The sequence below is a fragment of the Veillonellaceae bacterium genome (assembly GCA_025992895.1).
In the GTDB taxonomy this organism is placed as follows: Bacteria; Bacillota; Negativicutes; order Veillonellales; family Dialisteraceae; genus Dialister.
In genome coordinates, this window is the sequence record DAJPGA010000001.1 from 288,358 (window position 1) to 346,028 (window position 57,671).

At 50.7% G+C, this 57,671-nt stretch carries 46 protein-coding genes, 2 tRNA genes and 4 riboswitches; of the genes, 33 read left to right on the top strand and 15 right to left on the bottom strand.

Going from position 1 to position 57,671, the window contains the following annotated elements; translation table 11 throughout:
* Positions 1 to 69 precede the first annotated feature (69 nt).
* The 4 genes from OIM03_01025 to OIM03_01040 form a co-directional block, all read right to left on the bottom strand.
* Positions 70 to 738: an HAD family phosphatase gene (locus OIM03_01025; GenBank protein HJI72864.1), complete on the bottom strand. Its 669-nt coding sequence runs from the start codon at positions 736 to 738 to the stop codon at positions 70 to 72.
* 315 nt (positions 739 to 1,053) lie between these two features.
* Complete coding sequence (locus tag OIM03_01030; GenBank protein HJI72865.1) at positions 1,054 to 2,247, bottom strand: type II secretion system F family protein; 1,194 nt, start codon at positions 2,245 to 2,247, stop codon at positions 1,054 to 1,056.
* 30 nt (positions 2,248 to 2,277) lie between these two features.
* The gene (locus OIM03_01035) at positions 2,278 to 3,276 is read right to left on the bottom strand and encodes an ATPase, T2SS/T4P/T4SS family (GenBank protein ID HJI72866.1); all 999 of its coding nucleotides are present in this window, start codon (positions 3,274 to 3,276) and stop codon (positions 2,278 to 2,280) included.
* A 5-nt stretch (positions 3,277 to 3,281) separates the two neighbouring features.
* The gene (locus OIM03_01040; protein ID HJI72867.1) at positions 3,282 to 4,460 is read right to left on the bottom strand and encodes a GspE/PulE family protein; all 1,179 of its coding nucleotides are present in this window, start codon (positions 4,458 to 4,460) and stop codon (positions 3,282 to 3,284) included.
* Positions 4,461 to 4,756: 296 nt separating this feature from the next.
* Between OIM03_01040 and OIM03_01045 the strand changes: the two genes are divergently transcribed.
* From OIM03_01045 to OIM03_01055, 3 genes are all read left to right on the top strand, one after another.
* Positions 4,757 to 4,832, top strand: a tRNA-Trp gene (locus OIM03_01045).
* A 4-nt stretch (positions 4,833 to 4,836) separates the two neighbouring features.
* Positions 4,837 to 4,913 (top strand) — tRNA-Arg (locus OIM03_01050).
* Between the two features lie 220 nt (positions 4,914 to 5,133).
* The gene (locus tag OIM03_01055; protein HJI72868.1) at positions 5,134 to 6,612 is read left to right on the top strand and encodes an FAD-dependent oxidoreductase; all 1,479 of its coding nucleotides are present in this window, start codon (positions 5,134 to 5,136) and stop codon (positions 6,610 to 6,612) included.
* Between the two features lie 74 nt (positions 6,613 to 6,686).
* Here the strand turns inward: OIM03_01055 and OIM03_01060 are convergent, their stop codons facing one another.
* From OIM03_01060 to OIM03_01070, 3 genes are all read right to left on the bottom strand, one after another.
* Positions 6,687 to 7,694, bottom strand: a complete 1,008-nt coding sequence (locus OIM03_01060) for a virulence RhuM family protein (protein ID HJI72869.1) — start codon at positions 7,692 to 7,694, stop codon at positions 6,687 to 6,689.
* Positions 7,695 to 8,080: 386 nt separating this feature from the next.
* Positions 8,081 to 9,442, bottom strand: a complete 1,362-nt coding sequence (locus OIM03_01065) for a viroplasmin family protein (GenBank protein ID HJI72870.1) — start codon at positions 9,440 to 9,442, stop codon at positions 8,081 to 8,083.
* Between the two features lie 22 nt (positions 9,443 to 9,464).
* Complete coding sequence (locus OIM03_01070) at positions 9,465 to 9,695, bottom strand: hypothetical protein (GenBank protein ID HJI72871.1); 231 nt, start codon at positions 9,693 to 9,695, stop codon at positions 9,465 to 9,467.
* A 415-nt stretch (positions 9,696 to 10,110) separates the two neighbouring features.
* Here OIM03_01070 and dnaA point away from each other — a divergent pair, with 415 nt between their 5' ends.
* From dnaA to recF, 4 genes are all read left to right on the top strand, one after another.
* Positions 10,111 to 11,754: a chromosomal replication initiator protein DnaA gene (dnaA, locus tag OIM03_01075; protein HJI72872.1), complete on the top strand. Its 1,644-nt coding sequence runs from the start codon at positions 10,111 to 10,113 to the stop codon at positions 11,752 to 11,754.
* Between the two features lie 258 nt (positions 11,755 to 12,012).
* A complete protein-coding gene (dnaN, locus tag OIM03_01080; protein ID HJI72873.1) occupies positions 12,013 to 13,125 on the top strand; it encodes a DNA polymerase III subunit beta in 1,113 nt (370 codons plus the stop codon).
* Positions 13,125 to 13,337: an RNA-binding S4 domain-containing protein gene (locus tag OIM03_01085; GenBank protein HJI72874.1), complete on the top strand. Its 213-nt coding sequence runs from the start codon at positions 13,125 to 13,127 to the stop codon at positions 13,335 to 13,337. Before dnaN ends, OIM03_01085 begins: the two co-directional genes overlap by 1 nt.
* A gap of 2 nt (positions 13,338 to 13,339) precedes the next feature.
* On the top strand, positions 13,340 to 14,410 hold the full coding sequence (recF, locus tag OIM03_01090; protein ID HJI72875.1) for a DNA replication/repair protein RecF: 1,071 nt from the start codon (positions 13,340 to 13,342) through the stop codon (positions 14,408 to 14,410).
* A gap of 983 nt (positions 14,411 to 15,393) precedes the next feature.
* Here the strand turns inward: recF and OIM03_01095 are convergent.
* Positions 15,394 to 16,302, bottom strand: a complete 909-nt coding sequence (locus OIM03_01095) for a DUF721 domain-containing protein (protein HJI72876.1) — start codon at positions 16,300 to 16,302, stop codon at positions 15,394 to 15,396.
* 216 nt (positions 16,303 to 16,518) lie between these two features.
* Here OIM03_01095 and OIM03_01100 point away from each other — a divergent pair, with 216 nt between their 5' ends.
* The 3 genes from OIM03_01100 to OIM03_01110 all read left to right on the top strand — a co-directional run bounded on the left by OIM03_01100 (position 16,519) and on the right by OIM03_01110 (position 19,864).
* A complete protein-coding gene (locus OIM03_01100) occupies positions 16,519 to 17,475 on the top strand; it encodes a polyphosphate kinase 2 family protein (GenBank protein ID HJI72877.1) in 957 nt (318 codons plus the stop codon).
* A gap of 34 nt (positions 17,476 to 17,509) precedes the next feature.
* Positions 17,510 to 18,508 (top strand): polyphosphate kinase 2 family protein, encoded by a 999-nt coding sequence (locus tag OIM03_01105; protein HJI72878.1) that lies wholly within the window; start codon positions 17,510 to 17,512, stop codon positions 18,506 to 18,508.
* 231 nt (positions 18,509 to 18,739) lie between these two features.
* Entirely contained in the window at positions 18,740 to 19,864 is a 1,125-nt protein-coding gene (locus tag OIM03_01110) for an OmpA family protein (GenBank protein HJI72879.1), read from the top strand.
* Positions 19,865 to 20,357: 493 nt separating this feature from the next.
* Here the strand turns inward: OIM03_01110 and OIM03_01115 are convergent, their stop codons facing one another.
* Complete coding sequence (locus OIM03_01115) at positions 20,358 to 21,134, bottom strand: HAD hydrolase-like protein (GenBank protein HJI72880.1); 777 nt, start codon at positions 21,132 to 21,134, stop codon at positions 20,358 to 20,360.
* A gap of 153 nt (positions 21,135 to 21,287) precedes the next feature.
* Between OIM03_01115 and OIM03_01120 the strand changes: the two genes are divergently transcribed.
* The 3 genes from OIM03_01120 to OIM03_01130 all read left to right on the top strand — a co-directional run bounded on the left by OIM03_01120 (position 21,288) and on the right by OIM03_01130 (position 24,505).
* Entirely contained in the window at positions 21,288 to 22,655 is a 1,368-nt protein-coding gene (locus OIM03_01120; GenBank protein HJI72881.1) for a sodium:solute symporter family protein, read from the top strand.
* Positions 22,656 to 22,934: 279 nt separating this feature from the next.
* Positions 22,935 to 23,633: a helix-turn-helix domain-containing protein gene (locus tag OIM03_01125; GenBank protein HJI72882.1), complete on the top strand. Its 699-nt coding sequence runs from the start codon at positions 22,935 to 22,937 to the stop codon at positions 23,631 to 23,633.
* Positions 23,634 to 23,662: 29 nt separating this feature from the next.
* Positions 23,663 to 24,505, top strand: a complete 843-nt coding sequence (locus OIM03_01130; GenBank protein HJI72883.1) for an IS3 family transposase — start codon at positions 23,663 to 23,665, stop codon at positions 24,503 to 24,505.
* A gap of 277 nt (positions 24,506 to 24,782) precedes the next feature.
* Here OIM03_01130 and OIM03_01135 read toward each other — a convergent pair whose 3' ends face one another.
* Both OIM03_01135 and OIM03_01140 read right to left on the bottom strand, forming a co-directional pair.
* Positions 24,783 to 25,097, bottom strand: coding sequence for a glycyl-tRNA synthetase (locus tag OIM03_01135; GenBank protein HJI72884.1), 315 nt, complete (start codon positions 25,095 to 25,097; stop codon positions 24,783 to 24,785).
* A 145-nt stretch (positions 25,098 to 25,242) separates the two neighbouring features.
* Positions 25,243 to 25,614, bottom strand: a complete 372-nt coding sequence (locus OIM03_01140) for a metalloregulator ArsR/SmtB family transcription factor (GenBank protein ID HJI72885.1) — start codon at positions 25,612 to 25,614, stop codon at positions 25,243 to 25,245.
* A 269-nt stretch (positions 25,615 to 25,883) separates the two neighbouring features.
* On the opposite strand from OIM03_01140, the gene OIM03_01145 reads away from it, so the two are divergent.
* The 6 genes from OIM03_01145 (at position 25,884) to OIM03_01170 (ending at position 32,654) form a co-directional block, all read left to right on the top strand.
* A complete protein-coding gene (locus tag OIM03_01145; protein ID HJI72886.1) occupies positions 25,884 to 26,642 on the top strand; it encodes a ParA family protein in 759 nt (252 codons plus the stop codon).
* Positions 26,635 to 27,525, top strand: coding sequence for a ParB/RepB/Spo0J family partition protein (locus OIM03_01150; GenBank protein HJI72887.1), 891 nt, complete (start codon positions 26,635 to 26,637; stop codon positions 27,523 to 27,525). The genes OIM03_01145 and OIM03_01150 overlap by 8 nt, the downstream gene beginning before the upstream one ends.
* 3 nt (positions 27,526 to 27,528) lie before the next feature.
* Positions 27,529 to 28,209, top strand: a complete 681-nt coding sequence (locus OIM03_01155) for a DUF4446 family protein (GenBank protein HJI72888.1) — start codon at positions 27,529 to 27,531, stop codon at positions 28,207 to 28,209.
* Positions 28,210 to 28,359: 150 nt separating this feature from the next.
* Positions 28,360 to 29,346, top strand: coding sequence for a M23 family metallopeptidase (locus OIM03_01160; GenBank protein ID HJI72889.1), 987 nt, complete (start codon positions 28,360 to 28,362; stop codon positions 29,344 to 29,346).
* 884 nt (positions 29,347 to 30,230) lie between these two features.
* Positions 30,231 to 31,553 (top strand): hypothetical protein, encoded by a 1,323-nt coding sequence (locus OIM03_01165; GenBank protein HJI72890.1) that lies wholly within the window; start codon positions 30,231 to 30,233, stop codon positions 31,551 to 31,553.
* A 15-nt stretch (positions 31,554 to 31,568) separates the two neighbouring features.
* On the top strand, positions 31,569 to 32,654 hold the full coding sequence (locus tag OIM03_01170; GenBank protein HJI72891.1) for an SEL1-like repeat protein: 1,086 nt from the start codon (positions 31,569 to 31,571) through the stop codon (positions 32,652 to 32,654).
* A 672-nt stretch (positions 32,655 to 33,326) separates the two neighbouring features.
* Here OIM03_01170 and OIM03_01175 read toward each other — a convergent pair.
* Positions 33,327 to 34,265: a LysR family transcriptional regulator gene (locus tag OIM03_01175; protein HJI72892.1), complete on the bottom strand. Its 939-nt coding sequence runs from the start codon at positions 34,263 to 34,265 to the stop codon at positions 33,327 to 33,329.
* A 155-nt stretch (positions 34,266 to 34,420) separates the two neighbouring features.
* On the opposite strand from OIM03_01175, the gene OIM03_01180 reads away from it, so the two are divergent.
* The 7 genes from OIM03_01180 to OIM03_01210 all read left to right on the top strand — a co-directional run bounded on the left by OIM03_01180 (position 34,421) and on the right by OIM03_01210 (position 40,062).
* On the top strand, positions 34,421 to 34,588 hold the full coding sequence (locus OIM03_01180) for a hypothetical protein (GenBank protein ID HJI72893.1): 168 nt from the start codon (positions 34,421 to 34,423) through the stop codon (positions 34,586 to 34,588).
* A gap of 30 nt (positions 34,589 to 34,618) precedes the next feature.
* Positions 34,619 to 34,846: a hypothetical protein gene (locus tag OIM03_01185; protein ID HJI72894.1), complete on the top strand. Its 228-nt coding sequence runs from the start codon at positions 34,619 to 34,621 to the stop codon at positions 34,844 to 34,846.
* A 549-nt stretch (positions 34,847 to 35,395) separates the two neighbouring features.
* A complete protein-coding gene (locus OIM03_01190) occupies positions 35,396 to 35,680 on the top strand; it encodes a hypothetical protein (protein ID HJI72895.1) in 285 nt (94 codons plus the stop codon).
* A gap of 613 nt (positions 35,681 to 36,293) precedes the next feature.
* Positions 36,294 to 36,884: a hypothetical protein gene (locus tag OIM03_01195; GenBank protein ID HJI72896.1), complete on the top strand. Its 591-nt coding sequence runs from the start codon at positions 36,294 to 36,296 to the stop codon at positions 36,882 to 36,884.
* A 45-nt stretch (positions 36,885 to 36,929) separates the two neighbouring features.
* Positions 36,930 to 37,391, top strand: a complete 462-nt coding sequence (locus OIM03_01200; GenBank protein ID HJI72897.1) for a sel1 repeat family protein — start codon at positions 36,930 to 36,932, stop codon at positions 37,389 to 37,391.
* Positions 37,384 to 38,724 carry a GDSL-type esterase/lipase family protein gene (locus tag OIM03_01205; protein HJI72898.1) on the top strand — a complete coding sequence of 447 codons (1,341 nt, stop codon included), beginning with the start codon at positions 37,384 to 37,386 and terminating at the stop codon, positions 38,722 to 38,724. The genes OIM03_01200 and OIM03_01205 overlap by 8 nt, the downstream gene beginning before the upstream one ends.
* A 36-nt stretch (positions 38,725 to 38,760) precedes the next feature.
* On the top strand, positions 38,761 to 40,062 hold the full coding sequence (locus OIM03_01210) for a GDSL-type esterase/lipase family protein (GenBank protein HJI72899.1): 1,302 nt from the start codon (positions 38,761 to 38,763) through the stop codon (positions 40,060 to 40,062).
* A gap of 927 nt (positions 40,063 to 40,989) precedes the next feature.
* Here the strand turns inward: OIM03_01210 and OIM03_01215 are convergent.
* Positions 40,990 to 41,769: a ZIP family metal transporter gene (locus tag OIM03_01215; GenBank protein ID HJI72900.1), complete on the bottom strand. Its 780-nt coding sequence runs from the start codon at positions 41,767 to 41,769 to the stop codon at positions 40,990 to 40,992.
* A 1,134-nt stretch (positions 41,770 to 42,903) separates the two neighbouring features.
* Positions 42,904 to 42,995: riboswitch (glycine riboswitch) on the top strand.
* A gap of 111 nt (positions 42,996 to 43,106) precedes the next feature.
* Here OIM03_01215 and OIM03_01220 point away from each other — a divergent pair.
* The 5 genes from OIM03_01220 to OIM03_01240 all read left to right on the top strand — a co-directional run bounded on the left by OIM03_01220 (position 43,107) and on the right by OIM03_01240 (position 52,792).
* The gene (locus OIM03_01220) at positions 43,107 to 44,528 is read left to right on the top strand and encodes a sodium:alanine symporter family protein (GenBank protein HJI72901.1); all 1,422 of its coding nucleotides are present in this window, start codon (positions 43,107 to 43,109) and stop codon (positions 44,526 to 44,528) included.
* A 361-nt stretch (positions 44,529 to 44,889) separates the two neighbouring features.
* Positions 44,890 to 44,990: riboswitch (glycine riboswitch) on the top strand.
* Between the two features lie 163 nt (positions 44,991 to 45,153).
* The gene (locus OIM03_01225) at positions 45,154 to 46,602 is read left to right on the top strand and encodes a sodium:alanine symporter family protein (GenBank protein ID HJI72902.1); all 1,449 of its coding nucleotides are present in this window, start codon (positions 45,154 to 45,156) and stop codon (positions 46,600 to 46,602) included.
* Positions 46,603 to 47,596: 994 nt separating this feature from the next.
* Positions 47,597 to 47,697, top strand: a riboswitch (glycine riboswitch).
* A gap of 148 nt (positions 47,698 to 47,845) precedes the next feature.
* On the top strand, positions 47,846 to 49,294 hold the full coding sequence (locus tag OIM03_01230) for a sodium:alanine symporter family protein (GenBank protein ID HJI72903.1): 1,449 nt from the start codon (positions 47,846 to 47,848) through the stop codon (positions 49,292 to 49,294).
* A 318-nt stretch (positions 49,295 to 49,612) separates the two neighbouring features.
* Entirely contained in the window at positions 49,613 to 50,833 is a 1,221-nt protein-coding gene (locus tag OIM03_01235) for a dicarboxylate/amino acid:cation symporter (protein HJI72904.1), read from the top strand.
* A gap of 327 nt (positions 50,834 to 51,160) precedes the next feature.
* Positions 51,161 to 51,258, top strand: a riboswitch (glycine riboswitch).
* Between the two features lie 148 nt (positions 51,259 to 51,406).
* Positions 51,407 to 52,792, top strand: a complete 1,386-nt coding sequence (locus OIM03_01240; GenBank protein ID HJI72905.1) for a sodium:alanine symporter family protein — start codon at positions 51,407 to 51,409, stop codon at positions 52,790 to 52,792.
* A gap of 180 nt (positions 52,793 to 52,972) precedes the next feature.
* Here OIM03_01240 and OIM03_01245 read toward each other — a convergent pair whose 3' ends face one another.
* Positions 52,973 to 53,815: an IS3 family transposase gene (locus tag OIM03_01245; protein HJI72906.1), complete on the bottom strand. Its 843-nt coding sequence runs from the start codon at positions 53,813 to 53,815 to the stop codon at positions 52,973 to 52,975.
* Between the two features lie 29 nt (positions 53,816 to 53,844).
* A complete protein-coding gene (locus OIM03_01250) occupies positions 53,845 to 54,543 on the bottom strand; it encodes a helix-turn-helix domain-containing protein (GenBank protein HJI72907.1) in 699 nt (232 codons plus the stop codon).
* A gap of 956 nt (positions 54,544 to 55,499) precedes the next feature.
* Between OIM03_01250 and OIM03_01255 the strand changes: the two genes are divergently transcribed.
* Both OIM03_01255 and argS read left to right on the top strand, forming a co-directional pair.
* On the top strand, positions 55,500 to 55,952 hold the full coding sequence (locus OIM03_01255; GenBank protein ID HJI72908.1) for a DUF1934 domain-containing protein: 453 nt from the start codon (positions 55,500 to 55,502) through the stop codon (positions 55,950 to 55,952).
* Positions 55,931 to 57,598, top strand: coding sequence for an arginine--tRNA ligase (argS, locus tag OIM03_01260; protein ID HJI72909.1), 1,668 nt, complete (start codon positions 55,931 to 55,933; stop codon positions 57,596 to 57,598). Before OIM03_01255 ends, argS begins: the two co-directional genes overlap by 22 nt.
* The last annotated feature ends 73 nt before the right edge of the window (positions 57,599 to 57,671 follow it).

Below are 57,671 nucleotides of genomic sequence, written 5' to 3' on the forward strand. Positions count from 1 at the left end.
CGCAGTAACGCAGCCGTTCCTTCCGATGCGGAACTCGCGATGCTCGTCATTCCTGAGTCCTGATTTTTCTTATATTTCCTTCTCCAGAAATTCCTGTGCTTCGGAGAGGCTCTTGAAGATACCGTAAGCGATGTCTCTTAGATCATCTGTGACGGGCATGAGGTCGGGGACCATGATCGTTCTCATGCCAGCTTTGACGCCCGCGCGGACGCCGTTGGGGCTGTCTTCGAAAACGTAACAGTCCCCGGGATCGACACCAAGGCGGCTGGCCGCCAGAAGGAATACATCCGGTTCAGGCTTGCCGTGCTCGACTTCATCGCCCCCTGCAATGGCATCAAAGGCATCACGAAGGCCCGTCTGGTGCAGATTTCCTTCGATCCTTGTAATGCGGCTGCTGCTTCCCATGGCGATCTTATAACCATGTTTGCGGAAGAAATGAAGAATTTCCCTGCAGCCCGGTTTCTCCGGCACATACTGTGCAAAAATCTTGTCCACACGGCGGCGGCATTCGTTCTGGATCACCTGTCCGTCGGGTACATGGTAGTACTTTTCAATGACACCATTCATCACAGCACCATTCGTCCCGCAGATTTCATATTTGAAAGAATCCGGAAGCACCAGGCCCATCTCGCCCGCGATCTCATTCCAGATCCTCTGGAAAATAAACTCCGTATCAAAAAGAGTCCCGTCCATATCAAAAATAACAGCTTTTATACTAACGCACCTCCTGCGCTCGATTTTTCAAAAAGACTTTGCTTAACATTCCTTAATTATATAGAAAATGGGGAAAGAATAGAAATAGAGGAATGAAATAATAAGGGAAATTTGATTACAAGTTCGCTTCGATCGGAAAAATCAACGCTCAGGAATGATGAGCGGAGCGAGATTATAGCTGTCCCCGTTAGGGGAAAGTCCGGCCGGACGGCCGGGAAAGGGGTTCATTCCCAACGGACGAAGTCCGGTTGTGAAGGTTTTGATTTCCCACGCAAAAAAGCTCTCTTTGCGGAGGGCTTTTTTGCGTATTTCAGGTCTTCTTTATTAGGTTTTCTCCCCTCACACCCTCGCCGCCATGTGGAAGACGGGCAGGATGACGGAGAAGACGACGATGGCGGTCATGCCGCCTACCAATAGGAGCATGGCGGGTTCTAAGATCGCGCGGAAGCGGCTGGCTTTTCTTTCTGCTTCTCTTTCCATGAGGCCGGCGGCTTTCATGAGGAAGTCCGGGAGTTCGCCGCTTTCCATGCCGATCCTTGTGAGCTGGTAGAAGATGGGCAGGGAGAAACCGCTTTTCTTGAGGCTTTCGGCGAAGTCATTTCCTTTGGTGACTTCTTCCTTGACGGCCGCAAGGGCTCTTTCTGCTTCGCGGTTTCCTATGGTGTCCTTGCAGTCTTCGAGGGCGTCGCCCAGGGTTCTTCCGCTTTCAAGGAAGGCGGAGAGGGTGGCTGCGAAGCGGATGAGGAGGAGGCGTTTGCAGAAGCGGGAGCGGTAGAGGATTTCGTCTATTTTCTCTCTTCCTTTTTCTGTCTTCAAGGAAATCCCCAAGCCGAGTGCCGAGAGAAGCGGGAGGAGGAAGAGGAATCGTCCCGTTTCCTGAAGAAATTTCCCGACGGCCAGGGCTATTCTGGCACCGGCAGGAAGGGTAATCTGCAGGGAGGCGAAGAGTGTCTCGAAGGTGGGGAGGATGAAGGTCAGGATGGTGAGGAGGACGGTCAGGGCGAAGAGGAGGACGAAGCAGGGATAGGCAAGGGCGCTTATCGCTTTCCTTTTGAATTCTGCTTTCTTCCGGTAGTGTTCGGCGATGCGGTCGAGTTCTTCGGGGAGCGTGCCTGTCATTTCTCCAACCTGGATCAAGGCGGTGAAGAAGCGGGGAAAGGCGCCTGATTCATCGAGCGTTTCCCAGAGGGTCCTTCCTTCCATAACGGTCTCGCGGGCGCGGGAGAGAATGGGTTTCTCGGTTTTTTTCGCCTGTTCTTCAAGGAGGGCAAGGGAAGCCGTGATGGTAAGGCCTGCCTTGAGGAGGGCGCTCCATTCGCTGGCAAGGACGGAGAGTGTCTCGTCTCCGGAGAATGGCTTCCTCTCAAAAAAGCGGCGTCTTTCTTTTCTTTCCGATGTTTCTCTTGTCAGCGAGATAATGGAAAAGCCGCGAAGGCGGAGTGCATTCGCGGCATCCCCGCCAGAGCTGGCGCCGATGGTGCCTTCTTCCATGGCTCCTTCGGTATTGAAGACTTTGTAGAGGTATGTTTCCATATGTATCTTGTGTCGGCTTTACGCCGGGAATCATTCGAGGGTTTTCAGGAGTTTTTCTCTGTCTTTTTCAGAGATGTTCTTCAGTCCATACGCTGCCTGCTTCAGGGTGCGCATGTTCTGGAGGCCCATTTCCATGTACGACGGGATCTGCTCGTCCTTGCCTTCCCGGATGAGGTGGGAGACGGCGGGGACGTTCGTCAGGATTTCGCGCATGAGGAAGGTTTCCTTGCCCGGGCGGCAGAGGCGCTGCGTGAGGACGTGCTGCAGGCAGGAGGCGAGGAGGCTCCGGATTTCATTTTCCCTTGTGGAAGGAAATGCATGGATGATGCGCGAGCAGGCGTCTTTGGCACGTGTGGTGTGGAGTGTGGCAAAGACGAGGTGGCCCGTCTCGGCCGCGGTGAGGGCGGCTTCGATGGTCGCGGCATCGCGCATTTCTCCCACGGCAATGATGTCGGGATCCTCACGGAGGGATTCGATGACGCCTTCAGCAAAACTCGGCGTATCTTCCCCGATTTCCCTCTGGTGGACGAGGGCTTTGTCAGAGGAAATGACGTATTCGACAGGGTCTTCGAGGGTAACGATGTGGCAGGGGCGCTTAGCTGCGGCTGTCAGGAGAATGTGCGCGAGCGTCGTGCTCTTGCCGCTTCCCGAGGGGCCTGTGATGAGGACGAGGCCGTGCTCGAGGGCAGAGAGCTTGTCCAGGAAAGTCTTGTCGGGGTCGGCAGGGAGTGCGGAGAGCTCCGGCAGGACACGGATCGCAGCAGCCGGTTTCCCTCCGCTCTTGTAAATATGGAGGCGGAAGCGGGTATTTCCCAGAGAAAAGGCTGTATCGAGCGCGCCTTCTTTTTTGTATGATTCCATTCTGTCTTCATTGACGTAGGACGTGAAAAGCGCCGTGAAGAAATCTTCTCCAGCCGTCTCGCGAAGCTTTTTCAGCGCGCCGCCTGCGCGGATCATCAGCGGTTCATCCTGCGTGGCGTGCACATCCGTCAGATTCGGATACGTCTGCATGAGTTTTTCTATATCCAATTTGCTCAGTCCTCTCCCGCGATGACCTGGGAGGCTGATCTTGCTGAAATCCAGCCTTCCCGGAGCTCGCGAAGCGCCGCCGTGCCCATATCGGGCTGGCCCTGCGCTCTCATTCTTTCCTGCAGTTTGTCGGCCGAGAAGCCCCCGCGGATGATCTGCCGCTCTTCCCGTCCGATTTCAATCATTTCAAAGGCGCCGATGCGCCCTGCGATGCCGCTCCCATGACACTCTTCGCAGCCTTCTGCTTCCATGACCGTCTCTCCCAGAAATTCCTGCGGGAGGGAGAGGTCGGCGAATTTTTCTTCCGTCAGCGTAACTTTCCTTTTGCAATGCGGGCAGAGGCGCCCGGGGATGCGCTGGGAAATAATCAGGGAAAGCGAATCCGCCAGAAGGTAGGGAGCGATGCCCATGTCCATCAGCCGGAGCGGCGCGGACGCTGCATTCACCGTGTGGAGCGTCGACAGCACGAGGTGCCCCGTCAGCGCGGCATGCACGGCAATTTCCGCCGTCTCCCTGTCACGGATTTCCCCGACCATCAGGATGTCCGGATCCTGGCGGACAATCGAGCGAAGGCCCCTTTCGAAGGTGAGCCCCGCCTTTTCATTCACCTGGATCTGCGTCACGCCCTCGATCCTGTACTCCACGGGATCCTCGATCGAGATGATATTCACCGAGGGGTCATTGAGGAGCCGCAGCGCTGCATAGAGCGTCGACGTCTTTCCCGAACCGGTCGGCCCGGTCGTGAGGATCATCCCCGATTTCCTTCTAAGGCACTTCATGAAAAGCTTTTCCTGGACATCCATCATCCCGAGATGGTTGTTTTCTATGAAATCGACCTTCCCGGAGAGAATACGGATGACGATCGTCTCGCCGTAAAGGGAGGGGAGCGTGGAAATACGGAAATCATAGGAAACGCCGTCCACGGTTTCCGAATACGATCCGTCCTGCGGCAGCCGACTCTCGGTGATGTCCATACTCCCGACGACCTTGGCGCGCACGGATATCGGCTTCTTCATCGCAAGCATCATCGTGAAGCGGTCGTACAGGATCCCGTCCCGCCTGAAACGCACGCGGATGAAAGACTCCTGCGGCTCGATATGCACATCACTTACCCGCTCGCGGACCGCCGTGGTAAGGATCCGCCGCAGAGCCGCCTCTGCCGTCGGCGCACGCACTTCTTCCATAAGAACCTCCGGATAAGGAAATAAAACCGAAAGGAAGTGACTATATAACCAAGTCACAGCCCTGGGGAAATCAGGCCTATCCCCCGCGTTCCCCGTCCGGGAAGGCGAGTCAATCAGAAATTTCCTATATTATAACAAATATTAAGGAAAAAATCGCTGAGGGGTGGTCGTGTGCGGGTTTCCTCTCTTCTCCTGCGCCTTGGAGCAATTTTGTAAAAATAATTTTACACCCCCTTGCATTTTTGCTTTCCGTTTGTTATTATATTTAAGTCATATGGTTAAGGAACCAGAGACACAGGGGCATAGCGCAATTGATAGAGCAACGGTCTCCAAAACCGTAGGTTGGGGGTTTGAGTCCCTCTGCCCCTGCCAATTTGGCCCAATAGCTCAGCTGGATAGAGCACTTGACTACGAATCAAGGTGTCGGGAGTTCGAATCTCTCTTGGGTCACCAGCAATGAAGACAGCGGAATCCACTGTCTTTTTTCGTGCGCCAAAAAGGATTTTTCTTTTCCCTGCATTCCATAAAAAACATGTATGCTGAAAAGCAAGAAATAGAATGATTTCTATTTTATATCCATGGATTACCCTCTCTATAAAGACTATAATAGATATAGAAAAAATAATACCATATGGTACTATTCCATTTTTTATAGAAAGGGGAGGTCAGACTTATGAAAGAGATTCCATCATTTTTCAAAAAGCCGGATCCTATTACGGATATTGCGGATACTAAGGAGTACGACATCGTCGTCATCGGCGCAGGTTCTCCGGGCGTTCCGTGTGCTTTGAAGGCAGCAGAACTGGGTGCGAAGGTCGCCATTCTCCAGAAGGAGAAGGAAGCCGCTGCGTGTGGGAACTTCGGCGCAGGCATCCTGACGGACAAGAGCGATCCTGTCGACGTGGAAAAGTGCGTTTCCATGCTCGAAGCTGCTTCCGGCCACAGGGCCAAGAGGGAGCTTCTCGATATGTGGGCGAAGAAATCCGGCGAGGCCGTTCTCTGGACGATTGAAAAGGGCAAGGAAGCAGGCGCCCAGGTCGTCGATATGGGAACGAATGCCCATGCAGGGCTCCTGAAGAGGACCGGCTGGCACATCGAATTCACGACCTGCGTCTTCGGGCCGAAGCCGTACGACACCGGCGCTGCCATGAAGGCCATGTGCAAGCTGGCTGAGAAGAAGGGTGTCGACATTTTCTACGAGACCCCGGCAGTCATGCTCGATCAGGATGCAGACGGCAGAGTGACAGGCGTCATCGGCAAGCATGAAGAAAAGCACATCCTCTTCAAAGCCAGGAAAGGCGTCGTCGTTGCCACCGGCGACTATGCGAATGATAAGTCCATGATGGACTACTACCTTCCGGACATGACGAACTTCGCCCTGAAGAGGACAGGAAGAAGCGGCGACGGCCACAAGATGATCGTCTGGGCAGGCGGCCGCATGGAAAACGTCGGCCACACCAAGATGGCCCACGACATGGACTCCGGCCCGACCTCCCTTATGAGCGCCCCGTACCTGCGCGTGAAACTGAACGGCAAACGCTTCTGCGATGAAACCGTCGGCATGGAACTCATGAACTGCTACCTCACCTCCGCCGAAGACAGCGGCCACTACTGCCAGATCTTCGACTCCCGCTACGTAGACCAGGCCAAGAAAATCGGCATGACCGTCGACGATCCTGAATCCCTCAAGAACTGGATGCCGGAAGAAGAATCTGAGCACAAAGGCGTCATGAAAGACCTCATCGACACCTACAAAGCAGACACCCTCGAAGAACTCGCCAAAAAGCTCCGCATCAAAGACATCCCTGCCTTCCTTGAAACCGTCAAACACTACAACGAAATGGCCAAAGCAGGGAAAGATACAGAAATGGGCGTCCCAGCAGAAAAACTCTGCCCCGTCGAAGTCGGCCCCTTCTACGGCGTACACCGCCACATCCGCTTCACCGTAGGCTGCTCCGGCGTCGTCATTAACGAAAAGATGCAGTGCCTGGATAAAGACGACAACCCGATCCCGGGCCTCTACGCCGCAGGCAACCTCGCCGGCAACTTCTACGGCAGCATCGACTACCCGCTCGACATCTTCGGCCTCAACCTCGGCCATAACTACACCGAAGGCTACGTCATCGCCAAAGAAATCATGGGGAAAGAATAAGTAAAGAAATAAGGTATAAAAAAGAAACCGCTCTGAGTTGGGCGGTTTCTTTTTCATTTAGGGAAATAGATTTTTCACTTTTCCTTCAGCATTTTCTTGATTTCCTTATCGAAATCAGATTCGATAGGCTGTGTTTTATTGAATTCCTTGTACTCGGACTTAGCCTTTGCTTCTGCCTGGGCTCTTGAAATGCTTCCTTTGTCCTTGAGAATGTCATAGCGGTTGAAAGAGAGGAAGGCATCCACACTCTTGGCAAACTCTTCCATGGTAAAAGTATTTTCACGTTCAATCAGCCCTTCGATGTAGTCGAAATAACTGCTGACCGACCGCTCCAGCTGCCGGATCTGCTTTTCAGACAAATAATTCTTCGCTACCGTCACATCTGACTGCAGAATCCTGCCCGACGGAGCATTTTTCCACGTCGTCAGTCCCATATGCTCCTTGTTCTTATCCGCGCTGGAATAAATAATCTCCGCCGCCGTCCGGCCCGTGATCGCATAGTGGAACTTATTCTGAATCATCGCATAGAAATCATGCGTCGTGGGAGAATTCTTATTATAATCCACACTGCACTCCGCATAAATGTCCGTGATTTTCTGCCATATCCGCCGCTCACTCGCCCGGATCGACCGGACTCGTTCCAGCAATTCCTGGAAATAATCTTTTCCAAACAAAGCCTTTCCCTGTTTCATACGGTCATCATCCAGAGCGAAGCCCTTGATCATGTACTCCTTCAAAACCCCCGTCGCCCAGATACGGAACTGCGTCGCCCTGTGCGAATTCACACGGTAACCGACAGAAATGATTGCGTCGAGATTATAGTAATCGACATCCTTAGTCTGCGTTTTATCCGGTATTGCGCCATGCTGAGTGGTTGTTGCAATTTTTGCAACAACCACTTCTTTATCCAGCTCACCCTCATCAAAGACATTTTTCAAATGCCGGCTGATTGTCGATTTGCTGACACCAAACAACTCCGCCATAGCCTTCTGCGAAAGCCAGACCGACTCATCCTTGACGATAGCATTGACAGAGACATCCTCATCCGACGAACGATAAACAAGAAAAGGAAAATTGCTCATAAGCCCTCCTGAGAAAGCGCTGATTTTACAAGTAAAGAGTAACCATTTGCTTACATCTTATCATATTCAGAGGAAAGAGCTGAGAATTAGGAAATTCAAAGCCAAACAACCTCGCTTCGCGAGCAGGGAGATTAAAACCTTTACAACCAGCCTGATGGCTGACAGAAATGATGTTTCAGGCGTATACGCGCCAGCTCCCCCTTCGGGGCAAGCTCAAACACCCTTAAACTGAACTTCGTTCGATGGAAAACATGCATCTTCGCTCTAAAAAAACAATCCAATTTCCCCTCACCATCAAAAAATCCCGCTCTTTTTTCAAAGAGCGGGAAAATTTTTTTGTTTTCTCCGGATTTTTCCTATACCTTTTTTCGATTATCTATATAGGACTACTGGAAGCGGGAGGCTTCGGCTTTGGCGAGCTGGTCGCAGAGTTCGTTGTACTGTGCGCCGGCATGGCCTTTTGTCCATTCGAAGGAAAGGGCGTGGGAGGTGAGGAAGGCGTCTATTCCTTTCCAGAGGTCCTGGTTCAGGACGGGAGTGCCTTTTGTTGTGATCCAGCCGTTTCTTTTCCAGTTGTTAAGCCATCTTTGGGTGATAGCTCTCTGGAGATACTTGCTGTCGGTGCAGAAGGTGATTTGCCTTCTCTTGCCGTCCTGGCTGATCCATTTGAGGGCTTCGTAGGCAGCGCGGAGTTCCATTCTGTTGTTGGTGGTGCCTGGTTCGCCGCCGGTCAGGTGAAGGAAGGCTTCTCCTTCTTCTGTGAGGAATACGGCAGCGAAGCCTCCGGGGCCGTCCGGGTTGGAGAGGCAGGAGCCATCGGTGTAGATGGTGAGGGTATCAGGGACTCTGAAGCCGGCTTTCAAGGCGGGCCCGAGTTTCCTGGCTTTGGCCGGGAATGTTTTTTCTGCTTCTGCGATGTCTTTGGCACCTTTTACTGAGGACTTAGCCGCAGCGGGTGTTCCGGCAGAAGCAGCTGCGCCGGCTGGTTTTACGATTTTCGGTGCTTCTTTTATGGGTTTTCCGTACCATGCTTCGGCATCTTCTTTGGTAACGAAGCCTTTGTAGACGGCGCCGTTGAAGCCCTGGACTTCTTTCTTGCAGTCGTCCCAGGTGTAGTAGACGCCGGGGTTCCTGCCGCGTTTGACGACGTAGTATTTCTTTTTCTGTCTTGTATTGCCCAAGGCTATTTTCACGCTTCTTTCTTCTGCTTTTTTATCGAGCTTCAGGGTCCCGTCTTCGATCATTTTCCAGAAGCAGTAGATGGTCGCTTTCGTGTCGGCGAGGCTGTCGTGCCAGCCTTCTCCGTCGTAGCCGTAGTGTTTGGCGCAGGTGATGAGCTTCTGCCAGCGGATATTTCCCGTGAAGGGGTCGCGTTCGCCGTATTTTTCAGAGAAGGGGGGCATGATGTCGATGTAGATGGTTTTCTTTGGATCGGGCAGGGTAAGGCCGCTCTGGAGGAGCATCTGCACGTCGAAGGGAAGGTTGTATCCGACGATGGCCTCTGCATTGCCAAGCATTTCCTGGATTTCTTCCTTTTGGTCGAGGATGAAGGGACATTTGCTGACCATGGCAGGGGAGATGTGGTTCACTTTCTCGGCTTCGGGCCATGACGAGTTTTTCTTCGGACGGAAATATTGATTCATCCGCACAGCGCCTTCGCCGTCAATGACGGAGAGCTGCAGGATCTCGGCATTGGGGCCGACTCCGGTGGTTTCCGTGTCCAGTGCGAGTATTCTGTCTTTATCCATTTTTTCCTCCTTGCTTGCGGAGTTATTCTCTCCACTCCGCTTCCTTCCTGTAAGCGCCGCCGTCAGCGGGTACTTCAAGGTTTTTGTCATGACGGAGGCGGCGGTTCAGGATGGTCCTGATTTTCTTTCCGTTCTTTTTCTTGTCTTCCGGGAGTTCTTCTTCCCATTGTTTCCCGATTTTTTCTTTTTCGTACATCTTGCGGGCGTACTGGCTCAGCCTATCTTCCCGGGTGACTTTCTGTGGACGTTTCATGACTTCTTTCCTTTCGCTGACTTATCTCCCGCAGCAGTTTGTGACTCGGAGGGGAGGCATTCACTGCCAGTATAACAGCTTTCTTACTACTTTGTAAATTTATACCTTAATAAATAGGGAAATCGCTTGCAGCAGCGGGATTTTCGGGACTTTTACGACTAGATGTTCGCCTTTTGAGGCACAATTTATGGTACTGTCATATTCTTTTTTCTCTATATCTTGTGAATGTACAAGGGAGCCGATAGATGATAAAATAAAGTTATTCACAAGGTTAATCACTTTTGCACAGAGTTGTTCAAGTGCATTTTTCTTCGATAATATCGAATTGATCGGACTTTTATTTCTTGATTTATTCAACAGAATTCACATTTTTTTCACAAGGTTAATCACAACTGTCAACATATGAGGTTTTTATATGGATCTATTTTCACTCTGGGAGGACTTAGTCACTTATATTAAGTCGAATGATTCCGAGTATTCAGAAATGTTTGAACTCCACTTGTACCCTGTCTCACTTTCAGGATCGGTACTGACGATTTCCACGGATGACACACTGCCGAAGTACCAGGTCGCATGGCTGGCCAATGTGTATTCCAGAAAACTGGAGAGTTACATTCTTAAAACGAAGAATCAGCAGATCACAATACAAGTAGATAACTACCGTCCTCCAAAAATAACGCCGAATGACGGCCCGGGTCCCGTTTCCGCCCATGCTCCTGCCAAGGATATGGAAAGGGAAAAGGCCCGTAATACTGCTGTCCCGCCTGCTCCTTCTCCGGCACCGTTCCCGGAAGGGGGCATCCCTTCGCCATTTCCGGAAGGGAATGAACCTGCTCCCGTGATGGAAAGCCAGGCAGCCGATCCGTTCCCGGAAGAAGCAGCGCCTCCTGATTTCACAAATCTGAAGCCGAAGTCAGCCGACGAGGTCGCTCTTCCGAGCATCCAGGATGTCGCTCAGGGCTCCCTTTTCGAAGAACCGAAGAAGCCGGAAGCGAAAAAAGCGAAGGTTTTCCAGTCAAATCCCATCAATGAAGAGTACACGTTCGAAACATTCGTCCACGGCGGGTGCAATGACGTAGCATATTCGGCGGCCCTGGCCGTCGCGCAGGCTGCGATCAATCCAAAGCTGACGGATACGAATATGAATCCGCTCTTCATTTACGGCCCTTCCGGCCTTGGCAAGACGCATCTTCTGCATGCGATTTGCAATTACATCCATGAATACAAGCCGGAGCTTTCCGTTCTTTTCGTGTCCAGTGAAACGTTCACGAATGAGCTGATCGATGCCATCCAGCGCCATGCGACGAATGATTTCCGCCAGAAGTACAGAAATCCGGACTTTCTTCTGATCGACGATGTCCAGTTCTTCGGCTCGAGAGACTCGACGAAGATGGAAATTTTCAACACGTTCAATGAACTCTTCGACAAGAAGAAAAACATCATCATGACGAGCGACCGTACGCCATCGGATATTGAAAAGCTCGAAGACCGCCTGCAGAGCCGTTTCTCGAGCGGCCTTGTCGCTCCGATTTCCCCGCCTGACTATGAAATCTGCAGCATCATCCTGAAGAACCGCGCTGAAAAGCAGAATATCAATCTGCCGGACGAAGTCGTCGATTACATTGCCAGCCACATCAATACGAATGTCCGTGAACTGGAAGGCGCTTTCAACAGCCTGGTCATGATAGCCCGCATCAAAGAGAAGCCGATCACACTGCCTTTTGCCATGGAAGCACTGAAAGACAAGATCCCGCTCGACGGCGGCAATACGCTGACGGTTGATATCATCATCGACAAAGTCTGCGACCGCTACGGCGTGACGAAGGAACAGGTTCTCAGCAATGCGCGTCCGAAGAAATATGTCGTTCCAAGACAGATTGCCATGTACCTGGCCAGGAATCTGATCCCGGGCATTTCTTTCCCGGCACTCCGTGACAAGTTCAAAAGAAAGGATCACACGACAGTCGTCTATGCCTGTGAGCGCGTGGAAAAGGAAATCAAACGCGATCAGAGCACGAAGGCCGTCATCGAGGAGCTTACAAAGCAGCTGAAAAGGTAAGAGCTGCCTCTATATAAAGTATTGTGAAGAAACACGGGCCGCAGAGGGTAAAAAACAGTGCATAAACTGTGGATAAATCCATACCCCTGGAAATCTGTGAAATGTGTGAAGAAGAAAAAAAGTTATTCACCGGGTTTTCACAAAGGCTCAAAATCGATAAAATCTAGATAGTCACAAAGTTATTCACTTATTCACAGCGTACTACTACGCCTGCTACTACTCTCTTATATTACTAGTCATATTTATTAAGGAGCTGCCATGAAGGTCACATTCAACAAAAACGAGCTGACGAGCGCCCTCGACCGAGTCCAGCGCGCAGCACAGACAAAAATCAATTCCAACACCAACAATGGCTTTTTCATTTCTGCTGCCAATGGTATTGTCGAATTCCAGGCAAACGATTACACAATCGGCATAAAAACGACTTGCAGCGCAGACATTTTTGAAGATGGCGTTGCAGTCATTGCTGCGCCCCAGCTGCAGAGCACACTTCGCATGATGCCATCAGGGGATATCGTCATGGAAATGGGTAAAGAAGAAAATACCGTTTCCTTTAAGAGCGGATCCTACTTCTCAAAGTTCCCTGTCAGGAATTCCCAGGATTTCCCTGAAGTCGAGGAAATGGATCATCAGAATCATGCAGTTATCCGCTGCAAGGATTTCGCTGACATGGTCAGCCTCGTCCAGTTTGCAGCAGCCACTGATAAACAGAAGCCTTTCTTTACAGGCGTACTTTTTGAAATCCACGATTCCCTCTTTGCCATGGCCGCTACCAACACGCACCGCCTGGCTACCAAGGAAATCTCCCTGGATGAACCGGCCACTGCCGCTGGCAGAATCATCGTTTCTGCCGGCATCCTTTCCGACGTCATCCGCCTTTTGCCGGACGGGGAAGAGGAAAAGATAGAAATTTCCTGGTCAAAGAACCATGTCGCATTCACCATTGGCAGCACGTACTTTATCAGCAATCTGATCAACGGCGAATATCCGGAATACCAGAGAGTCATCCCGCAGTCCTTCGATGCCCATGCGGAACTGAATCTCCACGACTTTGCCGAAGCCGTCCGCTTCGTCAGCCCGATTTCCCGCGACGTGAACTACAATACGATCAATTTCCATTTCAAGCAGGGCGTGCTCGAAGTCTTCGAAGAAGATCCAGAAATCGGACGCTCCGATACGTCGATCCCCGTCAAGCTTGAAGGCGATGATATCGACATCACATTCAACTGCAGTTATATAGAGGATATATTGAAGCATTCCAAGGGCGAGACGATTACGCTGCATCTCCTGAAGAGCGGCCCGATGCTCGTGGAACAGCAGGACGACAAGACATACCGCTATGTCGTCACCCCGATGAGAGGAAGAAACTAATGGAAGAAATACAGATTTACGGAGACTTCATCCAGCTTGACCAGTTCCTGAAAAAGACGGACCGGATCAGCTCGGGCGGGGAGACCGGCGCCTACCTTGAAGCGCACAAGATCACCCTGAACGGAAAGAAGGTCACCGAAAAGAGAAAGAAGCTTCGCGCCGGAGACGTGCTCAAAATCGACGGTGACGAATACAAGCTGACCGGAGCCTAGCCATGAAGTGCGTGAAATTCCGGCTGATCCAGATCCGCAATATGGAGGATACGACCATTCTGCCGGATGAAGGACTCACCATCTTCACGGGCGAAAACGGCAGCGGGAAGACGAACCTGATCGAGGCGGTCTACTACGCCTCCATCGGGAAATCCTTCCGCACGGGAAATGACAACGAAATGATCCGGCTGGGGGACGAGGAAGGCACTATCCTCCTCGACTTCACCATCCGCGACGTCTCGCACACCATCAAAGTGAAACTGACGAGGAACCAGGGCAAGAAAATCTTCTTCAACGACAACCCTGTTCGGAAAAAAGACCTCATGGGACTCTTCCGCACCGTCATCTTCACACCTGACGAACTCCAGCTCATCAAAGGCGCCCCCGTTTTCAGGAGGCGCTTCCTTGATATGGAAATCTCCCAGGTCTCCCCGCGCTACTATGCCGAACTCCTCCGCTACACCAGAGCCGTCCAGCAAAGAAACGCAGCTTTCAGGAACGCCAGGATGACAGGCATCATCCCGGACACCGACATCTGGGACGAACAGATCGGGAAATGCGCCGCCTACATCGTGCGGAAACGCCTTGAAACCGTGAAAAAGATGAACGGTACCGTCCCCGACATGGAATCCGCCCTTACAGGAAACAGGGAAAACCTCGAAATCCGCTACAAACAGGCCGGATCCGACGAGCCGAGATACGACGAAGAATGGTTCCTCGAGCGTCTCGCCGCCTACCGCGAAGAAGACGCCAAATTCTGCCACACCTCCGTAGGCCCGCACAGAGACGACCTCACCTTCTTCATGAACGGCATGGACATCTCCATTTACGGCTCTCAGGGCCAGCAGCGGACAGCCATCCTCGCCATGAAACTCTCCGAGATGGAATACATCAAAGAAGAAACCAGCGAATACCCCGTCCTCCTTCTGGACGACATCGGAAGCGAGCTGGACAGTAAAAGAAGAAAAGCCCTCATGAACTTCCTCGAGACAAGAAATATCCAGACCATGGTCACTGGCACCGACGTGCCCTTCGACCACAAGGCGAAGATTATTGAGGTAGGGAAGGAATGAGGATATTTAGAGGTACAGTGATACGAAAAAAGGACTCATCGAGAGTCCTTTTTTTGTTGTCAGACTACGCTGACGACACCAAATAACCTCGATTTCATCGAGGGGAACTTCACCCCTTTCGGCTCCGCCACTTTCCCCGAAGGGGGCAGCCGGTACATTTTACCGCAGTGCCCATTTTTCAGAGACGAGCCCTTTTTTCGTTGTCAGACTACGCTGACGATACCAGAAAACCGCGATAAAACCGCGTGGAACTTCACCCCTTTTAGCTCCGCCACTTCCCCCGAGGGGGCAGCCGGTACATTTTACCGCAGTGCTCATTTTTCAGAGACGAGTCCTTTTTTTCGTTGTCAGACTACGCTGACGACACCAAATAACATCGATTTTATCGAGGAGAACTTCACACCTTTCACCAGCGTCAGTATAAGGATGGGCTGGATCCACCGTGACGGGCAGGTTAAAACCTTTCGTACCGGCGATAACGGTTATGCAACTTTGATGTACGGAGCTCTGATTTTCAGGGACGTAGGCCGGTCTTGACCTTGCCCTGAAAGGGAAGGTTTGGATAGGATTACGAAAGGTCAAAAACAAATCAGACTTGAAATCTTTTCTTTATTCCTTGTGAAGCCTTCCCTTCTGGGGAAGGTGCGCAGCTTATCTTTTATCTGTAGCTGCGCGGATGAGGTGAAGTTAATAAGTAAATGGATGAGTTGCATTTCCACGGACGAAGTCCGATTGTAAGGGTTTTAATTTTCTTCCTTCAAATCAAGGCTGCTGAGATAGAAGGATTAAATGAACCTCTTTCGCCTCGCAGACTCGGCACTTTCCCCTAACGGGGACAGCTTTTTCCGCTGGTGCTATTTCCCTTTATCCATCCCCAAAAATGTTTCACGTGAAACATTTTGCATCCTTTTATGTTCTATGAAATTGTTTCACGTGAAACAATTGAAAAAAGCTCCGGATGTCCGGAGCTTTTAATATTTTTTTCAGTCCCATTTTTTCTCAGGCATGTGCTGGAGGATGTTTTCTGCTTCCTGTTCTGAGATTTCGTTGATGGGTTTGTGGATGAGGAGGGCGAGGAGTTTTCTTTTTTCTTCGGCTCCGCTGTGTTTCTGGAATATATTTTCTTTGTATCTGTGGATGAGGATATCTCTGGCTTCTTCGTATTCGCTGTAGCCGCAGCCAATGATGGAGCGGACTTGCTGGAAGGTGTAGTGTGGGTATTTCTTGAGGAGGAGGACGGCTCTGTGTTTGATGTTCCTGTCGAAGATTCTCTGGCAGTTGGGGCAGAGTTTCTGGTTTTTGTCCTTTTGGTCGAAGAGGGCACCGCACCAGGCGCAGGGTTTGTAGCCGGCGGCGGCTTCGCCTTTACGGATTTTTAGGACTTCAGTCATGAGGTCCTGGAAGGGCTGTTTCAGTTTGTCGTTTCCGACGTGGCCTTCGACCCAGTTTTCAATCCATTTTTCCTCTCCTTCGGTGAGGTCCTGGCTGTACATTTTCTGCTCTTCTTCGATTTTCTGGTTGACGGGATCCAAAGTCGAGTAGGCTTTTTCCTTTTTCTGCCTGGGGCCTGCGATGAAACGGATGTCTTTGAAGCGTTTTCCGAATTCGTCTTTGGAGAGGAGCTTCAGGAGGTCGCCTTTCATCATGAAGAGGTGCTGGAGGAAGACGGAGTTCGTGACGGCGACGACCAGGGTGTCGTCTTTCCAGCTCTTGATGTAGGATTCCTTGGCGAGCATGTCGCCGACGATGTTCTTCCACCGTTTCTGGAAGAGGAAGAACTGGAAGCCGTCGTTGCCGAAGATTTTCTTGCTGGTGAAGGAGTCGGAGAAGACCTGGTCGATGCCGGCCATGACTTTGTATCGTTTGCCTTTGTCTTTATGGTTTTCTTCCATGATGCCCTCCTTCGATGATTTCTTTCTTCCATTATACTATAAATTTCCCATGGCATGACTTTCTGCATTTGGCGCAAGGTTTACCGAAAGGTATGGAAATCAATTGTCTTATTCTAATTTGTTATAATTCGTTTAGATTCTATTAACTCTTTCTATGTTATGAATTATAATATATATATGTATTTGTTGGAATGAATTCCGAAAGGGGGGATTCCTTTGGCTGATGAAATCAAGGACGGCAAGGTAGACGTTACCCGTTACATGGTCAAGGAAGGCGAAAAGGTCAATCTGAAGAAATACAGCACGAAGTGCGATGTTTCTATAGACAAGTCTCAGGTGAAAAATCTGTATTTCCCGCAGGTGATCGAAAAGCTTAAGGATTTGCAGGAGAAATTGTACGCGCAGAACACGTACGGGCTCGTGGTCGTGCTCCAGGCGATGGATGCGGCTGGCAAGGACGGGACGATCAATCATGTCTTTGCAAGTTTGAATCCTGGCGGTGTGAAGGTGGTTTCCTTCAAGCAGCCGACGACGGAGGAAAAAGACCACGATTACATGTGGCGTATCAATAAGGCGCTGCCGGAACGCGGGGATATCGGGATTTTCAACCGTTCTCAGTATGAGGATGTTATCGTGACGCGCATCCATGACCTGGTCCATCAGGGGCAGCTGCCGCAGGATCTGGTGAATAAGAATATCTGGGAAGAGCGCTACGAGCAGATCAATAACTGGGAGAAGTACCTTCGTCAGAACGGGTTCATGATGATCAAGATTTTCCTCCATGTATCGAAGGAAGAGCAGCAGAAGCGCCTGATCGACCGTATCGTGAACCATCAGAAGAACTGGAAATTCTCGATGTCGGATATCAATGAAAGGCAGTACTGGGACCGTTACCAGGAGCTGTATGAGGAAATGATTTCGAAAACGTCGAAGGACATTTCGCCATGGTTCATCATTCCGGCAGACCAGAAGTGGTATACCCGCTACATTGTCGCCCTCATCACGCTGCATGCGCTGAAGAAGATCAATCCGCAGTTCCCGAAGCTGGATCCGGAAGTGCAGAAGCAGCTGGAAACATTCAAGAAGCTCATCGCACAGGTGGACGTGAAGGAACTGGCAGAAATCCAGACGACGCTTTCTGAGAAGGCAGAAGAAGAAAACAAGGAAAAATAAAACAACAAAATAAAATGTAAAGGGGAAACCTGTCATGGAGAACGAGACAAAAGGAAAGACCGAAGTAAATGATGTCAAAGAAGTCAAAGACGTAAAAGACTACAAAGATGCGAAAATAAAAATTGACATCGACAGATACCGCGTCAAGGAAGGCGACACGATCAACCTTAAGAAGTTCGCCACGTACTGCGATCAGGATGTGGACAAGAGTGCCGTGAAGAACTATGCATTCCCACAGGCACTTGATGAAATCAGCCTGCTGCAGGCAAAGCTTTTCGCGCAGAGCACTTACGGGCTCATCATCGTCCTGCAGGCCATGGATGCTGCCGGCAAGGACAGCACGATCAAGCACGTATTCTCTCATCTCGATCCGAACGGAGTACACGTCGTTTCCTTCAAGCAGCCGACCGAAGAGGAAAAGGACCACGACTACATGTGGCGCATCAACAAAGCCCTTCCGCGCCGCGGGGATATCGGCGTATTCAACCGTTCCCACTACGAAGACGTCATCGTTTCCCGCGTCCATAATCTGATCGAGCAGGGCAAGATGCCGAAGAACCTCATCAGCAAGGATATCTGGGACATACGCTACCGTCAGATCCGCGACTGGGAAACGTACCTGAACGAAAACGGCTTCCCGATCGTCAAGATTTTCCTGCACGTATCGAAGGATGAACAGCGCGACCGCCTGGCTGAACGAATCCTCAAAAAGCAGAAAAACTGGAAATTCTCCATGGCAGACATCAACGAACGCCGCTACTGGGACCGTTACCAGGAACTGTACAGCGAGATGATTTCCGAAACCTCCCTGAAAGAGGCGCCATGGTACATCGTCCCGGCTGACCAGAAATGGTACACCCGCTACGTCGTCGCCCAGATCGTCATCAAGGCACTGAAGGACATCGCGCCGAAGTTCCCGGAAATGTCGAAGGAAATCAAGGACCAGCTCGAAGAATTCAGGAAGCTGATCGAAAGCGGCTCTGTCGGCATGATCGAGGAAATGCAGGACATGATGCTCCCCTCTGATAAGTAATAAAAGAAACGCATAAAAATGCAGCGTACTTCTGATTTCCTTGATAAGAAAGAAGCAGAAACGCCCATTTTACCGCAGATACAAATTAAGGCAGGCCATAAAAAAGAAGCGGAAGGAGGATAAGAAGAATCACGTCCTTAACCGCTTCTTTTCATTATGGTATAATGGAATAGATACTAGGAATAGAAACTTTGAAATTATTGAAATGATTGATTGCGAGAGGTGAAACTTATGAAAAAAATTATTGCGGCTATGATCGCACTGGCAGCAGTTTCCAGCGCAGCATACGCATCTCCTCTGACGACGTACCAGAAGGGACAGACTGAAATCAACGTAGGCATGTGGGATGCATCCGCGAAATCCAATGGCTATAAATCCGACGGCGAATGGAATTTCACCGGCGGCCTGACATACGGCATTAACGACAAATGGGCCGCTCAGTACCAGTACACCGGCCTTTCCACCGACCATACCGGCGGAAACATGAACGAACTGAATGCTCTCTACTCCATCAATCCGGAAGTAGCAGCCTTCGGCGGCTGGAACCGCATCCATATGTCCGACTTCCCGGACCGCGTATTCGGCTCCTCTGACCGTACAAACAACGTAGCCCAGTTAGGCCTCATTGCCCGCCATCCGCTGACCGACGGCCTTGACGTCTATGCCAAGGGCGCCCTCGGCACCGAACAGACTACCATGTGGGAAGCAGGCGTCGACCTCGCCATCGATGAAGACCTCGACCTGAACGCAGGCTACCATTACCTGAATACAAAAGGAAATGACGACAACAATGTCTCCTACAAAGGCTTCATGGCAGGCGTATCCTACCGCTTCGGCGGCTCCAATGAATACGGCACAGGCACAAACGGCATGATTGACGACTCCGCTTACTCCTACGCTAACCAGAACGAAAGAGTAGCAACCGTCTCCACTGTCACCAAATCCGATACACCGGCAGCCGTAGTCACCACTACAAACAATGCAGGCGCAGAAACGACCGTCCAGGTACCGGCTGATACACCAGTCGCAGCACCGGAAAACGACTATTACTTCAACAGCGTCCTCTTCAACGAAGACTCCTCCGACATCATCCCGGCACAGAAAATCAACCTCGATGCATTCGTCAAAGAAGCTAAGGAAACAGGCCACGTCTTCAAACTCGTAGGCCGCACCGATGCCACAGGCTCCGCTGACTACAACGAAAACCTCGCATCCAGACGCATCAAAGCCGTCAGAGACTATGCCGTCTCCAAAGGCGTTGACGCTTCCAAACTCGTAGAAATGGTCAAAGGCTCCGAAGGCTCCACTGGCAAGAACGAAGGCGACAGAAGAGTCGATATCTTTGAACATAAGTAAGAAGTAAAGAAGTGAATATATGAATACAAAAAAGAGGCCCATCGAGGACCTCTTTTTTGCTGCGAGCATTGCTCGAAAATAGTTGGCTGCGCCTTTCATAAAATGCACCTCTTTCGCCCGGCATCAGAATAAAGGCCGGGCACTTTCCCCTGACGGGGACAGCTTCCCAAGGTATAAAAGAAAGAGCTCTGCTCCTATTTGTTTAAAACCTTTCGTAAATCCCTCCTACCCCACCTTTCGTCGCCTGACGGCGCCACTTTCCCCTGACGGGGACAGCCGGTACATTTTACCGCAGTGCTCATTGTTCGGAGACGAGTCCTTTTTTCGTTGTCAGACTACGCTGACGACACCGGAAAACCTCGATTTCATCAGCCGCAGGCTGGTTTTATTGTTTTCCATCGAACGAAGTTCGGTTTGAAGAAAACCGTACGACCTCGCTCCGCTCGCAAGTCAAAAATCAGTACATCGCAATTAAATCGAGGCAAGAATGCTCTTACAAATCTCCCAAATCAAAATACCCCGCAGCATCGCTTATGCTGCGGGGTATCCGTTTTAATTTTCTTTTTCCACGAAGTCCAGTATTTCCAAGGGATGGTTCACGAAGTTCTTTCCTCCTCGGGTTCTGAGGAAGGTTTCGGGGCGGAAGCCCCAGGTGACGGAGAGGCAGGGGAGATGGGAGTTTCTGGCTGTTTCTATGTCCACTTCTGTGTCTCCTACGTAGATGGCATCCGCTGGTGTGAGGGAAAGATCGCTCAGGATTGCATTGATCATGTCTGGAGCGGGTTTTCGGTGGATGTCCGGTCTTGTTTCCTTTGACGACATCAAAAAGGTCTTTAAGGTACATTTCTGTGAGTTTTTTGACAGGGGCTTCGTCTTTGTTGGAGGCTACGGCTGTCTTGATGTTTTTTTCTCTCAGTTTTTCCAATAGTTCAGGAATGCCTTCGTAGGGACTTGTTTTTCTGTTGTTTCTTGGATAAAGGTCGGAGAAGAAGGAGCGGCATTTCTGGATTTCTTCTTCGGTGACGGCATAGCGGGAAGCCGGGATGGTTTCGCAAAGGTTGATGAGGTCCTGGCCCTGGCAGCCTCTGGAAAGGGCGATGATTTTTGCGATGTCGTCGTGGATGCCGCTTCCGAAGCATAGTTTGACTTCATCTCTGGTGAAGTGGTGGGGAAGGCCCATGGCTTCGAGGGCGTTGTTGGAGGCGGTGGTGATGTCGGTGATGGTATCGAGGATGGTTCCATCCATATCAAAAATGACGGCTTTGATCATAGTTGTTCCTTTCTTTTTGTATTTTCTTTTGTTTTATTATACCTGCCTCATTCTTTCATTTCCATTTTCCTTAGGCGTTGCGGATTTCTCAAGAAATGCTGTCTCTTTTTTTGCTATAATGGGAATAATTATTTTTTTAAGGGGGGAATGACCATGCATATGACGTGGCCTTTGATGGTCGTGATGCTTTTGACGGTGGCTTTTGTCATCGGTGTGGGAATTTTTCAGTCGCGCAAGGTCAGGTCGGCTGAGGGATACAGTGTCGGCGGCCGGAGTGCCGGGGTGCCCATGGTGGCCGGCGGGATCGCCGGTACGGTGGTCGGCGGCGGCGCGACGGTGGGTACGGCGCAGCTGGCGTACAGTGTGGGGCTTTCGGCATGGTGGTTCACTCTGGGAAGCGGGATCGCTTTCATCCTGATGGGAATTTTCTATGCGCAGAAGATGCGCTCGACGGGGCTTTCTACGATTCCGCAGTTTCTTGGGATGCATTACGGCAGGAGGGCGGAGCGTCTGTCTTCGGTGATTTCTTCGATCGGGATTCTCCTTTCAGCGGTGGCGAGCTGTCTGCCGGGGATGGAAATCATTTCCTCAATTTTCGGTGTGGGAGAGCTGCCTTCGGCAATCATCCTTATGACGCTGGTTGCGGCGTATACGTTTTTCGGCGGAATGAAGAGTGCGGCGATCGGGGGCATCCTCAAGATGGCTGTTATCTGGCTTTCCCTTTTCGTCTGCGGCTTTGAGGCATATGAGGTGCTCTCTTCTTCGTCCGTGGCAATTCCTCCGTCTCATCTGGATCTTTTCGGACGCGGGTTCGAGGTGTCGATGTCGAATCTGTTTTCGATGATTGTCGGCGTCCTCTGTACGCAGACGTATATCCAGTGCATTTTCTCGGCAGATACGCCTGTGACGGCCGCGGCCGGCTGCATCACGGCGGCGCTGATTGTCATTCCTGTCGGGCTTCCGTCTGTGGCTGTCGGGATGTATATGAGCGCTTTTGATCCGAATGTGGTGCCTGTTCTGACGCTTCCTACGTACTTTACGAATCATGCGTCCTTCCTGGTCGGCGGTCTTGCGATGGGCGGCATCGTGCTGTCTCTCATCAGCTCGATTGGCGGGCTGTCTTTGGGAATCGGGACAATGCTTGTGACAGATATCCTGATGCCGATCCTGCATCTCCAGGATGACAAGGCGCTCCTTCGTCTGACGAAAATTTCCGTCCTCTCCGTCATGGCAGCGGCATGTGTGATCGCGGCGATGAACAGGGGAACGCAGGTCCTTTTCTGGAATTACCTTTCCATGGGCCTTAGAGGCGGCGGCATATTCCTTCCGCTGACGCTTTCGGTCTTCTTCCCTGGGCATTTGAAGAAGGGATGGGCGGTGCTCTCCATGGCAGGAAGCACTGTGGCGGCCATCCTCGCCGTCGTCCTTCATCTTCCGATTGATTCCCTCTTCGCGGGCCTCATCGTAAGCGTCCTCCTGATCCTTCCAGGACTCAGGCTGAAGAGAGTGGATGGGGAATAGGAATGGTTTGAAAAAATGATAGAAAAACCAGCCATGAAAAGTGAAGGGCTTTTCATGGCTGGTTTTAGTTTTGAGAGAAAACCTTTAAAACCGTACAACCAGCCTGACGGCCGAGGGAAATGAAAACCTTCACAACCGGACTTCGTCCGTCCGAACTACATCTCATTCCCGGTCTCCGACCGGACCTTGGTATGATTCAACAAGAAAGACAGAATAATATCATAAATATATTAGGAGGTCATTCTTATGCCATGTAAAACCAAAGCGTCCCCGGAGGAAATGTTAGACCAGATTGCTTCATATCTCTATCAGGGTGTTACGATTACCCAGGCAGCTGAAAATCTTCATATGAGCCGCATAACATTCAGAAAATGGGTCCTCCGGTATAAAGAGGAGGGCTTTAAGGGATTGCGGCCCAGGCAGCATTTGTCTTACTACTCCAATCAGATGAAGATCCAGGCCGTAAAGGAATATCTTAAAGGCAGTGTTTCCATGCTTTCCGTCTGTGCCAAATACAGAATTTCCGGCACACTCTCCCTTAAAACATGGATTGAGGCGTATAATGAGCATAAGTTGACAGACCTCGTTTCTGAAGGAGGAGATCTTATGGGCAAACGCCAGCAATCGGTCAAGGAAGAGCGAGTCAGAATCGTTCAGGAGTGCATCGCCAGTGGATGCGATTATAACAAGATAGCCAAGAAGTACAACATGTCCTACCAAACGCTCTACACATGGGTAAAAAAGTTCAAGGAAATGGGCGAAGTTGGTCTTGAGGATTACAGAGGAAAGCCGATCAGGCTCCAAACGCCCCGGACCGAAGAAGAACAGCTGCGTCAGGAGAATGCCAGACTTCTTGAAGAACAGAAGGATCTTATAGCAGAGATTGCCCTGCTAAAAAAAAAGATGGAGATAGAGGAAAGGTTGCGTTCCTCGAAGGATTCAGCCTTACTCACCTTCTCAGAGATTTTAAAGCCATAAAAGAAGTCCATGAAGAAACCAACATCTCCATAGAAAGTCTCTGCCGACTCTCAAAGGTCTCCCGGGCAGCTTATTACGGATGGCTGAATCATATTAAGAGCGGCCGTGAACTGCTGAGAGAAAAGGTCGCACAGGAGGTCATGAAAACCCATCAGGAATATCCGGATATGGGATACCGCCGGATTAACGATTGGATCAAGAAGGATGACAACATCAATATAAATGTAAGCGACAGTCTGGTTCTTCGTATCATGCGGATACTTAATATTAAGTCCGTGATCAAGTACAAGACCGATGGTTGCACTCGTAACGCAAAGGATCCAAAGTACATTTTTGAAAACCTGCTGAACCGTGACTTTGATGCCGGCGTGTCCAATGCAAGATGGATGACGGATGTCACTGAATTCAAGTACACAACTGCTGATGGAGTTTTGCACAAGTTATATTTAAGCGCGATTATTGACGGCCATGATCGTCGGATTGTCTCTTATGTCATCGGCGACAGGAACAATACTGCACTGGCTTTTGAGACAATGGAAAAGGCACTTAAAGAGAATCCTGGAGAACATCCAATGATTCATACCGACCGCGGATTCCAGTATACAAGCAACGGATTCCATAAGATTGTTGAAAAAGCAGGACTGGTTCACAGCATGTCCCGTGTAGGCTGCTGTGCAGACAACGGTCTGATGGAAGGGTTCTGGGGAATGCTGAAGCGCGAACGTTACTACACACGTAAATTCACCAGCCGTAAAGCAGTGGTAAGCATGATCAACGGCTACATCTACTTCTACAACAACAAACGCATTCAGCGCAAATTACATCTTTTAGCTCCAATGGAAGTATTCAACGCAGCTCCAATGGCCGCATGATTAAGATTAAAGTACGATTAGATTTTTTATGATATTTATTTGTCTGTATTAACAAATCCGCACCACCTTCTCCTTCGGAGCAAGGTTAACACCCTTAAACCAAGGCTGGCGCCTTGAGAAAAACCATACGACCTCGCTACGCTCGTGGTAATCAACCCTATCCGCCCTTCGGGCACCTTCCCCGTCTGGGAAGGCTAGTATTCTTCGGAAATGGAATCCATTCATCCCACGCAAAAAGGATGTGCACTTTCGCGCACATCCTTCTTTTTGTTGAGGATTATTCGATATCAACGGTGTCGGGGTTGCCGAAATCGTCGAGTCCGAGATAAGCGACTTCTCTGACGTGTCCATCGTACGTCAGTGTAACGTGATAGTGGAAGGTCTGTCCTTCGCAAATTTCATCGCCGAGTTCTACAGCGGTGGTGTAGCTGTCCGGGCGGTATTCTCTTACTGTGTCGCCTACGATCGGGAACTGGAGGAATACGTATTCTGCGCCCTGGTATTCAACGGAACCGTATACACGTTTCAGTTCGGATACGAGACATTTGTCTACGCCATTTACAATGATGCTTTTTTCAGTTACTTCTGCCATGTTTATCACCTCTACGACCAATATACAGCAAAATGCTTGCCATTACTTATATATAGTACCACTTTTGAAGGATAAACAGAAGATTACTAGTTAAAATAATCCGTTTATACGTATTATAAAAAAATTATTACGGAACACCGTGGTTTTATTCAGCGATTTCGCGCACGTCGTTCTTTGCTTCCGGATTTTCCATCATGCCCTGTTCTTCGTGTCTTCCGTGTTCACAGATGCAGTGCATTTTCTTCTGGCAGATTTCTCCCATGATGGCGCAGAGTTCTTCCATGGCTGCGGGGTTCAGGGAATAGAAAATATTCTTGCCGTCTCTTCTGTCGATGATAAGTCCGGATTCGACGAGGACTTTCATATCGTGGGAGAGTGTCGGCTGCGTGATGGCGAATGCCTGCTGCAGTTTGTTGGTGCACTGTTCCTTGCAGGATAACATGTCTACGATTTTGAGACGTTTCGGATCGGAAATAGCTTTCAGAATTCTTGCGGTATCTAAATAAATTTGTTCCATTTTGACTCCATGAATTAAAGAATAGAATTATTTCTATAAAGCGTAGCAAAGATGAATGAAATTGTCAATATTGAACATGCATTAGAAAAGCAAAAAATATGTATAAATTCGGATAAAGTTTTTTGGAATGTTTTGCAGAAAATAGAGAAAGATGTGATTCCATCGCAAGTTTCACGGATTTTTTCAAAAATGTTTCACGTGAAACATTTCTTATATTGACAGTGAAATATGGTATAATAATAACGACTATCTGTGAAAGGAAGGAAAATATGGGCAAGATCATCAGCATCATCAACCAGAAGGGCGGGGTCGGAAAAACAACGACGGCTGTGAATCTGGCGGCGGAACTGGCCGACAAAGGACATAAGACTCTTCTCATCGACGAGGACGCGCAGGGCAATTCCACCAGCGGGCTCAGCAAGGACGTGAAGTTCGGCAAGGATCTCTATGATGTGCTGCTGGATGATGCGGATGCGAAGGAGGCTGCTGTGAAGACAGCGGTGAAGAAGCTGTGGCTGCTTCCTTCTTCCATCGATCTTGCCGGGGCAGAAATCGAGATCGCAGGGCTCCCTGAGAGGGAATTTCTTCTGAGGAAGAAACTTGCCGCGATCAAGGATTCCTACGATTACATCCTGATCGACTGCCCTCCTTCCCTGGGCCTTCTGACATTGAATGCCCTTGTGGCTTCCGATTCCATCATCATCCCGATCCAGGCGGAGTTCTACGCGCTGGAAGGTCTTTCCCAGCTGGTAAAGACGGTGCAGGTGGTGTCCAGGAAGCTGAATCCATCGCTTCATATCCTCGGCATTCTTCTGACGATGTTCGACGGAAGGACGAACCTGTCGCTGCAGGTGGCTGAGGAAGTGAAGAAGTATTTCGGATCCAAAGTATTCAGGACGGTGATCCCGAGGACTGTAAAGCTTTCCGAGGCACCGAGCTTCGGCGAACCGATCCTGACGTACGCGCCCAAGTCCAAGGGGGCTGAGGCATATAAGAAACTAAGCCGGGAGGTAGTAAGACGTGACTAAGAGACAGAAACTGGGACGTGGACTGGGTTCTCTTCTGGGGGAAACTCTGGATGAGAAGGGCAAGGTCATCGATCTCGAACTTGCGAAAATCCATCCGAATCCCTGGCAGCCACGCCGTGATTTCGACGATGAAGCTCTGAAGGGTCTTGCTGATTCCATCAAGGAAAAGGGTCTGATCCAGCCGGTCACGGTCCGCTACAAAGATACGGACGGCGAATTCGAGTATGAGCTGGTCGCTGGCGAAAGACGTTTCCGCGCGGCAAAGATGGCAGGGCTCTCTGTCATCCCGGCAATCATTACGCAGTATGATGACAAGATGATGGCGGAAGCTGCACTGATTGAAAACCTCCAGCGTGAGGACCTGAATCCTGTGGAAGAAGCCTCTGCGTATGAGACAATCATGAAATCGTACGAGCTGACGCAGGAAGAGCTCGCCGAAAGCGTGGGCAAGAGCCGTTCACACGTGGCCAATACGCTGCGTCTCATGGACCTTCCTGACGAAGTGAAAGATATGCTTTCCGAAAGGAAACTGACAGCCGGCCAGGCAAGGCCGCTCCTTTCGCTGAAGACCCCTGCCGAGCAGATCAGCCTGGCAAGGCGCATCGTGAAAGACGGACTGTCCGCCCGCGAGGTCGAAAAGCTCACCAGTGAAACGAAACCGGGAAAGGTGAAGCCGAAGAAGGATGAGCAGGTCTCTGCTTACCTTAAGAGCCTCGAAGAATCTCTGACACTCTCTGTCGGCACCCATGTTTCCATCAAGACAGGGAAGGGCCGAAAAGCCCACAGCGGAACCATCACGATTTCCTTTAAAAATGATGATGAATTCGCTATGATAACGAATATTCTCAAACAAAAATCCGAAAATACGAGTGGAGAAGAGTAGTAAATGATAAACCAGACAATAGTAATGTATGTGGTCGCCGGCGTGCTGGCAGTCCTCCTGATTGTGCTCGTCCTCGAGTTCTTCCTTCTGAGGAACAAGCTGAACCGCCTGTACCGCAAGTACATGTATTTCATGAAGGGCGCTGAAGGCGGCTCGATCGAAGTGAAGCTTTCCACAGAAGTCAGGGAGCTTCGTGAAATGATCGCGTCCTCCGAGAACATGCTGCACCAGCAGGAACTCCTTGCCAATATGCAGCTCCAGTCTTTCCAGAAGACAGGTCTTGTGCGCTACGACGCTTTCGATGACACAGGAGACAAGCTTTCCTTCTCCCTGACAATCCTTGACGGGAAGAACAACGGCTTCATCCTTTCCTCTCTGGCAGGCCACGATGCATCCCGCATCTATGCCAAGAAAGTCACAAACGGCCAGTGCCGCGAAGCACTTTCCGCCGAAGAAGCAGAAAGCATCAACCTCGCTCTGAATACGCTGATGCCCGACATAGCACAGCAGGCCCAGCAGGCAGCCGAAGCAGCTGCTCAGTCCGGATATACCGAATATACAGCAGCTCCCTCGCAGACTATGCAGGACTTCAGAGAACCAGCAGACGACTACAACCAGCCGGCACAGAATCCAGGCCAGCCGGCACCGCATGATCACAAAATCGATATGGCAAAAAAGAACTAAGAAAGACAGAAAGACCGCGGACATATGTCCGCTATCCGGGGAATGGAAGAGACGGCGCAGGGAAGCGCCGGGAAATCAGGAAGTGACCGGACGCCCGGTTTTCTGTGGGGGCAGGGAACTTAGGACGCATTATATAGACAGCAGGCAAACATGAAAAAAACCGAAAATAAAGAAACCGGCGAAGTTTCATTCAGCTTCACCGGGCAGGAAATCAAAAAACTGAAAATCGGCGCCATTGCGGCGGCTGTCGTATTCGCGGCAAGCATCTGCATTGGCGGTTATTCCGCGTATTCTATGACGACCCTCCGCCAGGAGAATACACTCTATAGAAACCAGCTGAAAATGGCAGAAGAAAAGATGGAAGCCCTGAATGACAAGACAAAAGCCATCGAAAAAATCTCCAGCCAGCTTCAGGACATGATCAAAGCCAATAACAACGGCGCCGGCGCCAACGTGCAGAATGGCGGCCAGGGAGGTCAGGGCGGTGCATCCACCGTACCGGATAAGGCAAGAGACGTATCCGCCTCCGACCATCAATCATCCGGGACCGCACAGGAAACTGACGATGGCAGCGCATCCGTTGCCACACCGGGCGACCTTCTCCGTGAAATGAGGAAACTTGACTCCCGTCTCGATTCCCAGATCAGGACCATGATCACCTTAAGAGAAGAACTCATGAACCAGACCTACGGCATGCAGGTCCAGCTCCTCAATACCAATGCGACAACACCGGACATCTGGCCCGTCAAAGGCGAGATCTCCAGCTACTTCGGCTACCGTTCAAGCCCCGGAGGCGGCATAGGCTCCACCTACCATGAAGGCATCGACATCGCAGGCGACTACGGCCTCCCAATCGAAGCCACCGCATCCGGCACCGTCACCCAGGCAGGCTGGGTAGGCGGCTACGGAAACCTCGTCGAAATCAAGCACCCAGGCGGCATCGTCACCAGGTATGGCCATAACTCCGCCATCCTCGTCACCGTCGGCCAGCACGTCGACCAGGGCAGCGTCATCGCCATCATAGGCAGCACCGGAAACAGCACCGGCCCGCACTGCCACTACGAAGTCAGAGTCAACGGCACAGCCGTCGATCCACTCTACTTCCTCCCAGGCAACTACGCGGGAAATAAACAGTAATCAAAAAGGATGTACACCAAAAGGCGTACATCCTCTTTTTTGGCAATGGGGAGCGTAAGAAAGATAGAAGATGGGGAAGGGAAAAGGAAAGAAAACCATACAACCTCGCTTTCGCTCGTGGAACCTTTTATAAAAACCAATGAATACTACAACCCTTTCTCCGGCAACAGTTAAAAGATTGGCCGGATCCTCCCCCGTTGGTGGAGGTCAAAACCTTTCGCAACGACGCGAACGGCTATAATCAACTGCGATGTACTGAGTCTTGATTTTTTCGAGCAGCGCGAGATTTTGCGGTGTTCCGTCAGTCGTAGACTGGTTTAAGGGTGTTAACCTTGCTCCGAAGGAGAAGGTCCTGGCGGAGCCAGGGAATGAGATGCAGTTCTCGAGCGCAGCGAGGTCGTAAGGTTTTTCATCGAACGAAGTTCGGTTTAAGGGTGTTTGACCTTGCCTCGTAGAGGAAGGTACGGCCGGAGGCCGGGAATGAAGTTCATCTCCCTCTCGCGCAGCGAGGTTTTACGGTTGAAACTCGCCTTCCCAGACGGGGAAGGTGCCGGCCTCAAATCCTGATGCCGGCGGATAGGGTTGATTACCACGAGCGAAGCGAGGTTGTCCGGTTTTAATCTTTTCCTTTCACTCCTCCCTCGCGTCAATCTCACGTCCCCATATTGTTACTTTTTTCTATGGTATGTCTCTTTTCTCTAAAGTTTTGCACATATCTCTATAACTAAAACAGTAAAAATAGTCCCACTTTTTCAGACTATTTTCTATAATATAGAAAAATTATAATATTTATTATTGTTTTTCGACAAAATTCAATGTATGATAAAGGTGAAGAAGTGTGTCGATCCGTGGAAGAGCGGAGCGGGCTTGAAATGAGGTGCCTTATGGATAATGAAACGAAACGCGCGGAATCGTTGTTCCTCGCAGGAGAGTTTGCAGAGAGTCTTTCGCTGCTGAAAGAGCTGGCGAAGGACCCGGCAAATGGCAGGGCACAGTACTTGCTCGGGCTCTTCTATTTCTATGCGGTGGAAGTACGCTGGAATGGAGACCGTTTCCTGGAGCTGGTGGACAGCGGATGGAGAGCAGGTGATGTGCTCTCCGGATTCTTCATCCTCTACCGGGACGGAGAAGGAAACAAGAAGGAAATGACGGAGAAGTATGTAGAACATATGAAGAAACTTCTTCCGATGGCAAAGGCCGGCGATCCTTTTGCGATGCGCCAGATTGCGATTCTTTATGAGCGCGGCCTGGGACGCAAGATCAATATGGATCAGGCATATGACTGGTATGTGCGTTCAGCCGAGAAGGGGCTGTGCCTTTCGATGGCGGACGCAGGGCGCATCGCGATGGACGAAAGTTTCTCGCGGTATGATCCGAAGCTCGCTTTCACCTGGTTCCTGAAGGGAGCTGCGCTTGGGTATCACGAAGCGGAGCTGCGCCTCGGGGACTGCTTCTACGGCGCTATCGGCGTCGAGGAGGACAAGGAGAAGGCAGCGACCTGTTTTGAACGCGCTTCGAACCACGGAAACGGGGAAGCGTCGGATGCGCTGGGCACGATGTACGTCCTTGGCGACGGCATTTCCCAGGACATGGACAAAGCGTATGAATTCTTCACGAAGGGCGCAGAGCAGGGCTCCCCGAGCTGCATGTACAAGCTCGGTGACTGCTACCTCTACGGCCGCGGGACAGAAATCAATTACGAAAAAGCGATGGATCTCTACCTGGCCGCCTGGGATAAGGGAAATGTCCCTGCCGGGCGTTCCATCGGACGCATGCACCTTCTGGGGCTTGCGAAGAACAGTGATGCCAGCGAAGGCTTCCGTTGGATCGAGAAGGCTGCTGATACCGGCGATATCGATGCCATTGCCTCTCTGGGCGACTGCTATGTGAACGGGGCAGGCACGGAAGTCGACGAAGAAAAAGGAAGGACGCTCCTTGAAGAAGCTGCTGAGCAGGGACAGGCGGAAGCCATCTGCGAGCTCGGCGAGCTGGCACTCCGTGACCAGGACGGGGACGGCGCCGTCAGGCGTTTCAAGGAAGCAGCGGCGCAGGGCTATCCAAGGGCTGAAAATTTCCTCGGCCTCTGCTATGCGACCGGCATCGGCGGGACGAGAAATCTCCGTGCCGCTGAAGAATGTTTCAGAAGAAGTGACGCGCAGGGTGATCCTGACGCGAAGTTGTTGATGCAGCAATATTTGAATGCCTGATTGTATGGAGGAACAATGAATCAGTCACAGGGTGAGTCTTTATTTATGCAGGGAAAAATCGACGAAGCGGTCGTAGAACTTCAGAAAGAAGCGAAGATGGGGGCGCCAAGAGCTATGTACCTCATCGGCTGCTGCCTTCGCGAAGGCTATGGCCACGTCGAAGCCGACGAAAGGAAAGCGGTCAAATGGTTCAAGAAAGGTTACGAGGAAGGCAGCGCACTCTGCGGCATTTCCCTCGTGAACGGGACCGATGATCAGGAAATGTGGGATATCGTGAATGAATGCTTCCCGCGTGTCCTCAAGGCTGCCGTTTCCGGCGACGTTCTTGCTATGGATGAAGCAGGGCGCTTCTACCTGGGCGCTCTCATCGTCAACTTTGAAGAAGGCATGAAGTGGCTGACAAAAGCAGCGCTCGCTGAATACTGGCGCGCGCTCTACGATCTGGGCTCCGCCTACGAAGAAGGGTACGCCGTTCCAAGAAACGAAGAACGCGCCATGTTCTGCTTCAAGAAAGCGGCAGAATTCCATGACCAGTACAGTGAATACAAAGTGGGCGAGATGCTCCTGAACTCCTGGAAAAAGGAAAAAGACACGAAGAAAGCGGCTGAATGGCTGAAAAAGTCGTGGAAACACGGCAACGGCGAAGCAGCCATGCTCCTCGCGTCCGTCTATGAAAACAGCGTCGACAAGGAAGACCAGGAGAAAGCCTTCCGCTGGTACGAAAGAGCGGCCGAAGCCGGCATCCCCGAAGCACTCGCCGAACTTGCCTACGATTACGATCAGGGCTTTGTCGTAGAAAAAGACAGAAAGAAAGCTGTCTCCCTTTATAAAAAGGCCATTGCCATGGGCCACGAAGAAAGCCTCATGTCCCTCGCGCTCCTGTGCCTCGAAGAAAAAGACGAGAAAAACGGCTTCCTCTATATGAAAGAAGCCGCCGAAGCCGGCATCCCCCGCGCCCAGTACGCAGCAGGTATGATGTATCTTCAAGGCAAAGGCACCGAAGAAAACCGAGACGAAGCCTTCCGCTGGATCGAAGCCGCCGCAGAAAACGGCGTAGACGAAGCAGAAGCCGTCCTCGAACATAACGGATATATGATTTAAGAAGCAATGAAAAAGCATTGAAAACAGAAACGAGTTTTCAATGCTTTTTTTGTGGAGATATGGAGTGACTCGATATTTTCTTAAAATGAACCCCTTTCGGCGCATGCGCGCCACTTTCCCCTGACGGGGACAGCTTTTGCCGCTGGTACTGTTAGACTTTGTGTCACTTTTGACACTTGTTGATGTGAGAAGTAACAGTCTCGGTGTTTGGGCGTCCCCGTTAGGGGAAGCTGTCGAACCTTTAACACTGATGTTCGACTGAAGGGGTGCATTATTCATCGCACTTAGTTATATAAAAAGGTTTTACGAGCGAAGTGAGGTTGTAAGGTTTTCCACGAGCAGCGCGAGGTTTAAGGGTATCGGAGCTCGCCCCGTAGGGGGAGTGTATCGTATGAGGGGATTACATAAAGTTTCAAACAAATCAGATTGAAAATCCTTTCTTTATTCCTTGTGAAGCCTTCCCTTCTGGGGAAGGTGCGCAGCTTATCTTTTATCTGTAGCTGCGCGGAAACAGCAGTTATATAAAGGTGCCGGCGAACAGGGTTGATTACCACGGACTCAGTCCGGTCGTAAGGTTTTCCATCTTTTCCCAAAAATGTTTCACGTGAAACATTTTTGTTTTTAGGATTTCTCTTTTCCCTTTTTACGGTTTTATGAAAGGTTTTCTCTTATTTAAAGATTCTCCCCCGCGAGTTCTTCCTTCAGTAGCTGGATGAATTCATCGCGGATGGACCAGGGGGCGGCTTTTGTCCTTACGCCGACGGACATGGCGTACTTGGTCTCGGGCAGGGGGATGACGTACATTTCCCTGAGATCTTCTTTGGAAAGGGAGGAGCGGACGAGGTTCTGGGGGCAGAAGAGGGCACCCATGCCTTTTCCGGAGAGGCAGAGGAGGGTTTCCATGTTGTTCGACATGCAGCGGATGAAGGGGGTGAAGGGCGCTTCGGCGAGGTAGAGTGTCTCGAAGTAGCCGGAGACGTTTTCGCCACGGGTATTCAGGAAGGGGCATTTGGCGAAGGGGCGCATGCCTTCTTTGACATCCCTCTGGAGGGCGGCGGAGACTTCTTCGATGGTGCCTTCTACGGTTTCGTCGAAGAGTTTCTTTGTGATGAGTAGGCAGATCTGTTCTTCGTAGATCGGTTCTATTTCTATACCTGGCGGGACTTCCCGGTAGTGGCCGATGGAGAGGTCGATGTCCCCTTCGACGAGGCGGGTCCGGAGCTGTTTATTCGTAGATTCCAGAATGCGGAAAGTGACGCCCGGATGCTTGTCCCCGAATTTCTTCAGGATGGGCGGAAGAAGGGTCCTGCCGCGGACGTAGCCAATGCCGATACGCAGTTCTCCAGTCTTTTCTTCTGCGATGTCCAGAAGAGATCGGCGCATGGATTCCTCCTCGCCTGTGAGAGAGAGGGCGTATTGGAAGAAGGTCCTTCCTCCATACGTGAGCTCGAGGGGGACGTGGCGAATGATAAGTTTGCAGTTCAGCTCGCGTTCCAGAGCGGCGATGCTGGCAGAGAGCGTCTGCTGGGAAATATGGAGTTTCTCAGCCGCGCGCGTGAAATTCTTCTCCCGCGCAAGCATGATGAAATAATGCAGCGATTGAAAGTTCATAGTGACTCCTTTCCATGGTTCATTTCTTTCATTATAACAAAAATACCATGTAATATATACGAATTTAAACAGTTGGATATTGTTACTTGAAATCTCTATACTATGGACAGATCGAAGAGATCAAGAAATCAACCATAGAAAGGGAGCATATAAAAATGGAAAAAATCATTGATCGTGAAAACAAGGAAGCAGTCAAAGCATTGAAGAAGGATAACTTCTATTTCGGCTACATGGCAGCCAGGAAACTGGAAAGAGCCGATTATGTAGAAACCATCAGCGGCCTCAGAAAACCGGAAGCTAAGAAAATCAAAGCCGCTGTCTAAGAAGTTACCGGCAGAAAGGAAGCAGGAATCATGGAAAAAATCATTGATACAGTCAATAAGAAAGCCGTCGAGGACATGAAAGAAGAGAGCCCGTACACAGCCTTCAAGAGTGAGAAGAACCTGGAAAGAGCGGAAGCCATGGAAGAGACGGCAGCTGCTTCCAAAGTTGAAAAGGAAGAATCTTCCGAAGACTATGTTTCCTATAAGGAAAAGAAAAACCTCGAGCGTGCCAGCCGCATCATCGAGAATGAAAAGTAATGAAATATCAGGAGTCTGATCATATGCAAATGACAGACTTCATGGAAAGGAGGAATTGCTATCGATCATCCCCGTCCCGCAAGGAAGAAACCAAATCACTGTTAAAAAGGAGCCCTGAAGCATTGCTGCAGGACTCTTTTTTTATGGGATCTTCTGTTGACAATTTATTTTTTCCGTCTATAATATGTGGTACAAAGAAGAACTGGTTTCGGGATTCACCCTCGGGGAATTAGCCCCCTTTGGGCCCGAAAGCGGTTCTTTTTTATTGTCTGCATACATATCGCAATGGCGCTATTGGTAATCATTCTTACAAATAAAACTTGTGACTCCCACAAATTGAATTTGTTTGTCTGTATTTCGAAAAACATCTATACTATAAACAGATAGTCAGATACTTCATAGAGATAGCACTCGTAATTCAATCGGGGGTTCTATCATCATGAGGCAGTCATTTTTCGACGCTGCCCGTCACCTGTAATAACCCGGGGGCTTGATGGTACGGCGCTAGTCGTGTTTGGGGAGTTTTTCTTCAAGAAAGGATGACGAATCATGGAAAAGAAAGTAGAAGAAATGACAGAAGAGGCCATTGAGAAAATGAAAAAGGAGCACGAATTCTCCGGTTTCCGTACAGAGAAGACGATGGAACGTGCTGAACAGCTCGAAGACGCAATGACCGATGCCGACAAAAATGTAAGCGGTGAAACAGAAGTAGAAAAAGTCGATGAGAAAGCAGTCGAAGATCTGAAGAAGAAACATGAATTCTCCGGCTATGTCGCAGAAAAGACAATGGAAAGAGCCGAAGAAATCGTCGATGCTCTGAAAGAAGACAAATAATTTGGTTCCATGGATTGAATCCACCAATCTATGCATATAAATTAAATCAGAAAGGCCAGCCGTAAAGCTGGTCTTTTTGATTGGGGAAATGGGAAACCGCAGTTAAGTGCCGCAAATACTCGCCTTCCCAGACGGGGAAGAATGCCTTTGACCTTGCCCTGGAAGAATGCCTTTGACCTTGCTCCGGCAGGAGAAGGTGGACCGTATACCGGTTGACAATAATGGTAAGAGTATGAATGACTCGAAAGTTGGTGTACGGGTCGGATACAGTAGTTCCTCAGCCGCCAGGCTGGTTTTGTGGTTTTTACGATGAGTTGTATTTCTTCAAGGCGTTAGCCTTGGTTTTACGGTTTTCAAAAGGGTTGATTACCTCGAGCACAGCGAGGTTGTATGGTTTTCGCTTTTCGCCCCCAATCCCTCCCTACACTCCCTGCATTCCTGCTGCTTTCCCATACGGAAAAGGTATAAAACCAGATTCAAAAGAGGAATGGAAAGATTCGATAATTTCTATATATCTGGCCGTTTTCTCTGTTATAATAATTGTAGAAAGAATGATTGATCTGGCGTATAATGATTGGATGTTTTATACATGGTACGCATGGAAGGAGTCTGTATGACAGAGATAGAAAAAGCGCGGGAGCTTTTCATTTCCTGCCGCTTGAAGGAGGCAAAGCCTCTCTTGGAGGAACTGGCCGGGGCCGGTGACAGCGATGCGCTGTACATGCTGGCCATGATGACGTATGACGTGGATATCGCTATCGAGCTTCTGGCAAAGAGCGCTGCGAAAGGAAATGCGGGCGCCAAGCTGATGCGCCTTGCGCTCATGGCAGATGCTTCGGAGGAAACGATCGCCGAGGCGGAGAAGTCGATCATCCCGGAAATAGAGAAAGAGGCAGAGGAAGATCCCGTCCTTGCCGATGCGCTGGGGACGTTTTACCTCGTTTATGGAAAGAAGCGCGAAGGATGGACAGAAAAGGGGATGGCCCTCCTCTCCATGGCAGAGCAGAAAGAATACTGGAAAGCATCGATCCACCTCGGAAGCGCGTTCAATGAGCTGCGCGAAAATCCGCTGGGGGATGCAGACCGGTTCAATCCGGGCGAAGCCATCATCCATTTCTCCTTTGCCGCTGTGAAAGGCGCACCGGAAGCGGAGTATTTCATGGGCTTCCTCGTCTACAGGGGCCTTGGCACGAAGCAGGACTAGAAAGCAGCCATCCAGCTCTGGAAGAAAGCGGCGGCCTCGGGCTACATGACCGCGGCGCTGACGCTTGGCTTCGTCCTTTCCTTCTCCAAGAACGAGAAGGAAAAGAAGGACGCTTTCAAATACACGAAGATGGCAGCCGAATCGGGAGATCCGACGGCAGAAGGAAATCTGGCAAACTGCTACTACTACGGCACAGGCACGAGGAAGGACAGACGTCTGGCCCGCCTCTACTACAAAAAAGCCGCAGAGAAGGGGATGGAGTCGTCTGCTATGCAGCTTGGCGTCATGTACCACGAAGACGGCAAGGACGGCAAAGCCTTTGAAATATTCAGGAAATCCGCGGAAAACGGCTATCCGGCATCGATGGGATGGCTGGCCGCTTGTTATGAAAATGGGTATGGAACGGAAAGGAACAGGGAAATGGCGAAATTCTGGCTGACCCGCGCTGCCGATCTGGGTGACGAGGACGCGAAGAAAGCGCTTTCCATCATTTCCGGGAATGGTTAAGGATTCAATGATTAGAAAAGAATGTATTTCAATTCTGGCGGCATGCCTCCTGGGCATTTCTTCGCTGCCAGCTTTCGCGGCGGCACCGGTCATTCCGCAGATGCCTGACCGCATTATCCGGGCGGAAAATGCGAAGGAGGGGCTGAATGCACCTTCCTCGGAAAAGGATCTCGTGCTCCTCACATGGGCAGAGAATCCGGAATCTGTCCGTTATGAAGTGGAAATTTTCCGCGGTCTTCCTTACAATCTGGACCGCAATGAACCTCTGGCGGATCACGTCTATGACAACCAGAGAATCTATACGAATAAAGTCATCATCGACCTGTCGAAGATTCCGGCAGGGGACGGCGTGCTCTACTGGCGCGTGCGCCCGATCGATGCCGACTGGACAGGCCTTGCGCCGTTCTCCGCGCCGATGGAAGTCAGGAGCACGATGAAGCGCCTCGGCCGTGATGCGCCGCTTCCGAACGTCTACCGTCCGGAAAACGGCTCTTCGCTCCTCTATCCCGTCTATTCCTACGCAGGGATCCCGGGCGCGGCGAAGTACGAAGTGGAAGTGACAGACGCCTATCCGGAAACCCTTTCCGGCACAGCACCTTCTGCCCACCGCGTCTTTTCCCGCGTGACCTCCCTTTCGAACGTCTATGACAGCGATCCCAGAATCGGGACCTACTACTGGCGCGTCAGGGGGATGGACGAGACAGGCGCACCCGTCGGCGAATGGAGCCTTCCCGAACGCGTGAGAAATGACGTCGAGAGCCGCTACAACGTCGGCATCTTCGGCGACAGCATCACCCAGGGCGGCGGCCACCTCTACCACAGCCCCGCCGATATGGCGTACAGCTACGTTTCCTACCTCGATTTCCCTGCCGTCAATATGGGAAGAAGCGGCGATACCGTGGAAATGATGTACGACCGCTTCGACAGGGACGTCCTTCCCTTCCACGTGAAGTACCTCCTCATCATGGGAGGCATCAATGACCTGCGCATGGGCACGAGCCCGGACAAGGTCATCGAGTACCTGGAAAAAATCCGTCAGAAGTGCATCGACCACGGCATCACGCCGATCCTCATGACCATCGTGCCGCTCAATCCGGAAAACATCCAGAAATACTACGGCGAGACCACCTACGCAGGCTGGAAGGAATCCGTCGCCAAAGTGAACGACTACATCAGGACGAAACCATATATCGACACCGCCGCGCCATTTGCATCCTTCGACGTCATGCCGTCGGAATTTGCCATGGACGGCATCCACGGCGACTGGAACGCCAAGCAGATGATCGCAGGGGAAATCAACCGCGAAATCGGCCATTTCATACCGACCTATTAATAGAAATCTTATAAGAAAGACAGGGGGGAGATTTCGATGAGAAAACATTACTGGAAATATAAATGCACAGCAGCACTGCTGATGCTCTGGTGCGCCGCCGGGACGCTCGCGCCGGCAGAGGGGGGAGATCTGATCGGACTTTCCTGGAAACCCGATTACGACGCCGTGCGCTACGAGGTGCAGATGAAAGACTCAGACGGCATGTTCTACGACAACCAGTTCGTTTACGCCAATTTCGTCCTCCTGGACAAGAAAGGACGCCTGGAACATCCCGAAAACGTCTCCTATCGCGTCCGCCCGATCGACTTCGACGGCAACCCGATCGGCGCCTTCACGCCATACATGCCGTTTGAAGACGGCGCCTTCAAGGACGACCGCGATGCGCCGTACCAGAAACCGGACAGAAGCGGGGAACAGGGCGGAGCCATGCTCTATCCCGTCTACTCCTTCGTCTGGATGCCCGGCGCCGCTTCCTATGAAGTCGAAGTGACCACACAGCCTCCGGAAAACCCGACAGGCACCGATCCCTCCCTCTTCCGCCTCTGGAGTGCGAAGACTGAGCTGAGCGACCTCTATGACGCAAGACCGAGGACCGGCACCTACTACTGGCGCGTCCGCGGCATCGACGCCAAAGGGAAACCCGTCGGTGAATGGAGCGAAGCACAGAAACGCACCACCGATCCTGATGCAGGATGGGTCGTCGGCGTCTTTGGTGACAGCATCAGCCACGGCGGAGGACGTATGTCCTACAGCCCCAACGACCTCGAATACTCCTACGAGCACTACCTCGATTTCCCTGTCATCAATCTGTCCCAGAGCGGTGACACCAGCGAATCCATGCTTGAAAGATTTGATCGGGACGTCCTGCCCTTCCATGTGAAATATCTTCTCATCATGGGCGGCAGCAACAGCTTAAGAGGCGGCGTCCCTGCCGAAGACGTCATCGAGGACCTGAAAGCCATCCAGCAGAAATGCATCGACAACGGCATCACACCCATCCTCATGACCCTTCCGCCGATCAACCCGGCCAGCATCAAGAAAACCTTTGACGAACCCACCGTAGACGACTGGCAGACACCCTTTGCCAAAGTCAACGCCTTCATCCGCACCCAGCCCCACATCGACATCGCCGCTGCCTTCCCCCTTGACCCGGGAATGACACCAGCCCTTGCCCTGGACGGTCTTCACGGAGACGTTGTCGCCAAACAAAGAATGGCCGCTGTCATCAACGAGCACATCCGGGACTTCGTCAAAGAACCCCTGGCCCTGCCCGAAGATGCGACAGAAGAAACCAAAGAAAACACCAATGCTGCAAAAACCTCGCTACTGCCAGATTGACAGCACGAAAGAAAAAAGCGAAGAAATTCACCGGGATGAGTTATACACAAACTGTGGAAAACTTTGTGAATAAAAACAAGTGAATAAATACCTGTGAAAATGTGAAAACCTCGATAATATCGGAAAAACAGCAAATAAAATGATTCACACAGCCCCTTTTCACAACCTGTGAATACTGTGAAAAACTCTTGGGATAAATCACAAACCTCACGCAAAAATCCCTGTGCTGCCCCAAAAACACTGGGAGAACGAGACTTTTCAAACAAACCACCATATATATACTTCCTGTGAATAAAATCAACTATATATAGTAAGGACGCCAAAGGACAAACCATCCCAAGGCGTCTTTTTTTGACAAAAACCAAGAAAATGTTTCACGTGAAACATTTCCCAAACCGCAGCAGCAGAAAAAATAGCGGAAAATCAAAAAGGCAACAGCAAGGATTTTGAAGGGGGCAGGGGGAATTTACGAAAGGTTTCAAACAAATAAGAGCGGAGCTCTTCTCTTTATTCCGCGTGAAGCCTTCCCAGACGGGGAAGGTGCCCGAAAGGCGGATAGGGTTGATTCCCACGAGTGCGCGAGGTTGTATGGTTTTGAACTTAACCTTGCTATGGGAAGGGGAAGGTGTAAACGGAAACAGCATTTCCCACGAGCGAAGCGAGGTTTGGCTGTCCCCGTTAGGGGAAAGTGGCGCCGTTAGGCGACGAAAGGGGTTCATTCTCTAAAAAGGCGAAGCATCATTTTTTGTTTTAACTTGCCTTCCCAGACGGGGAAGGTGCCCGAAGGGCGGATAGGGTTGATTTCCTCGCAGCAGGGCTGCGGTTGTTTGGTTTTCACTCTCTATTCTCAAGTCCACATCCCTCCCCAAATCCCACGAAAAAACCGCCATGAAAATCTCACAGCGGTTTTTTATTTGTATGCAGTTGTTATCCCAGTGCGACGTCGAGGGCCATCATGACCATGAAGCCTACGGCGAAGGAAAGGACTCCGATATCGGAGTGTTCACCTTCGGACATTTCCGGGATGAGCTCCTCTACGACGACGTAGATCATAGCGCCTGCGGCGAAGGAGAGGAAGTAAGGCATCATCGGGACAACCATGGCAGTAATTAAGATCGTCAGGGTGCCTCCGATCGGTTCTACGATGCCGGAGAGAACACCTCCCACGAAGGATTTCCAGCTGCCCATGCCGGCAGATTTCAGCGGCATGGAAATGATAGCGCCTTCAGGGAAGTTCTGGATCGCGATCCCGAGCGACAATGCCATGGCGGCCGCAGCAGTGATTCCTGCGTGTCCGGAAAGAAATCCTGCATAAACGACACCGACGGCCATGCCTTCAGGGATATTATGGAGAGTCACGGCCAGGACGAGCATCGTTGTCCTTTCCAGGTGGCTCTTCGGTCCTTCTGCCTTCTTCGCATTCATATGAAGATGCGGAATCACATGATCCAGCAGCAGAAGGAAAAGAATGCCGACGCCGAAACCGATCATCGCCGGAAGGAACGCCATTTTTCCAAGAGGCTCAGACTCTTCGATCGCAGGGATCAGAAGACTCCAGACAGATGCCGCCACCATCACGCCGGCCGCAAAACCCGTCAGCCCGCGCTGTACTGAGCGGTTCATCTCGCCGCGCATAAAGAACACACACGCAGCCCCCAGAGACGTCCCGAGGAAGGGGATAAACAATCCCCAAAATACATCAGACATAAAATTTCTCCTTATTCAGTTAGTTGGTAATCATCTTAATAAAGGAAGAACCTTTATTGAAAATAATTATCACTTATACATTACTCCACGTTTCGATTCCTGTCAATATATTACCACAAAGAGAGGGAGAGAGGAAAAAAGAGGTAGACAATGGGGGGCAGATGGTAGGGAAAGGGGAAACGGAAAAAACATCTCCAACTTCTTAGGACCTCTTCATAAGCGCAGAAGAAATCCTGCTAAGATTATGTTTTTTGCTTTCAATGGGGGAGGAAAACCGTCCAACCAAGCTGCGCTTGTGGGAGATGAACCCCTTTCGGCGCAAAAAGGAAAGACTTTACTTAAACTGCACCCCTTTTGGCCATTATGAAAATTCTACAATCATTTTTGTGATTTCACGTGCAATCATTGGTATAATGGCCACTTCCCCCGAAGGAGGCAGCTTCACAAGGAATAAAAGAAAGAGCTCAGCTCTTATTTGTTTGAAACCTTATGTAACCCCATCCCTACTATACTCCTTCCCCTAACGGGGACAGCCTTTCCTGGTTGGCATGTTTTCCTTTTGCGCAGCAAATAAGTGGTGTTGACCTTCCCAGACGGGGAAGGAGGGCCACGAAGTGGCGGTTAGGGTTAATTACCACGAGCTGTAGCTCGGTCGTCCGGTGTTCCCTCAGCCGTTAGGCTGGTTGTCTGGTTTTAAACTCTCCCCCTAGTTTTCCCGCTTTTAATCTCTCTCCCTAGTTTTTCCACTTCTAGAATACTTTTCCAAGAGGGCAGCTTTCTCTATTTTGCTCCTCAAAACATTAAACCAATCTTAGTATTTACGCCTTATATTAACGAATGATTAGTTAGAAATCTATGCAAAATCCTTGGTTTTATCGATGTTTTCGCACTTTTTGCACAAGGGTGGTTTGAACGTTAATTTTAGGGGTATTTTGGATAAAATGTGCTGAAATTTTCAAGGGGTTATCCATTAGAAAATGATTAAACTTTCAAATAACGCTTGCATATGGGTTCGCTGGGACTTATAATGCAAACATCAAATTCATATTGGTGGATGATGCAAGTGGGAGAAAGCCGTATGGCTTACCGAAGGAGTAACACTCTCAGGTGTCTCGAAAGAGACGGTACCGGTTGCGGACACACTCTGGAGAGTCTCACAAATGAGCGCCGAAGGTGTAAGGATCGCAAGGTCCCAATCTCTCAGGCAAAAGGACAGAGCATAAAGAAACGTTCTTACGATTTTTTCGTACTCGTTTTAGGATAGACAATGCCGGCTTCCAGAGTTTTATATTTTGGATGCCGGCTTTTTGCATATTTCTATTTCGAGGAGGACGAACATGGATTTGAATTACATGAATTGGCTGAATGCAGCCGACAGTTTTATCTGGGGACCACCGCTTCTGGTTCTTTTGGTGGGAACCGGGATTCTGCTGACATTCCGCTTGAAGCTTCTGCAGGTTTTCAAGCTTCCCAAGGCTTTGAAATTAATTTTCAAGGCACAGAACGCAGGCAGCGGGGACATTGATTCTTTCAAGGCTCTCTGCACAGCGCTTTCCGCAACGGTAGGCACCGGCAATATCGTCGGCGTAGCTACTGCGATCGCAGCTGGCGGCCCTGGCGCTATTTTCTGGATGTGGATGGCTGCTTTCTTCGGAATGGCAACCAAGTATGCGGAAGGTCTTCTGGCCGTGAAATACCGCGAAGTCGATTCCAAAGGCGAAATCGCCGGCGGCCCGATGTTCTACATCAAGAACGGCATGGGTGAGAAGTACAAATGGCTTGGAACTCTCTTTGCTCTCTTCGGCGTACTCGTCGCATACTTCGGTATCGGTACATTCGCTCAGGTCAATTCCATCGTAGAAATCACCCAGATGACGGTCGGTGTTTCACCGACATGGACCGCCATCATCCTGACCATCCTGGTCGCAGCTATCACTCTCGGCGGACTCCAGTCCATCGCGAATGCCGCATCCAAGATCGTTCCGGCTATGGCAGTGATTTACTTCGTTTCCACCGTCGGCGTCCTTGTTTACTTCGCTGATCAGATCCCGATGGCTATTGAGACCATCATTTCCAGTGCATTCACCGGCACAGCAGCAGCCGGCGGCTTCGCAGGAGCAGGCGTGATGCTTGCCATGAGAAGCGGTATTGCCAGAGGCGTATTCTCCAACGAATCCGGCCTTGGTTCCGCTCCGATCGTAGCCGCAGCCGCTAAGACAAAATGGCCGGCAGAACAGGGTCTCATTTCCATGACAGGTACCTTCATCGATACCATCATCATCTGCACCCTGACCGGTCTTACCATCGTCGTATCCGGCGAATGGCTGAACGGCCTCAACGGCGCAGCACTCACCAATGCAGCTTTCCAGGATGCCTATCCGGCAGTTGGCGGCTACATGCTGATGGTCGGACTTGTCCTCTTCGCCTTCACCACCATCCTCGGATGGAACTACTACGGCGAACGCTGCATGATCTACCTCTGCGGCACCAAGGGCATCCTTCCTTACCGTATTATATTCATCGCGCTTGTCGCAAGCGGCGCGTTCCTTAAATTAGAAGCCATCTGGGTTCTGGCGGATATCGTCAACGGACTCATGGCTATCCCGAACCTCATCGCTCTTCTGGCCCTTTCCGGAGTCGTCGTCAGAGAAACCGAAAAATACTTCGATCATCTGAAGACCGGCAAGGATTACGAAGAATACGAAGACCTCGATCCATCCCTGGCAAGCACGAAAGCTCAGCCAGAAGTGGAAGAGTAAGAAGGTTCATATCTGCCTGACGAGAAGGTTTCCCCATTTTCCCTTCCGCCGGGCAGTATGATACAAGGCCTGGGACAGGGCCTGCGCATCCATCCATCTTCGGAATCGCAGTCCCGGGCCGCCGGGAGAGAAACCCAGAACTCTCTCCCGGGTGGGGGCCCTGCCTTTTAAAAAAGGGAAATCCATCAATCCTCTTGTATACTTCAGGCCAAGTGCCTTTGTATATGCCGCAAATGCCCGGCAGGCTCATAGAGCCAAAGCGCATACATATCTGTGGATGATGTACACTGAAAAATGACATGAAAATGTCTGCCGAAGGAGTAACACTATCAGGCGTTCAGTAGAACACGAAACTGTGTACGGACACATCTCTGGAGAGCTCCGCTGAAACGATGCGGACGCCGAAGGTGCTAAGGGATCACCGATCCCGAATCTCTCAGGCAAAAGGACAGGGCTGGCAGCAGGGTAACACCCGGCTATGCATGGATGCATACATACATAGGACCGCCAGCCTTTAGATTCCGGTTTTTCCGGAGCCTGAACGCGGCGGTTTTTTGCTTTCCCTGTTGTTGGAAAAGGAGTAATTACTTTGTAACCAGTAATGAAAAGGTAGGGGGATTTTATCATGGACATGGCTTCTGTAAATTCAATCGTCAGCCAAATTGACAGCATAGTTTGGGGCCCGCTGATGCTCTTGCTTCTCGTCGGGACCGGTGTTTATCTGACCTGTACGGTACACTTCCGTACCTGGAGAAATCTCCCATACGCACTTCACAGCGTGCTTTCCAAAGAAGCCCGCCAGAAGAAGGGGACGGGTGACGTTTCCCCGTTCTCCGCACTTTGCACAGCCCTGGCTGCTACCATCGGCACAGGCAATATCGTAGGCGTTGCGACCGCTATGTTTGCAGGCGGCCCCGGCGCACTTGTATGGATGTGGATCTCCGCATGCTTCGGCCTCACATCCAAATTCTCTGAATGCATGCTCGCTATCAAGTACCGCGAAGTGAACGCAAGGGGCGAAATGAAAGGCGGCCCGATGTTCACCATGAAAAATGGCTTCAAGAATAAGAAACTCGGCAGCATCATGGGCTTCCTCTTCGCACTCTTTGCCGTCATCGCCTCCTTCGGCATCGGCAACATGACTCAGGCGAACTCCATCTCCGGCGCCGTGAACTCCACATTCGGCGTATCCACGGAAATGACCGGCATAGTCTTGACCGTCATGGCCCTTGCCATCATCGTCGGCGGCATCAAGACCATTTCCAAAGTCTCCTCCGTCGTCGTACCGGGCATGGCCGTCTTCTACGTCATTGCCGGCGTGGCATGCATTATCGTCAACATTGAAAACATTCCACACGGACTTTACCTCATCCTCATGATGGCATTCGACCCGCAGGCAGTCGGCGGCGGCGTCCTGGGCGGCATCACCGTCTCCGTCATGAACGCTATGCGCTACGGCGTAGCCAGAGGCTGCTTCTCCAACGAAGCAGGCATGGGCTCGGCAGCCATCACAGCTGCTGCAGCTACCACCGATGATCCTGTCCGTCAGGCTTACATCAATATGACAGGTACATTCTGGGATACGATCGTTGTCTGCACCATTACTGGCCTTACCATCGCCTCCTCCGGCGTCCTCGGCACAAACGGAGCTGACGGCACACCCCTTCAGGGAATCGAACTCACCATCGCCGCATTCTCCTCGAACATCGGCGTCGTAGGCGCATACATCGTCTCCATCGGCATCATCCTCTTCGCATTCTCCACCATCCTCGGATGGGAATACCACGGCGAAAAAGCATGGGAATACCTCTTCGGCACCCATAAATACAACATGATCTACCGCGTTGTATTCTCCCTGGTCGTTTACATCGGAGCCACCCAGACCCTCGACCTCGTCTGGAACCTCTCCGACATCGCAAACGCCCTCATGGCCATCCCGAACCTCATCTCCATGCTCATCCTCGCGCCAGTCGTCAAAGAAGAAGTATTCCGCTTCCAGGCCGTCATCGAACGCGAAAAAGCAGAAAAAGCAGCTGCCAAAGAAGCAGCCGTCGAAGAAAGAGCCGGCATCTGATCAGGCTCAAAAAGGCAAGATTAAAGAAATCTCCCTTACAGGAAATAAAGGAAATACAGCAAAACCCCGCCCGATGCATAGGACGGGGTTTTCTGGCGGGGAGGATGGGGGAAGAATGCCTTTAACCTTGCTCTGGAAGAGAAGGTGCGCCGTATACCAGTGGAAATCAGCGGTAGCAACACAAATGTCTCATAAGTTAGTGTACGGGGCGGATGAGTTGCATTTCGTCGAGCGAAGCGAGGTTTGCTTGTTTTCCACGAGCATCGCGAGGTTTAGCTGTCCCCGTAAGGGGAAAGTGGCGCGCATGCGCCGAAAGGGGTTCATTACCACGAGCGAAGCGAGGTTGTATGGTTTTCTCTTTTCCCTTTGCGAAGCAAGTAAGTGGTGTTGACCTTCCCAGACGGGGAAGGAGGGCCACGAAGTGGCGGTTAGGGTTGATTACCACGCAGCAAAGCTGCGGTTGTCCGGTTTTAATCCTCCTTTCTATATATAAATAACATATATATAAGGAAGGTACCCTGCGCTCTTAATCATTCCTCTTTCAAATCTTGCTTTTGACCATGATCATATTCTGCGCCTTTAATCTTTTATCTTTTTTTCCCGTTTCCTTCCTGTTTCAAAATTACATAGATATTTTCTATCAAAAAACACAGTACATCCATTTCCATCTATCCCGAAAACTAGTTCTTTATACCCTCTGTATATGCGATATACAGTATGCGGGCGGCGGTTTTCATGTATGCGGAATTTAGAAAAATACATAGTATCAATATATAAAAAATATATATGAAAAAGTACTTGCTTTTTGAAAAAATGCGTGTATAATTCAATCAAATCACATCCGAGGGCGGAATCTATGACGAGTCCCGGTTTGTGGTGGAAATGTACGGGTTCCCGTACCATAAGGGTGGATGAAGTACACGGAAAAATGACATGAAAATGTCTGCCGAAGGAGTAACACTATCAGGCGTTCTGAGAACACGAAACTGTGTACGGACACATCTCTGGAGAGTTCCGCTGAAAAGATGCGGACGCCGAAGGTGCAAAGGGGTCTTTGATCCCGGATCTCTCAGGCAAAAGGACAGGGCTGGCAGCAGGGTAACTCCCGGCTATGCGTGGATGCATACATACATAGCGCCAGCTTTGCACTTCAGATCTTTCTGAAGGCTGAGTGCGGCGCTTTTTTGTTTCCAAAAATTATTGAATCCCGTATAGCAAGTAATCAAGAAGGGAGCTGCCGAAAATGGATATGGCTGAACTCAATCAATGGGCCAATGCGGCTGATAGTTTCGTATGGGGGCCGGTTATGCTCTGTCTCCTCGTGGGCACGGGGATTTACATGACCCTCACACTTCACTTTCTCACATGGAGAAATCTTCCCTATGCGCTGAAGAGCATTTTCTCGAAGGAGTCCAGGACGACTTCAAGGGGAAGCGGCGACGTTTCTCCCTTCTCCGCGCTGATGACCGCTCTGGCGGCTACGATCGGCACAGGAAATATCGTAGGTGTTGCGACGGCTATGTTTGCCGGCGGCCCGGGCGCTCTCGTCTGGATGTGGATTTCCGCCTGCTTCGGCCTGTCCACGAAATTCTCTGAATGCATGGTCGGCTTCAAGTTCCGTGAAGTGAACGCGAAGGGCGAAATGAAGGGCGGCCCGATGTTCACGATGAAGAACGGCTTCAAAAATAAGAAAGCCGGCATCTTGATGGGTTTCCTCTTCGCTCTCTTTGCCGTCATTGCCTCCTTCGGCATCGGCAACATGACCCAGGCGAATTCCATCAGCACCGCCGTCAATGCGACATTCGGCGTTTCCAATGAAATCAGCGGCATCATCATGACCGTCATGACCCTGGCCGTCATCGTAGGGGGCATCACCTCCATTTCCAGAGTTTCCTCCATCGTCGTTCCGGGCATGGCTGCTTTCTACATCGCTGCCGGCCTCCTCTGCGTCATCCTCAATATTGAAAACGTACCGCACGGCCTCTACATGATCATCATGATGGCATTCGATCCTTCCGCTGTCGAAGGCGGCGTGCTCGGCACGGTCACCGTTTCCGTCATGAACGCTATGCGCTACGGCGTGGCAAGAGGATGCTTCTCCAATGAAGCAGGCCTCGGCTCAGCTGCCATCTCGGCCGCTGCTTCCACGACCGACCGTCCGGCAAGACAGGGCTACATTTCCATGACCGGCACCTTCATCGACACCATCGTCGTTTGCTCCATCACCGGCCTCACCATCGCTTCCTCCGGCGTACTCGGCACCCTTGGCGCTGACGGAAAGCCGCTGACCGGCGTGGCACTCACCATGGCAGCCTTCTCCCATAATATCGGACCGATCGGCAGCTACATCGTTTCCATCGGTATCATCCTCTTCGCGTACTCCAATATCCTCGGCTGGGAATACAACGGCGAAAAAGCATGGGAATACCTCTTCGGCACCCATAAGTACAACATCATCTACCGCGTCGCTTTCTCCATGGTCGTCTACGTAGGCGCTACCCAGACCCTCGACCTCGTCTGGAGCCTCTCCGATATCGCGAACGCCCTCATGGCGATCCCGAACCTGATCTCCATCCTCGTCCTCGCCCCGGTCATCAAGGAAGAAGTCTTCTCCTACCAGAAAGTCATCGCCGCTGAAAAGGCAGCAAGGGCAGGGGGGAGAGAGGCAGAAGAAGTAATCCAGAAGATTTGAGTATCATTAGAAAATAAACTCCTCTGTTTAGTTTTTCAGAAAGGAAATCCCATTTCCTGCTTATCGTGAAATTACATAAGGAGCGCGGTTATTCTCAATCGCGCTCTTTTTTTCATGCATGTTGATTCATAAAGCGAAATAGAAAATCTCATGAATTATAATACAAAGGTTATGCTTTACATAATTTATTAAATATCTCAGAACGGTACATATATAAATGTATGAATCATTTGCGAAATCTATTAGTTTTTTATTATGTATGCTCCTATAATATGGCTATCATTTTAAATGCCTGAAAAGGCACCTGGAGGGGAAATTATGAATCTTTCGTTACAGATTTTTGCCTCCCTCGTCCTGTCCGTCATCGTCGGACTGGTACTGGGAGAAGACGCGGCGGCGCCTGTGAAGACATGGATTGCCCCGATCGGCACCATGTTCATCAATCTGATCAAGATGATGATCGTTCCTGTCGTATTCTGTTCCCTGGTCGTCGGCATGACGTCCATGGGGGATATGAAGAAACTGGGCCGTATCGGTATCAAGACACTGTCCATTTATATGGTGACCACCGCCATTGCCATCGTGATCGGCTTTGCCGTAGCCCTTGCCGTTGATCCGGGCACCGGCATGAGCATGGCCGGAGCGACCGCGCCGAAGGTCAAGGAAGCTCCGAGCATCATGCAGGTCTTCGTCGATATGATCCCGTCGAACCCGATCGCATCCATGGCCAAGGCAGACATCCTGCCAGTCATCATCTTCGCCCTCTTCGTCGGAGCCGGCATCATTTCCGTCGGCGGCAAGAGAGCCGAAACACTGATCAGCTTCTTCGATGCATTCGCTGAAGTCTGCTACAAGATCATTGCCATGATCATGAAGACCGCTCCGATCGGCGTCTTCTGCCTGCTGCTTCCTGTCGTCGTCATGAACGGACCGAAAGTGCTCCTGCCGCTTCTCTCCGTCATCATCTGCATGCTGATCGGCTGCACCATCCACGCCGTCTGCGTATACTCCGCTATGACGACCGTCGCCGCTCACATGAGCCCGGTCACCTTCTTCCGCGGCATGTCTGAAGCCATGGCCATCGCCTTCACCACCTGCTCCTCTGCAGGCACGCTTCCGGTCAACATGAAGAACGTCCAGGAAAAACTCGGCGTTCACCGCGACATCGCATCCTTCGTACTGCCCCTTGGCGCGACCATCAATATGGACGGCACCGCTCTCTACATGGGCGTCTGCTCCATCTTCATCGCCAACGTATTCGGCGTACCGCTCACCTTTGACCAGATGATGATGATCGTCCTCACCGGCACCCTTGCCTCCATCGGCACCGCCGGCGTCCCGGGCGCAGGCCTCATCATGCTTGCCATGGTACTCCAGTCCGTCGGACTTCCGCTCGAAGGCCTTGCCCTCGTAGCCGGTATCGACAGAGTCCTCGACATGTTCCGCACCTGCCTCAACATCACAGGCGATGCAGCCGTTGCCGTCGTCGTCAACGCATCCGAACAGGAAGTGCCCTCTGACATTCAGATCACGGAATAAGAAAGAAGGAAATGGGGGAGTGATCCACTTCACGACATTCTCCTATATATAATAGTAATAAAATAGACTTGTGTATGCTTATAATGCAACAAGTGTCCACTATATATGCAAAATTTGTAAGAATTTTTTATAGAAATATAGAAAATTTTACAAAATTGCTATTGTACAATACACCTGCTTTGCCTTATAATAACAATACAATTCGTAATGGATGATGCATACAGAAAAAGCTCGAGGATGAAAAGTGTATACTTATTCATATACACATTTCGGAGACTGCCGAAGGAGTAACACTATCAGGCGTTCAAAGAACACGAAACTGTATGCGGACATAACTCTGGAGATCTCCGCTGAAACGATGCGGAAGCCGAAGGTGCAAAAGGCGCAAGCCTCAATCTCTCAGGCAAAAGGACAGGGCCGGACAAGGACTTTGAGAAATCAATGGACCGCCGGCTCTGTTTTCATTTTCAGAGCCGGCGGTTTTTTAATGGGTTTTGGGAAAGAAAAGTCTTTCTCAGGTAGTGGATCCCTCCAAAGGGGTGGGGGATCTGGGGAAAATGGGAGGAAAAATCTATGTTGTTAGACATCTTAAACCAGATTGACAGCATCGTCTGGGGACCGTGGCTCTTAGTCTTACTTGTCGGTACGGGCATCTGGCTCACATTCCGGCTCACACTGCTGCAGGTCGTCAAACTGCCGAGAGCTCTGAAGCTCATATTCTTCGCAAGAAACAAGGGCGAAGGAGACATTGATTCATTCAAAGCGCTTTGTACCGCGCTCGCTGCCACCGTCGGCACCGGCAACATCGTCGGCGTCGCTACCGCCATCAAACTCGGCGGCCCTGGCGCACTCTTCTGGATGTGGCTCGCCGCCTTCTTCGGCATGGCGACAAAGTACGCAGAAGGCTGCCTTGCCGTCAAGTACCGCCAGGTCGATGACAACGGCAATATCGCCGGCGGCCCGATGTACTACATCGAAATGGGCCTTGGCAAGAAATGGAAACCACTCGCCGTCCTCTTTGCCTTCTTCGGATGCATGGTAGCACTCTTAGGCTCCGGCACCACGACACAGATGAACGCCATCATTTCCTCCGTAGAAGCAGGATTTGGCATTTCCACCTACATCACCTGCGCCGTTATTACAGTACTCGTAGCTATCATCACCTTCGGCGGACTCCAGTCCATCGCAAAAGCTGCTGAAAAAATCGTTCCGGCTATGGCCGTCATCTACTTCGTCGTTACCGTCATCTTCCTGGCCATCAATGCAGGCGGCCTCCCGGGCGCCATCAGCCAGGTATTCCACGGCGCATTCTCCGGCACCGCAGCTGCCGGCGGCTTTGCCGGCGCAGGCGTCATGCTCGCTATGCGAAGCGGTATCGCCAGAGGCCTCTTCTCCAACGAATCCGGCTTAGGCTCCGCACCGATCGTCGCTGCAGCCGCTAAAACAAAATGGCCGGCAGAACAGGGCCTCATTTCCATGACCGGTACCTTCATCGACACCATCATCATTTGTACCCTGACCGGCCTCACCATCATCGTATCCGGCCAGTGGCTCGGCGACACCAACGGCGCTGAACTTACACAGAACGCATTCGCAGTCACCTACGGCGACTGCGCGCCGATCCTTCTCACCGTATCCCTCGCACTCTTCGCCTTCACCACCATCCTCGGCTGGAACTACTACGGCGAACGCTGCTGGGAATACCTCTTCGGCACCAAGAGCATCCTCTTCTACAGAGTCCTCTTCCTCGTCATCCTCGCATCCGCTGCCTTCCTGAAACTCGAATCCATCTGGGCACTCGCAGATATCGTCAACGGTCTCATGGCCATTCCGAACCTTATTGCCCTCCTGGGCCTCACAGGCGTCATCGTCGCAGAAACCAAGAAATACTTCGAACACCTCGAAATCCGCGACGCCAAACTCAAAGCCTACAAAGCAAGAAGAATCGGAAAGAGATAAGAAAAGAAATAGAACCTATAGAGGGGGCTGTGACAAAATTCGTTAGAACGCTGCTTTTTCCTTTTCTCGAGCGAAGCGAGGTTTAAGGGTGTTAACCTTGCTCCGAAGGAGAAGGTGGTGCGGATTTGTTAATACAGACAAATAAATATCATAAAAAATCTAATCGTACTTTAATCTTAATCATGCAGCCATTGGAGCTGCGTTGAATACTTCCATTGGAGCTAAAAGATGTAATTTGCGCTGAATGCGTTTGTTGTTGTAGAAGTAGATGTAGCCGTTGATCATGCTTACCACTGCTTTACGGCTGGTGAATTTACGTGTGTAGTAACGTTCGCGCTTCAGCATTCCCCAGAACCCTTCCATCAGACCGTTGTCTGCACAGCAGCCTACACGGGACATGCTGTGAACCAGTCCTGCTTTTTCAACAATCTTATGGAATCCGTTGCTTGTATACTGGAATCCGCGGTCGGTATGAATCATTGGATGTTCTCCAGGATTCTCTTTAAGTGCCTTTTCCATTGTCTCAAAAGCCAGTGCAGTATTGTTCCTGTCGCCGATGACATAAGAGACAATCCGGCGATCATGGCCGTCAATAATCGCGCTTAAATATAACTTGTGCAAAACTCCATCAGCAGTTGTGTACTTGAATTCAGTGACATCCGTCATCCATCTTGCATTGGACACGCCGGCATCAAAGTCACGGTTCAGCAGGTTTTCAAAAATGTACTTTGGATCCTTTGCGTTACGAGTGCAACCATCGGTCTTGTACTTGATCACGGACTTAATATTAAGTATCCGCATGATACGAAGAACCAGACTGTCGCTTACATTTATATTGATGTTGTCATCCTTCTTGATCCAATCGTTAATCCGGCGGTATCCCATATCCGGATATTCCTGATGGGTTTTCATGACCTCCTGTGCGACCTTTTCTCTCAGCAGTTCACGGCCGCTCTTAATATGATTCAGCCATCCGTAATAAGCTGCCCGGGAGACCTTTGAGAGTCGGCAGAGACTTTCTATGGAGATGTTGGTTTCTTCATGGACTTCTTTTATGGCTTTAAAATCTCTGAGAAGGTGAGTAAGGCTGAATCCTTCGAGGAACGCAACCTTTCCTCTATCTCCATCTTTTTTTTTAGCAGGGCAATCTCTGCTATAAGATCCTTCTGTTCTTCAAGAAGTCTGGCATTCTCCTGACGCAGCTGTTCTTCTTCGGTCCGGGGCGTTTGGAGCCTGATCGGCTTTCCTCTGTAATCCTCAAGACCAACTTCGCCCATTTCCTTGAACTTTTTTACCCATGTGTAGAGCGTTTGGTAGGACATGTTGTACTTCTTGGCTATCTTGTTATAATCGCATCCACTGGCGATGCACTCCTGAACGATTCTGACTCGCTCTTCCTTGACCGATTGCTGGCGTTTGCCCATAAGATCTCCTCCTTCAGAAACGAGGTCTGTCAACTTATGCTCATTATACGCCTCAATCCATGTTTTAAGGGAGAGTGTGCCGGAAATTCTGTATTTGGCACAGACGGAAAGCATGGAAACACCGCCTTTAAGATATTCCTTTACGGCCTGGATCTTCATCTGATTGGAGTAGTAAGACAAATGCTGCCTGGGCCGCAATCCCTTAAAGCCCTCCTCTTTATACCGGAGGACCCATTTCCTGAATGTTATGCGGCTCATATGAAGATTTTCAGCTGCCTGGGTAATCGTAACACCCTGATAGAGATATGAAGCAATCTGGTCTAACATTTCCTCCGGGGACGCTTTGGTTTTACATGGCATAAGAATGACCTCCTAATATATTTATGATATTATTCTGTCTTTCTTGTTGAATCATACCAAAGGTCCCGGCGAAGCCGGGGAAAGAGATGTAGTTCTCGAGCGAAGCGAGGTTTTTAGGTTTTCAGATAAAACCAATAAATACATTTGTTAGATAATCTTTTAATGAAATATTCTAATAGAAAAAGGGCTGTGGCAAAATGATTACACATTTTTGTCACAGCCCCTTTTTTGTGGAAACTCATTGATTGGAAACTCGCAAGCTCGAAGGTGCCGGGTGCTTACTTTCCCGAGCGCCGCCAACACTCGCCTTCCCGAGCGCCGCCAACACTCGCCTTCCCAAAGCGCCGCCAATACTCGCCTTCCCGGACGGGGAAGGGCGTATGGGATGGGGTACAAAAGGTCCAAAACAAATAAAACATGAAATCTTTTCTTTATTCCTTGTGAAGCTGCCCCCACGGGGGAAGTGGCGCCGTTAGGCGACGAAAGAGGTGCAGTTAATAAGTAAAGGGATGAGTTGCATTTCCTCAAGGCAAAGCCTTGGTTTTATGGTTTTCAAAAGGGTTGATTACCGAAAGCCGCAGTCTAGTTGTAAGGTTTTCCTTCAGCCAACGGCTGGTTTTACGGTTTTTAAAAGGAGGTTCATCTCCCTCAGCCTTCAGGCTGGTTGTGAAGGTTTTCCTCTTGCCATTCGAGCAGTCCGGCTGTATGCTTTCTCTTCCACCCAAATCCCACACAAAAGGGCCCTCAGAAATGATTCATTTCTCTGCCCTTTTTTCTTTTTATTTATTTCCATTTTCCATTTGAGAGAGGTAGACGCGCGTGCTATAATGATTGGTATTGTATTGTTATAAGAAGGAGTGGAAAAAGACCTTCTTATGATATAATAAAAATGATTGATTCATTGATGAAGGAGGCGGCATAGATTGGAGAAACACGTCATTATCAATGTCACTTCCGTCCAGCGTGACGAGACCGGAAAGGATGAGAAAATCACCCTGGAAACCCCGGGCATTTACGGGGAAGAGGGGAATATGAGGTACGTCTCTTACCGGGAAACGAAACTAGCCGGCATGGAAGGCACGACGACGACGCTCCGCGTTTACGAGGACCACGTCAGCCTTTTGCGGGAAGGCACATTCCTGCAGGAGCAGGAGTACCGCATCGGCAAGTCATCGAAGTCGACCTATCAGACACTGATGGGTCCCCTCGAAGTGACCGTCGTCACAAGGAGCATCGAAGACAGCCTGGAAGCCGGCGAAGGCAAGGTCGTTTTGACCTACGACGTCGAGCTCAAAGGACTGTTTAACCATTTAAATGAAGTTGTAATAGAAGTGCGGGAGGATCCGGAGTATTCATGGAAGTCAGAGAACAACTGAAGGAAATCATTGAAAAAGCAAAGGACGCCGCCATTGCGGCAGGCGAGCTGCCGGAAGGGGAATACGCCCCCGTGCAGCGTCTGGAAGTCCCGAAGTCCAAGGAATTCGGCGATTATTCCACCAATGCTTCCATGCGCTGGGCAAAAGCAGCGCACAGAGCGCCGCGCCAGATCGCGGAAGTGATCGTGAAACATATCGACACGCCCCTTGTTGCCAAGATGGATATCGCAGGCGCAGGGTTCATCAATTTCTTCCTGGCAGCAGACACCGTCTATGCCGAACTGGAAAAAATCCTGAAGACAGGCCCGTCCTATGGGGACCTTCCGAAAGACCAGAAGGACAGAATCCTCGTGGAATACGTTTCCGCCAACCCGACAGGCCCGCTTCACATCGGCCATGCCAGAGGCGCAGCATACGGTTCCGCTATGGTGAACCTGCTCCGCGCTGCCGGCTACGACGTCTATTCCGAATACTACGTCAACGATGCAGGCAACCAGATCGACCATCTCGCTGAATCCATCAATGCCAGATACCTCCAGCTCTGCGGCTACGACGCAGAAATTCCGGAAGACGGCTACCATGGACAGGACATTGTCGAAACAGCTAAGAGAATCCTTGAAAGAGACGGAAAGAAATACCTCGACATGAGCGATGAAGAACGCCTCCTGGCATTCAAGGACATCGGCCTCAACGAAAAACTCGACGCCCTCCGCAAGGACCTCCACGATTTCAACGTAGACTTCGACAACTGGTTCTCTGAAAAATCCCTCTATCCGGAACAGGTCGACAAGGCCCTGAAGGTGCTGAAGGACGAAGACAACCTCTACGAAAAAGACGGCGCCCTCTGGCTCCGCACCACAAAGAACGGCGATGACAAGGACAGAGTCGTCATCCGTACCAACGGCGTTCCGACCTACTTCTGCTCCGACATCGCATACGTCGGAAACAAGATCGGAAGAGGATACAACAAACTCATCGACATCTGGGGCGCTGATCACCACGGATACATCATCCGCTTGAAGACGGCCATGAAATTCCTCGGATACAACCCCGATGATTTCGAAATCATGCTCCTCCAGATGGTTACCCTCCTCCGCGACGGACAGCCAGTCAAGATGAGCAAGCGTACCGGCCAGGCAGTCACCCTGCGTGAACTGATGGACGAAGTCGGCACCGACGCAGCACGCTATTTCTTCTGCGCAAGAACACTCGACTCCCAGATGGACTTCGACATCGACCTTGCCAAGAAACAGTCCAGCGACAACCCGGTCTACTACATCCAGTACGCCCATGCCCGCATCCACAGCCTCTTCGACCAAGCCAAAGAAGCAGGCGTGAAATGGGATCCGTCCTTCGCAGGTACAGATTTCTCCTACCTCAAGGAAGAATGTGAATTCGACCTCATCAAGAAAATGGAAAACTACCACCAGCTTCTGGCGGGCGCAGCTGCTGAAAGAGCACCGCAGCGCGTAGCCAAGTACGCTTACGAACTGGCAGCCCTCTTCCACCATTTCTACAGAGAATGCAGAATCCTCGGCGTCGACGCAAAGACCACCGAAGCACGCCTCGGCCTCATCACAGCCGTACAGTACGTCCTCGCGCATGCACTCGCCATCCTCGGCGTTTCTGCTCCTGAACATATGTAAAAATATATCCCGCCGTATTTCTTCCCATACGGGCCGGGAGTATAATAAAAGGAAGAAAATTCGATCGTTACTA

What these genes read in the sequence shown, in the direction of transcription:
- OIM03_01030 (HJI72865.1), bottom strand. Translation starts at nt 2,247, where the DNA reads ATGGAAACATACCTCTACAAAGTCTTCAATACCGAAGGAGCCATGGAA.
- OIM03_01040 (HJI72867.1), bottom strand. Translation starts at nt 4,460, where the DNA reads ATGGAAGAAGTGCGTGCGCCGACGGCAGAGGCGGCTCTGCGGCGGATC.
- OIM03_01055 (HJI72868.1), top strand. Translation starts at nt 5,134, where the DNA reads ATGAAAGAGATTCCATCATTTTTCAAAAAGCCGGATCCTATTACGGAT.
- OIM03_01060 (HJI72869.1), bottom strand. Translation starts at nt 7,694, where the DNA reads ATGAGCAATTTTCCTTTTCTTGTTTATCGTTCGTCGGATGAGGATGTC.
- OIM03_01065 (HJI72870.1), bottom strand. Translation starts at nt 9,442, where the DNA reads ATGGATAAAGACAGAATACTCGCACTGGACACGGAAACCACCGGAGTC.
- OIM03_01070 (HJI72871.1), bottom strand. Translation starts at nt 9,695, where the DNA reads ATGAAACGTCCACAGAAAGTCACCCGGGAAGATAGGCTGAGCCAGTAC.
- dnaA (HJI72872.1), top strand. Translation starts at nt 10,111, where the DNA reads ATGGATCTATTTTCACTCTGGGAGGACTTAGTCACTTATATTAAGTCG.
- dnaN (HJI72873.1), top strand. Translation starts at nt 12,013, where the DNA reads ATGAAGGTCACATTCAACAAAAACGAGCTGACGAGCGCCCTCGACCGA.
- OIM03_01085 (HJI72874.1), top strand. Translation starts at nt 13,125, where the DNA reads ATGGAAGAAATACAGATTTACGGAGACTTCATCCAGCTTGACCAGTTC.
- recF (HJI72875.1), top strand. Translation starts at nt 13,340, where the DNA reads ATGAAGTGCGTGAAATTCCGGCTGATCCAGATCCGCAATATGGAGGAT.
- OIM03_01095 (HJI72876.1), bottom strand. Translation starts at nt 16,302, where the DNA reads ATGGAAGAAAACCATAAAGACAAAGGCAAACGATACAAAGTCATGGCC.
- OIM03_01105 (HJI72878.1), top strand. Translation starts at nt 17,510, where the DNA reads ATGGAGAACGAGACAAAAGGAAAGACCGAAGTAAATGATGTCAAAGAA.
- OIM03_01110 (HJI72879.1), top strand. Translation starts at nt 18,740, where the DNA reads ATGAAAAAAATTATTGCGGCTATGATCGCACTGGCAGCAGTTTCCAGC.
- OIM03_01115 (HJI72880.1), bottom strand. Translation starts at nt 21,134, where the DNA reads ATGATCAAAGCCGTCATTTTTGATATGGATGGAACCATCCTCGATACC.
- OIM03_01120 (HJI72881.1), top strand. Translation starts at nt 21,288, where the DNA reads ATGCATATGACGTGGCCTTTGATGGTCGTGATGCTTTTGACGGTGGCT.
- OIM03_01125 (HJI72882.1), top strand. Translation starts at nt 22,935, where the DNA reads ATGTTAGACCAGATTGCTTCATATCTCTATCAGGGTGTTACGATTACC.
- OIM03_01135 (HJI72884.1), bottom strand. Translation starts at nt 25,097, where the DNA reads ATGGCAGAAGTAACTGAAAAAAGCATCATTGTAAATGGCGTAGACAAA.
- OIM03_01140 (HJI72885.1), bottom strand. Translation starts at nt 25,614, where the DNA reads ATGGAACAAATTTATTTAGATACCGCAAGAATTCTGAAAGCTATTTCC.
- OIM03_01145 (HJI72886.1), top strand. Translation starts at nt 25,884, where the DNA reads ATGGGCAAGATCATCAGCATCATCAACCAGAAGGGCGGGGTCGGAAAA.
- OIM03_01155 (HJI72888.1), top strand. Translation starts at nt 27,529, where the DNA reads ATGATAAACCAGACAATAGTAATGTATGTGGTCGCCGGCGTGCTGGCA.
- OIM03_01160 (HJI72889.1), top strand. Translation starts at nt 28,360, where the DNA reads ATGAAAAAAACCGAAAATAAAGAAACCGGCGAAGTTTCATTCAGCTTC.
- OIM03_01165 (HJI72890.1), top strand. Translation starts at nt 30,231, where the DNA reads ATGGATAATGAAACGAAACGCGCGGAATCGTTGTTCCTCGCAGGAGAG.
- OIM03_01170 (HJI72891.1), top strand. Translation starts at nt 31,569, where the DNA reads ATGAATCAGTCACAGGGTGAGTCTTTATTTATGCAGGGAAAAATCGAC.
- OIM03_01175 (HJI72892.1), bottom strand. Translation starts at nt 34,265, where the DNA reads ATGAACTTTCAATCGCTGCATTATTTCATCATGCTTGCGCGGGAGAAG.
- OIM03_01180 (HJI72893.1), top strand. Translation starts at nt 34,421, where the DNA reads ATGGAAAAAATCATTGATCGTGAAAACAAGGAAGCAGTCAAAGCATTG.
- OIM03_01185 (HJI72894.1), top strand. Translation starts at nt 34,619, where the DNA reads ATGGAAAAAATCATTGATACAGTCAATAAGAAAGCCGTCGAGGACATG.
- OIM03_01190 (HJI72895.1), top strand. Translation starts at nt 35,396, where the DNA reads ATGGAAAAGAAAGTAGAAGAAATGACAGAAGAGGCCATTGAGAAAATG.
- OIM03_01195 (HJI72896.1), top strand. Translation starts at nt 36,294, where the DNA reads ATGACAGAGATAGAAAAAGCGCGGGAGCTTTTCATTTCCTGCCGCTTG.
- OIM03_01200 (HJI72897.1), top strand. Translation starts at nt 36,930, where the DNA reads ATGACCGCGGCGCTGACGCTTGGCTTCGTCCTTTCCTTCTCCAAGAAC.
- OIM03_01205 (HJI72898.1), top strand. Translation starts at nt 37,384, where the DNA reads ATGGTTAAGGATTCAATGATTAGAAAAGAATGTATTTCAATTCTGGCG.
- OIM03_01210 (HJI72899.1), top strand. Translation starts at nt 38,761, where the DNA reads ATGAGAAAACATTACTGGAAATATAAATGCACAGCAGCACTGCTGATG.
- OIM03_01215 (HJI72900.1), bottom strand. Translation starts at nt 41,769, where the DNA reads ATGTCTGATGTATTTTGGGGATTGTTTATCCCCTTCCTCGGGACGTCT.
- OIM03_01220 (HJI72901.1), top strand. Translation starts at nt 43,107, where the DNA reads ATGGATTTGAATTACATGAATTGGCTGAATGCAGCCGACAGTTTTATC.
- OIM03_01225 (HJI72902.1), top strand. Translation starts at nt 45,154, where the DNA reads ATGGACATGGCTTCTGTAAATTCAATCGTCAGCCAAATTGACAGCATA.
- OIM03_01230 (HJI72903.1), top strand. Translation starts at nt 47,846, where the DNA reads ATGGATATGGCTGAACTCAATCAATGGGCCAATGCGGCTGATAGTTTC.
- OIM03_01235 (HJI72904.1), top strand. Translation starts at nt 49,613, where the DNA reads ATGAATCTTTCGTTACAGATTTTTGCCTCCCTCGTCCTGTCCGTCATC.
- OIM03_01240 (HJI72905.1), top strand. Translation starts at nt 51,407, where the DNA reads ATGTTGTTAGACATCTTAAACCAGATTGACAGCATCGTCTGGGGACCG.
- OIM03_01250 (HJI72907.1), bottom strand. Translation starts at nt 54,543, where the DNA reads ATGTTAGACCAGATTGCTTCATATCTCTATCAGGGTGTTACGATTACC.
- argS (HJI72909.1), top strand. Translation starts at nt 55,931, where the DNA reads ATGGAAGTCAGAGAACAACTGAAGGAAATCATTGAAAAAGCAAAGGAC.